Source organism: Bradyrhizobium sp. LHD-71 (assembly GCF_031157255.1).
Classification (GTDB): domain Bacteria; phylum Pseudomonadota; class Alphaproteobacteria; order Rhizobiales; family Xanthobacteraceae; genus P52-10.
Genome location: NZ_JAVIFX010000008.1, coordinates 1 through 56153, shown reverse-complemented (window position 1 = coordinate 56153; position 56153 = coordinate 1). Strand labels below are relative to the sequence as shown.

Sequence of the window (56153 nt, the reverse complement as noted above, 5' to 3'; positions counted from 1 at the left end):
CGGCGCCGGGCTGCAGTTCGGACTGTCGGCCTTCGTGATCGCCCGGCAGACCGAGAAGGAGGCGCATGACTATCTGCGGCATCTCTTTGCGCTCGCCGAACGAGATGCAGAGATCCGCGCCGTCCAGCGCTCCAACACCGATGCCAAAGTCGTCATGTTCCAGACGATGGCCAAGTCACCGCGCGTCGGCAGTAACGGTGGCACGGCAGCGGGCCTGGTCGGCAACTACGATCAGGTCGCCGAGCGAATAGCTGCATTCCACGCTGCAGGCATCGAACTGTTCATGCTCCAGTTCCAACCGCTGCTCGATGAGATGCGGACCTTTGCGCGCGAAATCTTCCCCCGCGTACGTTGGTCTGTTGCGCACGGCGCCGCGCATCGGTCTGGGTCCGGATGGACGCAGACCGATGACCGTACGACGATCCCAAAGGAAGGAGTGACGTGAGCACTTTCGAACAGATTCTCGCCTCGGCATCGAGCGTCCCGCCACGCGAACAGTTCGCGCCGCGAAGACAACCCTTCACACTGGGCCGTCGCGGGCTGCTTGCGATCTCCTGGCTTGCTCCTATCGCCTTGATCGTGGCTTGGGAGACCTCGGCGCAATTCGGCTGGGTCTCTCCTCAGGTGCTTCCGGCGCCGAGCAAGGTGGTGCGAACCGCCTATCGACTGGCAACGTCCGGAACGTTGCTGACTGACCTCGGCGTCAGCCTGCTGCGTGCCGCCACAGGCTTTGCGATCGGAGGATCGATTGCCTTCACGCTCGGCGTGCTGGTCGGCTTCTCACGCCTTGCAGAGGCCTTGATCGACCGCAGCATACAGATGATCCGCGCGATACCGTTCCTCGCGCTTCTACCGCTCGTCATTGTCTGGTTCGGCGTCGGAGAAGGCGAGAAAATCTTTCTCGTGTCGCTTGGGGTGACGTTCCCGATCTACATCAACACGACACTCGGCATAAGGCAGGTCGATCCGAAACTCCTCGAACTTGGACGCGTGCAAGGCTTGAGCCGTATCCAGCTCATCCGGCGCATCATTCTTCCCGGCGCCCTGCCATCGATCCTGACCGGCGTACGCTACTCGCTGGCGACCGCCTGGCTCGCGCTCGTCGTGGCCGAAACGATCGGCGCCCAGTCCGGCATCGGCTTTCTCGCCATGGATGCCCGCGAATTCCTGCGCACCGACGTGGTGGTGCTCACGATCGTCATCTACGCCCTGATCGGCGTCGTCGCCGACGCGATTGCGCGCCTCCTCGAACGCCGGCTGCTGGCGTGGCATCCCAACTATGCGAGCACCGCGCGATGACGAACGGCGCGCTTCGCGACAGGACGCCGTCGGTCGTCGTCACGGACCTGCGGCGCGCCTACGGCACGAAGGTCGTGCTCGAACAGCTGAACCTTCGCATCGAACGCGGCGAGTTCGTGGTTCTGCTCGGCGAGAGCGGCTGCGGTAAAACCACGCTGCTCCGGGCGCTGGCCGGACTGGACGCGATCGACGGAGGCCGGATCGAGGCGCCGAAACGCCCCGCCGTCGTCTTCCAGGAGCACCGGCTCCTGCCTTGGGATTCCTTGTGGCGCAATGTTTCGCTGGGCATGCAGGGGAGCGATCTACGTGAACGCGCTGCGGCTGCGCTCACGGAAGTCGGGCTCGGGGACCGTCTCGACGATTGGCCGCGCAATCTTTCCGGCGGCCAGGCTCAGCGGGTGGCCTTGGCACGCGCGTTGGTGCAGGAGCCGCAGTTGCTGCTGCTCGACGAGCCGTTCGCAGCGCTCGATGCGCTGACCCGCATCCGCATGCATACCCTCGTCAAAGAGCTCGTCGCACGCCACCAGCCCGGCGTCCTCCTCGTCACGCACGACGTCGACGAGGCCATCGTGCTCGCCGATCGCATTCTCGTCATGCGCGACGGCGTGATCGCCTTCGAGCACCGCGAGATCGGACAAGCACCGGCGGCCGAGACCCGCGCGCGCCTGCTCGCCGAACTCGGCGTCGTGCTCGACCGTCGCGCGGCCTGACCCGTTCCAATCCGGAAGGAGACAATCCATGCCGAAATTCACGCCCCGCTCGACCTCGCGCCGCGGCTTCATGCTTACCTCGCTCGCCGGCGTCGGAGCGCTGACCGGCGTCGGCCAGCTCATCACGCCCAGCGCCGGCGCCGCACCCGCGGGCCGCACAACCGACAAGGTGCGCCTAACCTGGGGGCATTCCGGCGTGACCTTGATCTCGAAGGAGCGCGGCGAATTCGACAAGCGCCTCGCTAAGGACGGCATCAAGGTTGAATGGCTTGGGCCGTTTCCCAACCACGCGCCGACCCTGCAGGCTGTCACCGGCGGAAGCGCCGACTTCGGTTTCGGCGGCAGCACGACGCCTGCGCTGGCGGCGATCATTGCAGGCTCGCCGCTGGTCTTCAGCCAATTCCTCATCTACGAACCTCGGACGACCGCCATCATCGCCAAGGATGGATCCGGCATCGACAAGGTCGAAGACCTGGTCGGCAAGTCAGTCGCAGTCAATCGGTCCGGTCTGGGCGAGTTCATCCTGATCGCCGCCCTTGAAAAGCACAAGGTCGACCGATCCAAGGTGAAAATCGTCTATCTTAATCCTCCGGATGCGGCGCCCGCTCTTGCTTCCGGCAAGGTCGATGCCTGGGCAATGTGGAGTCCCGGCGTGGACATCGCCCGCCACGAATACAAGGCGCACAACATTTTCCTTGAGGGACGCGACCTCGACTTCCAGATCGATTTCTCCTCGTACGTGACCTCGCGCAAGTTCAGCGTCGAGAATCCCGACATCGTTAGGGCCGTGAATGCCGCCTATGCCGCGGAAGCGAAGTGGGTCAACGACAACACGGCAGAAGCCGAGCTTATCGTCCAGAAACGCGGAAACTACGACGACAAGATCAGGGATGAGTTCATCGCCCTGAAGCGTCAATATCGCGTGTTGCCCGTCACCGACCTTGAATTCATTGCCGAGCTGCAGCGCGCGGCCGACTGGTTGGTGGCGCGCAAGGTGCTCCCCGAGGCTGTCAAGGTTTCCGATCACTTGGCAAGTATCTGATCCTGCAGCTTCTCGTATTTGGAGAACAGGAGTGGTTCTCACCGCTGAGCTGGGCCCGCGAGTGGAAATGACTCAAGACAACACCCCCACCGCCTTGCTCTCTATGAGCGAGGCGACCTCCGCGTCACTGTAGCCGAGCTCTCGCAGCACCTCTTTCGAATGTTCCCCCAGTCGCGGAGGCATGCGGCGAACTCCGATAGCTCCTTCCGAAAATCGGGTCGACGGTCGGGCCTGGCGGATCCGTCCTTCGCTCGGATGGTCAAGCTCCACGAACATGCCGACGGCTTTCAAATGCGGCTGCTCAGCAATCTCGGTCAGCTTTGCGAAAGCAGCGTGCGGCACGTCGATCGCCAGCAGCAGTTCCTCCCATTCCGCAGTGGTTCGACCAAGAGCTATCTCGCTCATGCGATCGTAGATCTTGTCGATGTTGCGAGCACGCAGCACCGGATCCTTCACCTCGAGCTCGTTGATGAGCTCGGGACGCCCCACCGCTTCAAAAAAAGCAGACCAATTCTCTCCCGAGTACGGCAGCATGGTGAGCCAGCCGTCCTTTGTGCGCATTGGACGCCTTTCCTTCAGTCGCTTGTATCCTGCAGGACCAACGGGCGGTACAAATGCATGGCCGCCGAGCATCTCGATGCTGTTGAAGGCCGCGAGAGTCTCGAGCATCGGCACCTCTACCAATTGCCCTCGTCCGGAACGTTCCCGGCGCAGCAGCGCTGCGTTCACCGCGGCCGTCAGCATCAAACCGCATAGTTTGTCCGCGACAAGGCTCGGCACGAAGGCCGGTTCTTCATCGGTGCCTATAGCTGAAGCGAAGCCGGAGGCTGCCTGCACGATCTCGTCAAAGGCCGGGCGAGCGGCCCACGGCCCATCCTGGCCAAACCCGGTAGCGGCCGCGTAGATCAGTCGTGGATTGAGCTCCTGACACGCCTCGTAGCTGAAGCCCAGCCTCGCCAGCGCCGCAGGACGAACGTTGGTCACAAGGGCATCGACAGTCGGAATAAGCCGCCGCAGAACAGCCTTGCCCTCCGCGTGTTTCAGATCCAAAGCCAAACTGCGCTTGTTGCGATTTGCGGCCATGAACTGGCCGCTCATGCCTCGATTGCGGAACTGGCCCGAATACCGCCATCCATCACCAGTGGTTGCCTCGACCTTGATGACGTCCGCGCCCCAATCACCAAGAGTCTGAACCGCAAACGGCCCAAACAGGATGTTGGTCAGATCGAGGATCCGGATGCCATCGAGTGGACCTGTCGGCTCCGTCATTGCGACTCCATCTCTACGTACCGCGGCGCGGGACAAATTTCAGGCACCCTTCCTTCCGACGTTCGTCGCGCAAGCGAGTGCACTCCAACGTACTCAACAACACGAGCTCCTTTCAAGTTTTGACTTTCTCAGCCGAAGAAGTGCGCCGTGGGCGCGAATACGTGCCATTCGGCCAACGCGGATCCGGCGGTTGACGACCGTGGCCCAAGAAGTCCACGTGAACGTCCCGCGTCCACGTCGGTCACGTGTGTTCTCCCATCATCTGCCGCAGCTTCGCATTGGCATTCGCGCGTGACGGCGTCGCAAGACAGCGATTTTATCCACGCTTTTTCGGCAGACGACGCTAAAGTGCGATGACCTCGCCAGCACGAAACCGCGATCGTTCCAGAACCCTCATGCAAACATCTTCCATCACTCCCTCGGAAGTCCGCAGCGCGTTGCTGCTGCGCGAAGAAATCGCACTCCTTGACCTTAGACATGAGGCTGCCTTCGCCACCGGCCATCCCCTGTTTGCCGCGAACATGGCAGTGGACCGGATCGCGCTCGAGGCCGAGGTAAGGCTGCCACGCAAGGATGCGCTGATTGTCCTCTACGATGCCGGCGAAGGCCTCGTGCCCGCGGCAAACAAGGCGCTGACGGCGCTGGGCTACAGCAGCATTCGGACGCTCGGCGGCGGGCTGAAGGCCTGGCGGGACGCAGGTTACGAACTCTTTCAGGACGTCAATTCCTACGCAAAGGCCTTTGGTGAACTGGTCGAGTCCCGCCGCCACACGCCCTCGCTGCCGGCCGACGAGGTCGCCGCGCTGATAGCGTCCGGCGCCGACATTGCGATCCTCGATGTCCGGCGTTTCGACGAATACGCAACGATGAACATTCCAGGTTCAATCAGCGTGCCCGGTGCCGAACTGGTCTTGCGTGCTGGTCATGCGGCGCCGAATCCGGATACGACCATCATTGTGAACTGCGCCGGCCGTACCCGCTCGATCATCGGCACGCAGTCGCTGATCAACGCCGGCGTCCCCAACAAGGTTGTGGCACTACGCAACGGCACCATCGGATGGACGCTCGCCAAGTACGCGCTCGAACACGGCGCGGCCAGGCGAGGCGCAATCGGGCCTTTCCAGCACGCCGACGACGGTGCCCGCGATGTCGCCTATCGCGCCGGTGTTCGGCGCATCGGCATTGAAGACTATTTGGCACTGCAGGCGCAGCGACACCGAACGCTCTATCGCTTCGACGTTCGCGACGAGGCCGAATACACGGCCGGCCACATCCCGGGCTTCCGCCATTACCCTGGCGGACAGCTGGTGCAGGAAATCGACATGGCGGCGCCCGTACGCGGCGCGCGCATTGTGCTCAGCGACAACTTAGGCATTCGCGCCGAGATGACGGCGTCCTGGCTCGCGCAGATGGGTTGGGAAACCTACGTCCTCGATGGCGGCTACGACAGCGCGGTGGAGGCGACCCCACCGCTCATCCTGCCGAAGCCCGCCCCCGCGCACCGTTACCGGCGTCCGTATGAGGGAACGGAGGCTTCGCCCGAAAAGATGCAGGCCTATCTCGATTGGGAATTCGGGCTCGTCGAACAGCTCAGGCGCGACGGGACTCACGGCTTCTTCGTGGTTTGATGCACCATCCTGATCGAATGGCTGGCGCACAGAACGGCGACTTCGTTTTATCGTGCGACGACGTTTGCGGACCGGATTGCACCTGTTGTCTTAATCAGACGGTGGAAAAAAATTCGCGTAGCGGTGCATGAGCTGCCATATGGCTGCATTGTTTGCCGAGCTGCCACCAAACTCCGAGGGGCGATACCGCTCATTCATGCCGGCGCGAATACGTCGGCCTGCGGCCTTCCGGTCCGCTCGGCGACGGCGACCGGACCTGCAAACGCGGCGTCTCGCTGCATCACGGGCATCACCCTTTCCGCGAAGAGGCGCATGTTGAGCTCGGCCTTATCGGGCGGCATACGGCCATACGAGAAGTCGCATACCACGTGGTCAGTGCCAGTCAGCCGTTGCAGTTCGCCCAGCTGTTGGATGCAATCGTCCGGCGTTCCGACAATCTGAATGCTCACGTAGAAATCGTTCATCTTCTGGCGCGCGACCGGATCTTTCAGTTTGGCATAGGTCTTCGCCATCTTGCCGTAGGACTCGTAGCCCTTCACGTTTGCAAGATGACCGTCGGAGAAGTTGTAATGAGCGTCGATTGAGTCCCATTTGGCGCCCAGAAACTGTGTGGCTCGTTCCTGTGCCTCCGCGCGGCTCGGTGCGCACGCGACATTGGTCAGGATCACTGGCGGGGTCGGCGCGTGGCCGACGCTGATGGCGATCTCTCGGTAGCTTTGAATGTCCGCCGCAGCCTTCTGCCACTCGTTCTGCATGATCACCATCATGCCGAAACCGAGTTTTGCCATGATCTCGGCTGACTCGGGGCTCACCGACGACGCGTAAAAGCGGCGCTCAGGATTGGACATGGGCCGAGGACGGATCGACATCCTGGGGATCTTGTAGAACTCGCCGTCCCATTCGAACACCTCGTCGCGAAGGGCCCTCGTCACGAGTTGCGCTGCCTCGGCGAAGCGCGGGCGCGCCTCCTCCATGGGGATACGGAAGCCAGCGTACTCCGCGCTGGCCGCACCCCGCCCGAAGCCGAACATGCATCGCCCCCGGCATAGCAGATCCAGATAGGCAATCTGCTCGGCGACCCGAACCGGATCGTGCCACGGCAGCACAATCACACATGTGCCCAGCGTGATGCGGCTCGTCTTCGCTGCGTAGTAGGACAGCAGCTGCAACGGACTTGGTGACATCGAGTAGCCGGTGAAATGGTGCTCGAGAGCGAACAGAGAGTCGAAGCCGAGCGGCTCTGCAAGGTCTGCCAGTGCAAGATGCTCCGCCATCACTGACGAGTCGGGACGGCCAGGCTCGGCCAAGACGCTCACGTCGGTTCCGATTCTCATAGTGCAACTCCCGGGCGCGGAGAACGAACGCTTGGCCAGAATGGCGATTGCTGCAGCCCGTCCCGACGATCACTCTGCTGCAGCGATCCGGCTGGCCTTGAGGTCGTTCGAATAGTTGAGATGAACCGGCGCGTTGGCCTCGAACGGGCTCTTGAGATCAAGCTGTTTGGCAATCTCGCGGATCGCCGGGAAGACTTCCTGGCCCATCAGGCGGATGCAGGTCAGGGAATCCTCCTGACTGACGCGGCCGTCATTGCCCCACAGTGCCAGGATCCCTGGCCTCGTCTCCTCGAGAATGCGCTTGAGCTTGGCGACCACCGTCGTAGGCGTGCCGGCAATGATACGCAGGTCGGCCATCTGCTGCTCAAAGCTCGCAATGCCGCGCGGGTTGGCCGCGCGGCCGGAGGCGAACTCGACGAACGCACGGCGGTTCGACGGCGAACCGTAGCCCGACGGCGTGCTCCACACCGGATGCGCGAGGCCGGTGAATTCGCCCTGCATCCAGCGGAACTGTCTGGCGTTCTCGATCGCCTTCTCTTCATTGTCCGAGATATGGACCTGGATCAGGTAGCCGCGATTCTCCGGCCCGCTCGCATACCCTATCTCGGCCGCGGTCTTGTCATAGAGCTCCCAGATTTTCTTGGTCTGCTCGATCGAGGTATTGAGCGCGATATACGGATAGCGCTGCTGCGCCGCCCAGATGATCGTCTCCTTGCTGATGACGCCCGGGATCCAGACGCGGGGATAAGGCTTCTGCAAGGGCACGGCCCAGGGGTTCACCACACGCTGCTGGTAGTGCGTCCCTTCGAAGCGGAACGGACCTGGCTGCGTCCATGCTCTGACGATCAGCTCATGCGCCTCCTCGAAGCGCTCGCGATTGAAGGCAGGATTGACGCCGGCTGCGAGCTGCTCCTGACCACCCCCGCGCACGAAGCCGGAGACAAGTCGCCCTTTCGAAATCATGTCGATCATGGCGAGCTCTTCGGCAAGCCGGATCGGGTTCTCCGCGAGCGGAAGCGGGTTGCCCAGCATGACGATTTTGACCTTTTTGGTCATGCCGGCCAGCAAACCCGCGAAGATGTTGGCCTTGGCCTGCATGCAGAACGGCGCATTGTGGTGCTCGTTCAGCATGATGCCGTCGATGCCGACCTCTTCGGCGAGCATGTATTGCTCGATGTAGTTGTTGTAGAGGCGCGAGCCCTCGACCGGATCGAACTGCGTGTTCGGAAACATCAGCGCAGTGGCGCCGAAGTCGAGGCCGGCCTGCTCGGAGTAGGCCGACATCGGCTGCTCGGTGAAATACATCAGGTGCATGGCATTACTCCCGACCGATGAAATCGATGATCAGCTTGGCGAGCGTGTCCGGCTGCTCCATGTCGACGCAATGACCGCACCCGGCGATCGTCTGCAGTCGGGCGTTGGGGAGCGCCTCGAGGTAGCGCTTGGCGGCGCTCGATGGCACGATGCGGTCGTCCTCGCCCCACACGACCAGCGCCGGCGCGCGCACCGCTGCCAGAAGATGCGGGAGCGTCTGGCTGTACATGTAAGGCTTCCAGGCGATGCGGAAGCTCATCTCGCGGCAGATGTCCCACATCTCGAGCTGATCGGTCGAGGGCTCCGCGCCATAGACGCGGTCGAAAGCCTTCTGGTCATGGAAGCCCGCGCGCGCATAGTCGATGTAGCCCGTGATGGCGAGATCAAGAATGTCGCCCTGCGACGGCTTGATGCCCATGGGGCCGACCAGAACGAGACGTGACACATCCGCCGGCGCCATGCTGGCCATCTCCGCGGCGATCCAGCCACCGAAGCCGAGACCGACGAGCGCGACATCGCGCACCTGCAACTCGCTCAACAGACCACGATAGACCACGGCAACGTCGCGCACGCTGCGCATCCAGTCGGGTCGCGGCGAGCGGCTGTAACCGGGGTGGTGAGGCAACAGAACATCGAAGCGGGATGCGAGAGCCTCGTAGAACGGCAGACGGTCGAGGGTCCCCGTTTCGTGGTGCAGAACGAGGACGGGCTTGCCCTCCCCTGCCCGGCTCAGATGCAGCGTGGCCCCGGCCACCTCGACGCGAGAGTCGGTCCACTGTACGGCCGCCATGATCCATCCCTTTTTTATTTTGCAAGGATGGTGACACATGAGTTCGAAGAGTCAAACCTTCGATCCGCAACGTCTGTCGACTTTGTCGGGCAGAATCAGCCGACGGCTTTGCGACGACGTTCAGCGAAGCGCTTGTGGCCGAGCGACTTCTCGTCCGCGCCACCTTCGATCGAAGACCCGCTCCGCTCCCGAATGCATGGCAGCCTTCTTCGAAAAGCGCGAGCGGCTTCGCGCTCGAAAGTGCCTTTGCACTCGCTGAAATGCAGCTTTGAGATAATTCCAGTCGCGTGCCATCGTTGCTCGCTTTGTCACGCCGACAACTCTTTGCGGTTCGTGTTTCCGAACCTGTAGGACGATGGAGTGCCACATGGAGGCGGAGTCTTACGACTACATCGTGACCGGCGCGGGGTCTGCCGGCTGTGCCGTGGCCGCGCGACTCTCGGAGACGGGGCGCTACCGGGTGCTCCTGCTCGAGGCAGGCGGGCGCGACAGCTCACCATGGATACATATTCCCGTCGGTTATTCCCGGCTCTTCACCCACGAAACCTACAATTGGAGGTTCGAGAGTGAGCCCGTTGCCGGCCTGAACGGGCGCACCTCCTACCAGCCGCGTGGCAAGATGCTCGGCGGGACGAGTTCGCTGAACGGCATGGTGTACATGCGCGGGACGGCGGCCGACTACGATGGCTGGCGTCAGTTCGGCTGTGTCGGCTGGGACTACGAAAGCGTTCTGGCTTTCTTCCGCAAGGCCGAGAACCAGGAGCGGGGTGAGGACGAATTTCACGGCGTCGGTGGCCCGCTCAATGTCACCGATGCGCACTACAAGCACGAAATCATCGATGCGATCATCGAAGCGGCCGTTCAGGCCGGCATTCCGCGCAATCGCGACTTCAACGGCGCGGCGCAGGAAGGCGCCGGATACTATCAGGCAACGATCGGCAAGGGGCGCCGATGGAGCGCCGCGACCGCCTATCTGAAGCCGGCAAGAGGTCGCCGGAATCTCGTGGTCAGACCGAATGCGCATGCGACACGGATCGTCATCGAGAACGGCAGGGCCGTTGGCATCGAGTTCCGCACCTCCCGCGGCATGGAGATGGCCAGGGCCAGGGGCGAGGTGATCGTCTCCGGCGGCGTGTACGGCTCGCCGCAGCTCCTGTTGTTGTCCGGCATCGGACCGGGTGACCATCTGAATGAGATGGGGATCGAGGTCACGCACGACCTCGCTCCGGTCGGCGCCAACCTGCACGACCACTTCAATTCGTATGTCGCCTGGCGCTCGACCAGCACCGGCACCTTCAACGAGCTCCATCACTCTCCGTTCCGAAAACTTGCGGCCGGCGCCAGATACCTGGTTGGACGAGATGGGCCGATGACAGCCATCGCCACGCACGCCGGCATCCTGACCCGAACAGACCCGCGCTTCGATCGTCCCGATCTCCAGATCAACACGTATCTCTGGTCGATCGAGACCCGGGACCGCACCGGGATGCACCCCCATCGATGGCCGGGCTTCAGCATGTCTCCCGTTCACTTGCGTCCCGAAGGTCGCGGGCGGGTGAGCCTCGCGAGCCGCGACCCGCTCGCCCCGCCGAGGATCGCGTTCAGGTTCATGGAAACCGCACATGACGTCGATGCGATGATCCGTGGCGTCCGGCTGGCGCGAAAGCTGGCCGAGCAGCCGGCGCTCAAGCCGTACATCGCAGAGGAGGTGGTGCCGGGAGCAGCCGTCAATTCCGACGAGCAAGTCATCGAGGACATCCGCAATCGCGGCGTCTCGAACCTGCATCCTGTCGGCACATGCAGGATGGGCACGGGTCCCGACGCGGTCGTGGATCCCCGTCTGCGTGTACACGGCATTCGGGGGCTCCGCATCGCCGATGCCTCGATCATGCCTCTGGTTGTCGGCGGCAATACCAACGCTCCTTCGATCATGATCGGCGAGAAATGCGCGGCCATGGTGCTGGAGGATGCTTGAAGGGTGCGGCGTCCATGGTGAAGGCACGCGCCGCCGCGACTGAGGCACATGCGTCGGTGAATGCTGTTTTTGTTGTCGCCGTCAGACAATGCGGGCGCATAGCGCGGCGCCCAGGATTATCAGGAAGCCCCCACCGAGCCTGTTGAGCCGATCGAGCGCGGCTTTCTGCAGGCTCCGAAACATGGCGTTCGTGCCGAGGACGAGGACCAGATACCAGGAAGCACTGCCGAGCATCACACCGATGGGCATCGCAAACGCGCGATCGATGATCAGCGGCTTGCCGGCTTCCAGCGCGGACGTAGCGCCCAGGTACGGCAGTATGGTCATCGGATTGGCGGCGGCGATCAGCAAGGTCGACGTGTAGGCCGAGAACAGATCCCCGCATGTCGCGCGATGCACTGCGCGTGCAGAGGTGAGGATGGTTCTGACGCCGATTAAGATCAGGAGGACGCCTCCAGCAATGTGCAGCGGTGTATGCAGGGCGAGCGTCATCTGCACCAGCACGGTCGCACTCACCGCGGCCAAGCAACTGAATATGCCGTGCGCCGTCGCCGCACCCATGCCGCTCGCAATCCCGAACCAAACACCGGATGCCAGCGTCCGCTCCACGCACATCAAACCAATCGGGCCGAACGGGATGGCGATGAAGAGGCCGAGCATCGCCGCGGGCATCATGTCAGCCAGAAGCTGCGTCATTATTTCCAGAACGGCTTGGCCGCTTCGGCATCCGCCTGTTGCCGCGTCACGCCGATGTCTTTGAGGAGGCGGTCATCGAGCTTCGACAGCACGTCCCGCTGCCGAGATCGTTCTGAACACCAGACGCACCAATACAAAAACCGCGTGCCCCAGAACAATCCCTGGGTCCCGGCTCTATCAGTATTGCCGAATGCACCGACCGTCCGTCGCGTGATGAGAGAAGGCACAATCCGAGGTCCTCCACAGTCGAGGCTCGCGCTTCGTGGCCGAAACGAGTCGTCCGATCGACGACTGGACTGCATGGGTTCCTCCTTGCGTCGTTACGCTACTCAATGGAGCCCACGCTTGACCTGCCCGCGGCTGTAGCCGGCCATCGCCGCAGAGCCGCACACTATTTGTAGGCGATCGCCGCGCTTGCAGGCCCTGCGAGGTGTCGAACTTCGCAGTGGCTGAAGCCCGCCTCTTGGCACCAGTCGGCAAAATCGGCGCCGGTAAAGTCGAATGCGTCGCCGAACTCGATCAGCATGTTGAGGGACATCAGCAGGCCGAATACGTTTTTCCGCCGCTCATCGTCGATGATGTTCTCGACCGCAATCAGCGCCCCGCCCTTGGGCAGGGCCCGATACGCCTTGGCGATCAGCATCTTCTTGCGATCGAGATTCCAGTCATGAAGGATCATCCCCATGGTGATGATATCGGCCTTCGGGAATTCGTCGTTGAAGAAGTCGATGACGTCCGCCTGCACGCGCTCGCTCAGGCCATGTTTGGCGATGTTGCGTTCTGCAATCGGTTTCACGACGGGCAGATCACATGAGCGGCAGGTGACATGCGTGTGCCGGCTTGCGACAAGGCAGGAGAGTTGCCCGCTCGCGCCGCCGATGTCGGCCAGCGTGCCGTAGCGTGAGAAATCAAACTTCTCGGCGAGCGCAGCGAAGTTCGCGTGCGAGATACCGGCCATGGCGTTTATGAAAAGCTCCAGCCGCGCCGGATCGGCGTAGAGCTCATCGAATATCGGCCGGCCGGAATGCTTGATCTCGTTCTGCGGCTTCCCTGTCTTGAGGGCGGGCGTCAGGTCGGCCCAGAACCGGTAGAGCCGCGCATTAGCCATTTCGAGGATTCCGCCGATGTATCGCGGGCTGTTGCGATCGAGAAGCACCGCCGTGTCGTCAGTGTTGTGGTAGCGACCGGCCGTACCGTCTCCGTCACGCCCGAGCATGCCGAGGGCGACGAGCGTGTCCAGAAGGTCGTAAGTTCCGCGCGGATGGAGGCCCAAGGCGCGTTCGATGTCACGCCCGGTCTTCGGACCATCGGCAAGGTACGTGAACACGCCCAGCTCTACGGCGCTCAGCAGCGCCTTCGATGCCCAGAAACCCATGCCGATCTGCATGATGTGATCTGGCGTGGCTGCAGCGCGGGGCATTGCCAGCAGGTTGGTGGTTGGCATTGCTGTCTCTCCAGTTCGTGGGTGTCTCTCCGGTTCCGCGAATTTGTGGGTGTTTGCGAGTCAGGTCAGCGCATAGGGCAGACACCGCGGCGCCGTCTGCCCGAAGGTTGCGACTTTTGTTCTGATCTTGCTGTGAAGCGGTAACCGGTCTTGCCAGCAGCGGGAGCCGGTGCTTACCTGAGCGGGTATGTCTACGCCGACAGGCTATACGATCTTCGACCAATTGCGGCGGTCCGGCATGCCGCTCCGGGCCTCGGCACGGTTCGGCGATGGCCTCTCCGCCGCGCTCTGGGAGCGGAATGGTTCAGGGCGTTACCGCTACGATCCGCCCAATCATCATACGCTCAGTTTGTGCATCGCCGGGGGTGAGGGATTTCGTCGGCGGCGAGAACGCAACGTCATCCCCATCTACGGCAAGGGTAGCTTCTGGATCCTGCCGGCCGGCGCGACCACCGACTGGGACGCGACGGGGTCGGGGCGGATTTTTCACCTCTACATACCAACGCCGACGTTCGACCGCCGAGTGGTCGAGACGCTCGATGCGGACCCCAAGACGGTAAGCCTGCGCGACGACGGCTTCCAGAGCGACGCCATACTGGAAGGGATCATCCGCATGCTGCTGCCACTGTCCTGGGATGAGCCCTCCGACCGGCTTGCCGCGAGCTACGCCTGCGAACTGCTCACGGCCTACCTTGCCGCGCGATACGCCGAGCGCACACCGAAGGCGCTGTTGGTCCGCGGCGGTCTTGCGCCGGTGGTGCTCAGACGGGTGCTCGAGTACGTCGAGGAACACTTGGAGCGAGACCTGCTGCTCAGGGACTTGGCCGCAGCGGCCGACCTCAGCCCCTACCACTTCGCTCGCGCCTTCAAACGCTCCGTCGGCAGCAGTCCGCACCGCTATGTGCTGCGCCGACGCATTGAACGCGCCAAGCACCATCTTGCCACAGGCGAGCTGTCGCTGGCTGCTGTGGCGCTGGCCTGCGGCTTCGGCTCTCAGAGCCACTTCAGCGCGCACTTCCGAGCGGCAACCGGGCTCACACCGCGCCAGTTCTGGAGTTGCAAGGAGAGCCGCTCTCGTTCGTCCCTTCCCACCATCGACACGACACTGCCCTGAATATCAGCGCCGCCTAGAGAGGTCATGCCCTAGACGATAGAAGAGTCGTGTTCTCCGGTATGGCGCAGCTGCGGCGATCGATGGTCCTCAGGTGATGGGTGTAACTTTCAGCGCCAGATGGCGCGAGTTCTGCTACGATATTTGAGATCGATGATTGCGCCCGGCAGCGTCGCCCAAACTCGCAGAAAGGCGGATCGCGCCTTTGCCCTGGTCAACCTTTTCTGCATCGATCCGACGACACACAATCGCCTGCCGAGAGCACGGCTTCTCGCAGGCGAGCCGCCTCTGGTTGGCACGCGCCGCAGCGCATTTGCTCTTGAGTGCTCGTCTGCAGTTTAACCCGGCCCCTTTGCAATTCGACGACCATTGGGGCGCATTTAGATGCGCGTTTACGCGCAAATAGTCGATAAGGAAGGTCGGGCCACAAGCGCAAGTGTGTACGTACGATCGAGGCCTTCGAGGAAGTCGGAGTGATCACGGAGTTTGCTTGCCACAAAGCATCGGTTGCCGGTTCGCAAATGCGCACGGAATCCGGTTTTGGCTTAAGTGGACTCGCGGTGCTCGCTTACCCAATGCGGATCTTCACTCCGTTGGCGAGGCAGGCGCCAAGCGCTGGTAAAAACACGTCCGGGATCAGTTATGTTGGGCGTCTCTGGTCCGCTTACGAGGACGCATGCCAAAACATCGCATCTATTCAGTCAGCGTCGCGAGCGTCCCCACTACGTCGCCAAAGCGGAGAAGAAGGGACGCACGAAAGCCGAGGTCGATGAAATCATCTGTTGGCTAACTGGGCACAGCCAAGAGACGCTAAACAATCAGTTGGCGAAGAACACAAACTTCGAGGACTTCTTTGCACAAGCGCCTCAGATGAATCCCTCACGATCGTTGATCAGAGGAGTGATCTGTGGCGTCCGCGTGGAAGGCATCAAAGAACCTACCATGCGGGAAATCCGCTATCTGGACAAACTGATCGATGAACTCGCGAAGGGGAAAGCGTTAGAGAGAATCCTGCGGGAATAGGCAGCCGGAACGCAGGCCATCCAAGCACGAAACCAGGCCGGCGCAGGCTCGCAGCGCCCTACCCCAAGCGACGGTTTCATCTGTCACTTCACCGAGATCTTCGCGGCCTTGATCACCTGGGACCACTTCATGGTGTCATGCCGTATGGTCTCAGCGTACTCGGTCGGCGTGGAGCTTACGGCCCTGGTCCCCAGTCTTGTGAAGGTCTCTTTGATGCTCGGCATCTCTACGATGCCGGAAATCGCATTACTTAGGCGGGCAAGGATTTGTTGTTCGGTGCCCGGTGGAGCAATTAATCCATAGATCGAATAAGCTTCGGCACCGGGAAAACCAGCTTCGGAGATCGGCGGAACCTCAGGCAAATTGGGACTGCGTTCTGTGCCCTGTACTGCGAGCACGCGGAGCTTTCCGGCCTCCACCATGGGCATGATTGGCGGCAGCCCGCTGAAAAGAATCTGTACGCGACCAGCCAACATGTCGCCGAGCGCATCAGAATTTCCCTTGTATGGGATATGCACAAGCTGCACCTGAGCTTTCGACGCAAATAGCTCGCCTGCCAGGTGCGGCGTACTGCCGATGCCGGACGAGGCATAATTCAACTCTCCCGGCTTGTTCTTGGCCAACGCGACAAGTTCGGTGATGCTGTTGGCCGGCAGGGAGGACGGGACGACGATTGCCATTGGACCCACTGCGACCTGTGACACTGCTTGATAGCCAGGTAGCGGCGCCTCGCGCAGGGTCGGGTCGATCGCCAAGGGTCCCGAGGCCGTGAGGTGGATGGTATAACCGTCCGGCTGAGCATTCGCGTTCAAATCAAGCGCCAATCGGCCGTTGCCGCCACCCTTGTTTTCAACGACCACGGGCTGCCCAAGCCGCTCGCCTAGAGGACCGGCGATCGCTCTTGCCATCAGATCCAGCGTGCTGCCGACGCTGAATCCGACGGTGAGGTGGACAGGTCTATTTGGTTGCCATTCCTGCGCAGCCGCTTCCTCAATAGACACAAGCACGAGCAAGGCGCAGACGGCGAAACGGATAAACATAGCTTCCTCCATCACTGGCGTCTTCGCACAGCGAAAATGAGTGAGCGAAGACATAAGAGCCGAGGCAGCCCACCTTGCGCTCCTACCTAGGAGCTGCACGTGCGGCCATTGGTACGCAGCAACGACAGTTGGATAGAGCGGCCAGATTCCCTTAATGTCCGCCCCCGAATCAATAGGAGCAGCTATGGTGAAGATGACGAAGACACAGTTGATCGACGCTATTGCGGAATCGAGCAACTTGTCCAAGAACGACGTTAAGACGGTAATCGAGCATATGGCGACGATTGGCTATAAGGAACTCAACGAGTCCGGCGAGTTTGTCATACCCGGTTTTGCAAAGATGTCCGTTGTCAACAAGCCGGCCACTGAAGCGCGAAGCGGCTTCAACCCCTTCACCAAAGAGCCGATGGAATTCCCGGCGAAGCCGGCCAGCAAGAGTGTCAGGGTGTCCCCACTCAAGGTGGCCAAGGACGCGGTAAACTAAGCATTCCTCAAGCCGCCTTTCAGCCGGCGTGTCAGTTAGTGGCCCTATGGAAGGTCCACTTTCGGGCAAATGACGGACATGCCGGGTTCTTGCGGTAGCGTCCTTACGCTTCGGGATAGCGAGTGCTAGGTGCAGAGGGACGTGCTTTCTTCGGCAAGCTGATGACCGAGGACACGAGGCGCAACACCGAGTTTGGCGGATTCGGCTTAGCGGAGCAGAAGGCGGGCTTCGCGGAAACAACTGTCTCCAACTTCACTTTTGGCAGGCCATCCGGCGCGCCGATGTCGATGCGCGACTGTAGATGCTTGTCATGCCGAAAGTCTCTTCCTCGAATTACTGCAAAGAGAGCAATGCCCGCTCGAGCGACTAGGCGGTGTTCCTTGCTCTAGGCGGTGTTCTGGCTTAACTCTTGCAGATAACTACGTCGGGCCAGGTTACAAGATGTGCTTCGCTTGCGACAGCAACGTTCGCCATCGCCCAGGACCTCTTTAACGGTGCAAATCTGCAGAGCAAGCTAGTAACTTTAACTTTGCGTATCGCGGCTGCGCCATCGACGCCACCCCGGCGAAGACCTAAGCGGAAACGGGTTAGACCAGGAGATTTGAGGGTCTGTCAGATCTCGCGATTGGATACCTTGTCTTTTGCGTGGTCGCTTTTTTACTTCCAAAAAGCCAGGCGCTACTGATCGCCAGTCTGAGGAACAGTTAGCTTAGCCGCTGCGTAATACTCTGACGTGGACCACGCCATGAAGCTTGAACAGGAATACCGAGACCTTCTTCACAACGCCCAGAAGTCAACCGATGCCATCATGGATTTCTTGACGGCCATCGAGAAAGCGCCGGGCGCGCAAACAAACGCGTCCATCAAAGATCTGGTTCGAGTTGCGACCTCGAATGCCAAGACGCTGAAACAGGAGATCGATCAGATCTGGGATGAGTTCAAGCGCACATAAAAGCAAAGCGGCGGGCCATCTCTCGAGATCGGGTTTGGGGGCCGCGAGGCTACTCTCATGCGGATCAACAGCCTTAGCGAGACCGACGGAAGCCGACTCGCACACCGATGGCCGAAGGCCTGAGGAGCTTTGAGGAAAATCGCGAATGTCATTCTCGCACGAAAGCTCAATGTCAAACGATTAATCGCCTGGGACGAGCGATTAAGATTTGCAATGGTCCCTGCTGATCTCCACATCAAGCGTATTACCTCAATCAATGTCCGAGAAGCGCGGCGGCCAGGGCCCTGGCGGCGTCAACGGAAGTAGCTCGTCAGGTATTTTCGAGTTCGACGAATGGAGACTTCCCGTGTGGAGTTCCGCAGCAATGTTGCACATCCGCGATACTCTCGTCCCGGCGCTCATTCTGTTGTTCCTGCTGTCAATCGTGTTGCACGCGTGAAGGAGAAAGCCATGCTGAGCGATTTTTCGATCGACGAGACCCCACACAATCGCGACGGACTCGTCATCACGGCACGTGACGCGGATTTGCGCGTCGACGCCTTCATCTCGAGAAAGGTTATGGATGAGTGGGTGGACCCAATTATTCCGGCAGGCCGTGGCCGCAGCCTCTACCGCAGTCAGTACAATGATCTCGGGCGGCGGAATCTGCCGGCGATCGCGCGGATTGTCTCTGCAAAATATGAACGCGGTAAAACATTCAACCGACAGCCCCCCTACGTCGAGGTGCTGACTGACGATATCATCGATAGCGGAGAGGTGATCGACCAAAGCGGGCTGGTTCGTCACCCGCTGCCGCCCGCCTTTCACTCGATTTTACGCTAATGACCCGATGGCCGCGCTGCCATGACCCGCGAATCTCCAACATCCGCTGGGACAAACGCGAAACGACAAATGCTGCATTGATCCGTGCGGATATTGACCTTGAACGTGGTGGCAACGTCGATTGGGAGGCTGTCGTAGTCGCCGCTGACAATTGTGATTGGCCAATGGACGCGAATGGCCAAGCGCTGCGATGGATCTGGGGTCCCAAGGTATGAGCCTGAGGATGAGATCGCTGGAAGCACTTTGTGAGGAACACGATCATGGCAAAACCGTGGGAATTTAGAAGCAAGCAGCCAGGGTCGTCTGGCGCGAACCGGCCAACGGCAGCTGTTCAGATCCCCGTCGACCTCGTCGACCGGATCGACCACTGGGCCGGAGAGCACGATGCTCCGACGCGGGTCGAAGCGATATGCAAGCTCCTTGAGATCGGATTGACGGAAAAAAATTCCCCCTCTCCCAACAAAACACAGCGCCAACGCGCCGCCACTCTCGCGGGCAGGCAGATCGATCGAATGGGCGACTCTACAGTGACAACGGAAGAACGCACAACTCGCAAACGCCGGCTGACAGAGGGACCGTCGGCTTTCCGCGACACGCGCCGCGACCGGCTAAGCCGACGTTGATCGTCTGGAGCCGCGGCTGCGTTGGAATTTGGACCGCGGCCCTTCGCGCGAACGAGCGCAACGATGCCAATCTCCGCGAGTGTCTTCGAATTCGTCCTTCCTTCCTGCAGCGAGAGAGTACCAAAGATCGACATCGCGGCGTGCTCGTCTGAGCCAGCTCGGTGACTTGACGCCTCGACTCTGTCAACGCTTCCGGTTCAAGCTTCAAGCAGGGTGCATTTTCCTGCCTAAGCACCCATATGTCATTTCATCGACAAGCATCGGGGCAAACCGTGACATCCGAAGAAAGAAAACGTGGCACTGACAAAGGGATGGCTGAATATCGCGCCCGAGAAGAAGCCATAAACAAGAACATGCTGCGCCTGAGGGCGCTCCGCCTTGCGCACGAGGCGGCAAGCCCGCCGGCGCGGAAGATTGCAAAAAGAGCAAAGCCGAAGAAGTCTGAAAACCTCTCGCAGTATCTGAAACGGGAGACGGACGCCGGGCGCGGCACGTAGCTTGCGGCCGCGGCGTCGAACCATCGCTTCTGCATACGCGCCCAGTTTGTCGATTTTCGATTAGTAGGTTGGCTCGGCTGCGGCACAATGTGCGGCTGATGAAAAACGCGAACGAAAGGCCGCGACGACCAATAGACCACATCAGGTACTCACAAACGGCGCCGAACACCTGAAGCCCGACGCCAAATGCGATCAATTCCGCCCCGTCAACACGCTGGCGCGTCACGCCGCCCCTCGACGACCCGTTCGGCACGAGGTTGTCACCCATGTCTTAGGTACGATCTGTTACGTGCGTGTCCGGCCCGACAAAGCAGCGAGAACTGTAATCCAACATTCCCCGATTTTTTGCGCATAACTGCGGCCACCCCTTCGTAGCTTTCCTCGAGTGAGCGATGCAGGCCTTCGGATTAAGCGACGTCGAAGGATAGGCGGTTGCAACCGCTCCCAGGTGATTGGCAGCGAGGGCCCATTTAACTCCGCCTGAAGCGGTTCAGGAAAGCAGTTGTAGCTCCTGCGAGTGCCGTGATGCCCAGAATGCTGGCGAGCCAGGCCCACTCTGAGATCGGGGGGTCATCTATGCCGGGCCGATATTTTGGTTTGCGGGAAGTCATCCTTTCCTCCTTTGCTTCTTCTGCAGCTTACTGACAGTCATCGCTATCACTTTGGGATGGCGGATAGAGAAGGCGCGCAACAGCGCCTCACCATCGAGCGCCCCTTCTTCGCACTAACGCCATCATGTCGCGCTTCAGAGGCGCTACGTGTCCGGCGTGAAGCCGATTCCCGTCACAAAACTCGACGGTTCGGCACTTCCGGCGGTGCGCTAATCGGGAACTGAGCCTGGACTCAAATGCTGCCAGAGTCGATGAACCCAACATAAAGACAATGTAGTCGTTCCTCAGTGATTGGAGCTCTGCATCAAGTCACGCACTTCGTAGGGATGGCGGCTTAATTCAGCGGTTTGCTTTCGGAGATCCTGGATTTTGCGTCGGCTGGCTGGGCGTGCCGGACGACCCTGAAGGCGCGGGTGTGCTTGGTGAGCCCGCCGATGAACCCATGGTCTCCTCCGTTCCTGTATTCGGCCGCGAAGTCATTCCCTTGTCACTGTTTCCCGCAAGGCCCCACGCCAGAATGCCGAGGACAATGACAAGGGCCCCCAAGGCCATTACCCAAGTTGCCGGGCTTCGTTGGACGTGGCTGCTGCGATCGTCAGTATTCGGATTCCTGTTTTAATTGGTCATCTGGCATCTCCACGAGCAGGGCTAAGGTCGGAAGGTTTGCGATGGTTCCTCAGCCGCAGCGGCACTGCATCATGCGAGACAGAACTTTCCGCCAAGAAAGGCTACGTCGTAGAGATTACGCTCGCGCCGGGAGATAACGCAGCAAGGAGCGAGGCCACTTCTCGTGGCTGAGCGACCGGAAGCGGCGCTCGTGGGCGCACCAGGGATTTCGGCCCGCGTTGACCCCCCCTTCTTGAACTGCGGCAAGTGCAGGATAACGCACGGCGCGAGCCATCAGCAGCCCGGACATGGATCACCCCCTTCCCGCCAAGCCTGCCTGATCCAGGTCTGCGCCACATTACTCAACTTCGCACCTGCCTGAAATGCCGTGCGCTCTCTCTCAGCCAGCGCGGCAGAGACGCGCAGCATGAATGCGCCTTAATCCGGCCCTGCTCGAAATCTCGGGTTCGGGCGTGGTCGTGCGGTACAATCCCATCATGGCGGTTCACGCATCGGATCATCAGGCGGACAGTTGGTCACCGCCCTGAATCTCTGATCCCCTGCGGGGTTTTATTCTCCTCCGGAACCCCCACATAGCACCCACAGCACACTGGCAGCATGTATCACGCGGGAACTACCACTCAGCTGCGTTAAATCCTGGGCCGAGGTCGTCCGCAACACGCGGCCCGCACGGACCGCAGATTGAAATGGTCGCCGTCACTGGGTTGAATGAGGTCTTCGGCGGGAACGACGTGTTTGTGCACATCAGCGCGGTTGAGCGAGCTGGGATGACCGGCCTTGGTGAGGGCCAGAAGCTCTCCTACGAGCTGAAAGCGGATAAGCTGCGCGGCAATTCGAGCGCGGAAAATCTTGAGCTCGTCTGATTGAGCCATCATTCACGGATGTACTGAGATGATGGCTTTGAAGCCTCGCTGGTATCGTTGGCGAGGCTTTGCTTTGCGAAGCGAGCGTTGACAAAAGACTTCTAGCCTTCGAGCGAGTCACCGGCGCCGCCCAAGACCTCGGCTCCTGAGCCGCTTGTATGGCATCCGATCGTGATGGTCGGCATTGCGACGATGCCGCGGGAGATGGAAGGCGTTCGCCGCGGTGGTACCGCCGTTCCGCGCCACGACGATCGGGTCAGTCAGCCGCGCTCGTCTCTCGCGGACGATCATGTCCGAACGACGCTAGTTCGTCCAAGAATCGCGCTAGCGGCCTTTAGCCGCTCCGTAATCAACTCCGCCACGAAGTCCATCACGAGCCTGACTCTGACAGGCAGATATCGGTTTCGCGAATACAGAATTGAAATCTCCGGCGCCGGCGTTTCCCAATCCTTAAGCAGCCGAACGAGCCGCCCTCGTGCAATGCTTTCCGCCGCTAAAAAGCAGACGGTCTGGGCGATGCCAAAGCCGTCTTCGGCAAGTTTGACTCTGCCCTCCGCATCGTTCAGCGCAATCGGGCCGCCGAGGTGAAGCTCGCTCTTCTTTCCCCGGGAGCCGAATTCCCATGCGAGCGATTTACGATCCCGTGGCAGAAGAAACTCGACGGTCCTGTGTTGACGAATCTCCTCGGGCGACTGCGGCATCCCGTAACGACGAATGTATTTCGGAGAGGCGACCGTGATGCGCATCGGCGTGCCCAGGGAGCGAACGATGAGATCCTGATCCTCCAGTCCGCCGATACGCACCGCAAAGTCGATATTGTCGCGGACGAAATCAGCCCGCTGGTCGGTGATCATGATCTGTAACCGGAGATCCGGATGGTCGCTTGCGAACGACGCGATCCTTGGCAGCAGCATCGCCCGATAGATGCCAACGTTCACGCTCATTGTCACGCTACCGCGCCGGAGTTTGTTGGCTTCCCCGATCGACTGTTCAACCTCTTCGAGTTCATCCAGCACGCTTTGACAGGTCTTGAAGTAGCGCTCGCCCTCCTCGGTCAGGGCCACTTTACGCGTCGAGCGGTTGAGCAGCTTCGTGTTCAGTTCCGACTCGAGGCGTCTGATCCGTTCCGTCGCCGTGGCGGATGATATCCGCAAACTTGCCGCAGCCTGGGTGAACGAACCAAGCTGACTGATGCGTACAAATAATCGCATTGCCGACAGCCGGTCCATTTCATTTCTCGTATTTTACGAACGGTATATTCTCGCTATTCGCAATTCTCAACACAAACAGATTGGTCGATCAATACGCGGGCTGGGATTGTAAGGATCAAACCATGGGTTCGCCGTTCAGATTCTCTTTTGCTCGTCTCCTTACTGGCACCCTGCTTCTCACATTCACCGAGGCGGCTTGCGGTCAGGAAGCTCCCGCCTTCACCGGACGTGCATTGCTCGTCCTTTCCGACACGTCGATGCCGGCGAGTGGTTTCGTCGATGGCAAGCTTGTCAGGTCTGCGCGCGATCGCGTGAATGCCGCCGATACTCTGTCCGTCCTGTCGCTTCCGATCCGACCCGCCGGAAAGTTGGATGAAAATGTCAACATCGCTGAGGTTCCCGTCTCCAACTCGGTGGTCGGACCTCCCTTTCAGGTGACCGCGTCGCCCGATGGCCGGTTCGCCTACGTGCTTGAAACGCGAGGCAATGCCCCGGACGGAGTCGAATCCGTTCCGAATGTGTTTCAGGGGCTTTCGAGCGAATCGCATGTGACGGTTGTCGACCTGCAGGACCGCACCGCTCCGAAGATCGTCGAAAGTGTCGTCGTTGCGCACCATACTCACACGATCGACCTTAGCCCCAACGGCCGAATGCTTGCCGTCAACACTTACGAGCCCGGCAGGCATATCGTCCTGCGCAGGATCAGCGCCGACGGTACAATCGGGCCCGAGGCCACGGCGTTCGGTATTGAGGTGGGTGGACGGCCCCTTCGCCGGGTGGGGCGCGTGCAGTGGCATCCGTCGGGCAACTTTCTCGCGCTGACATTGCCGTTCGAAGACGAGATACGCTTCTATCGGGTCAGCGAGAGCCAAGGGCAGGTTCGGCTCGAGCAATGGGGTAATGCTGCGAAGACTGGCGATTTTCCCGATCAGGGCGCGTTTTCGCCGGACGGCCAGTACTTCGTCACAACAAATCTTCATTGGGGAGATGCTCCGCCGCCGAACTATCTCAACCCGCCTCCCGGCAGCCTCACCGCTGTCCGTTTCGATCGAGAGAACGCACGCCATGCTGTTACGGGAACGGCGGCGGCGAGCGTCAGCCCGGAAGGAATTGCCTTTTCGCCGAACGGCCGGTTCATAGTCACCGCAGCATTGACCCGCAGCTTCATGCCGTGGAGCGATGACAGGCTCACCGCCGGCGGTGCGCTCGATCTCCTCTCGCTCGATCCGCGCACGGGACGAATGGACCAGATCGCCAACTATCCCTTGCAAGGCATCCTGACTGAAGGGCTCGCGTTCGATGCATCCGGAAACTTCGTCGCCGTCACCCATTTCGACCGCTACGAGCCGCGACGCAGACGCGGCGTCGTGGAGTTTTGGCGCCTCGTCGACGAGGGCATCCCTAGACTCGAACGCACAAACTACGAACTCGACGTTGTGCCCGGGCCTCACACCCTGCACCTCATTCCATAAAGCGCATACCGCGTGAATACGGACGTCATTTTGGCGCAGCGACGTTTGGCAACACGCCACACTGGTCTCGGGTGCGAGATTGCTAAAGCTCACCAAGAACGTCAGCGACCCAGACCTGCTCAAACTTGGCGTCAGCCGCCCGTTGGACATTGCGTACGCTCGCCAGATCCGCTGCATCGTACTCGCAGATCATACGTGTGCTGTCTTCAGACGGCTAGCCGCGGATCCAGCGGACATTGCAGAGATCGAGGCGCGGCGCCATCCTCGCTCGACAACCTTATTTTGATTCTTTTTGATGGGCGATGTAGGGCTCGAACCCACGACTCGCTGATTAAGGGTCTGCAGTTCAGCAAGTACTGGGATTGTTTGGGAATGTCCTGGTTGCCTCTTCAACAGCGCACCAACCGCCCTCCCCTACGCGGCGGGAATTTCATTGATGTACAGGAGGAGCGAACGATGCTTGGCATGCGAAAGGTGGTGGTCCGATTGCCAGCAAAGGAACTCGATCGGGCCCGCGCGTGGTATGCCGAAAAGCTGGATCTGCACCCGACCGAGGAGCGCCCAGGAGGTCTCCGTTATGTCGTCGGCGAGTGCGAGTTCGCACTCTTCGCATCAACCGGCGCGTCCGACGGTTCGTTCACACAAATGGGATTCGAGGTCGCCGATCTCAGCACAACAGTCGCCGAGCTGCGGCAGCGAGGCGTCGTGTTCGAGGAGTACAACGAGCCGCCACTCGCCACCAAGAACTGCATTGCGACGATTGAGGGTAATTATCCGAGCAAGGGGTCCGGTGAGTTCGCCGCCTGGTTCCGCGACAGCGAAGGCAACATGCTGGGGATCGGGCAACCGTTCTAGGTCGGCGCAAAGAAACGGTGCACGAGCGGCGCCCAGCCTGGCCCTTTCGGAGCAGTTGGATTGTGAGAACGGCCTGCAGGTTGGTGCGAGGTCGCGCCGCTGTCTGGCGTCGAAGGTGCCCGCGGGGCAGCCCACCAGGAACCTACGGGGCGCCTGAAGGTTGCCGGCTGATGATGTTGGCCAGCTCACAGAGGCTTCGATCATGTCGCGCGACACGGATGCCTATGACTGCATCATCATCGGCGGTGGTCCGGCCGGGCTGACTGCGGCAACCTATCTGGCGCGATTCCACCGCCGCGCCCTGCTCGTCGATGCGGGCCAAAGCCGAGCCCAGCTGATCCCGCGAGCGCATAATCATCCGGCATTTTCAGCAATTTCCGGCGTTGGACTGCTGGAGCGATTGCGCATGCAGGCGATCGAATGCGGTGCGCTTGTGTCGAACGAGACTGCGTCGGATCTGGAAAAGTGCGGCGCCGAATTTGCGCTGAAACTCACCGAAAGGATCGCTGTTGCGCCAGCGGTTCTGATTGCGACCGGACTGACCGACGTGCGACCGAAGATCGCCGGATTGCGAGAGGCTGAAGCAAAGGCGATCGTCCGTTACTGCCCGGTCTGCGATGCGTTTGAAGCGACCGACAAGCGGATTGCGGTGATCGGCACCCTGGCTGACGTCTGCCCAAGGCCGAGTTCCTGAGAGCGTACTCGCGCGACGTCACGCTCATCGCTCTCGACGATCCTGCTGCGTGCTCCCAAGGCGTCTCGTTCGAAATTGTGCCGCGGCAGCCAACCTGCATCACAACAGATGACGTTGCGGCGACAATGGAGTTTCAATCCGCTGCGCCCAGAACGTTTGACAGAATTTACGTCGCAGCCGGTTGCAAGGTCAATTCGGGCATGGGCGTGAAGCTCGGCGCCAGATGCGATTCGGTCGGGGCGTTGATCGTCGATCAGAAGCACTGCACAACCGTTCCAGGCCTCTATGCCGCGGGGGACGTGGTGTCGGACTTGCACCAATTGTGTGTTGCCGAGGCGCACGGCGCCGTTGCCGCGACCAGTATTCATCGGTTCCTGCCACGCAATTTCAGATAGGGGCGGTTCGCCGATCCAGGTACAGACTTCATGGCCCGGAAGACTGGCAGTATATCTCGCGCACTTTTGGCCATGCTCGCCGCCCTCATTTCGGTGTTCTCACCGGTGTGTGGCGCGGTGGTCTAGTCGTGACGCTCACTTTGTGCGTTGCAGGCACGCTGCCGCAATGTTCGGTCTAAGCGCCTGCCAGCGGACTTTGCTCCTCAACCTCCTCTTCTGGAACCGAAGGCGCTCTTGGGGATGTCTTTCGAGAAGGGCGGCCAGCACCCCTTTTTGCATTCTAGATGCTTGGGCAGCGACACCCCAAAAGCATTCGGCGGCTTGTGGCTGAAGTAATCGTCACGGCGCCAGGGGCACCGAAGAGATCTCTCAATCGAAGTAAGGGGCGACTAGCTGCTCAAGCTGCCGTTACCGTTGCGTTCTTGGGAGGGGGACCGATGGTAGCGGGGGAGGGACTCGAACCCCCGACCCCAGGATTATGATTCCCGTGCTCTAACCAGCTGAGCTACCCCGCCACGTCGTTCGCGTCGAAAAGGATCGAGAGCCCGCCGGGTGGGGCTGCGAACGGCCGCATATAAAGAGCGGGCCAAATGCCTGTCAAGCAAAGCGCGAAAGCGACGCCGCCCTATTTGGGCCGTACGCTTGGATCGCCGCCGGGGCTGCCGGGCGGTGGAATCACCGGCGTTTTCCCCTCCTCGGGTGCGTCCTTTTGCATTTTTGGATCGAGGTTCGAGGGCGGGCACAACAACCCCTCCGATTGGGCCAACCGGTCGCTTAAAGGTTCACGCGATTGTCCGGTCGTCTGTCCGGGCGGGGCTCCTGTTCCGGGCCCGGAATCCGGCGGCCGAATCGGGGCGCATCGGACGGTGGCCTGCGACGACGGCACGAACTGCGGGTTCGTCGGCGGCGCCTGCGCGGCGGCCGCCCCGGTCAGGAGCAAGAGAAGAACGATTGTCGCCTGCGTTCTCATTTTATGAAAACGAACCGCCACTCTCCGAGTTCCGAGAATCTCGCTTTGTGATCTGCTTTCCCCCTGACAAAGCAGGTGCCCACGGCGGCGGAACACGCGCGCTTGGGTTCGGATCAACTAATGCTTGCGATAACGGATCAACGAGAAATGTCCGAGCGGCGGCATCGGCGTGCGCTCGATCATCGTCACGCCAGCGTGACGCTCCGCCCAGGTCGCTAGCCGCTCCCAGGGAAACTCCGGCCGCCAGCCCAGCCGCCGCGCCACCGGCGCGAACGCCGCCTCGAAAGCCTTGCGTGAGCCGGCTTCGGCGCCGATGTGGTTGACGAGGATAAGTTCGCCGCCGCTTTTCAACACGCGTACGAAATCGTCCAGCGTTCCTTCGGGATCAGGTACCGTCGTGATGACGTATTGGGCCACCACCGCATCGAACGTGTTGTCAGCGAAAGCAAGAGCCTTCGCGTCCATCACCGCGAGCGTCTCGACATTGGTGAGCTTGTCGGCCTTCACGCGCTCCTGCGCCTTGCGCAGCATCGGCTCCGACAGATCGACACCGCACACCCGTGTCGTCCGCGCATAGTCCGACAGCGACAAGCCGGTGCCGACGCCGACATCGAGCACGCGGCCGCCGACCCGGTCGGCCGCCGCGATCGAAGCACGCCGTCCCTTCTCGAACACGGCACCGAACACGAGGTCGTAGATCGGCGCCCAGCGCGCATACGCCTTCGCGACACCGTCGCGGTCGATATCGTTGCCCATCCCCGCCCCAAACGCTTCTTTAAGCGCGCGACGCTGCCAGCTGCCGCGCGGCATTTATGCTGTTGTCTGCGTCGTCTCCCATCGCCACTGTGCGCGCGATGAAGCCGCCGCCGAGCACACGCGCCTGACCGGTCGGCGCGTCGTAGAACACGCAAGCCTGGCCGGGCGACACGCCCTCCTCGCCGTCGATCAATTCGACCTCACTGACGCCGTTGATTGATCGCAGCCACGCCGGTTGCGCCGGACGCGTCGAACGCACCTTGACGAATATGTCGCGACGGTCGTTTGCGCGCGGCAATGCACCGTCGCCGATCCAGTTCACGTCGCGCAGCGAGATGCTGCGCGTCCGCAGTGCCTCGCGCGGACCGACCACGACGCGGCGCGTCTTCGCATCGAGCCGCACCACATAGAGCGCCTCCGCGGCAGCGATGCCGAGACCGCGTCGCTGACCGACGGTGAAATGCACGATGCCCTCGTGCCGTCCGAGGACCCGGCCGTGCAGATCGACGATCTCGCCGGGCTCGACCGCATTCGGCTTCAACCGCTCGATCACGTCGGTATAGCGGCCGGTCGGAACGAAGCAGATGTCCTGGCTGTCGTGCTTGTCGGCGACCGACAGACCGAAGCGACGCGCAAGCTCGCGCGTTTCGGTTTTCGTCATGTCGCCAAGCGGAAAACGGACGTCTGCAAGTTGCTCGGCCGTGGTCGCAAACAGGAAATAGCTCTGGTCGCGGTCTGTGTCCTTCGCGCAATGCAGCGCGCGCGAACCGTCGCTGAGGCTGCGCGATGCAACATAATGACCGGTGGCCAGTGCGCGCGCACCAAGCTGGCGCGCCGTCGCCAGCAGCTGATCGAACTTGATCGAACGGTTGCACTCGATGCAGGGCACCGGCGTCTCGCCGGCAGCGTAGCTGTCGGCGAAGCGCTCGATGACGGCCTCACGGAAGCGCTCCTCATAGTCGAGCACGTAGTGCGGAATGCCGATGCGCTCCGCCACCAGACGGGCGTCATAAATGTCCTGCCCGGCGCAGCAGGCGCCCTTGCGGTGGATCGCAGCGCCATGATCGTAAAGCTGCAGCGTCACCCCGACGACGTCGTAGCCTTCGGCCTTCAACAGTGCGGCGGTGGTCGAGGAATCCACTCCGCCAGACATCGCCACGACGACGCGGGTGTCTTCCGGGCGGCCTTCAAGGTCGAGGCTGTTGAGCATGGGTCCGGTTGGTTGCGCGCAAATACTGAGTCGTTTGAGGATGGAAGGCCGTCCATACGACCATGCCCCGTACTTATAGCCGCGCCGAGAACGGCGCCAGCCCGGAGAGCATGGTTTGACGAGGCAATTCTTGCCTGCCAGGCAAAACGGTGCCCGGAGCGGTCCGCGAAAGTTCCGCGTCAGCCAATATAAGTATTTGAATTCATTACAAATTTCTTGCGGTGCGTGCTGGCCCGCTCCTTGCTCCCTAGAACGCGGATCCCCCGATGTACGAGGCTAGCCGTGTCCAGTGTCGTAGCCGAAACCAGCTCGCAGCCCGCCAACCCGGCCTCCCGATCGAGAGCAGGTCAAAGCGCGCAGTCTTCCAGCGACGGATTTTCCGGCCTGGTCGATGCGAACCTGGCCGCAAAAGAAGGCGAAGCGAGCCCGGGGTCTGCGCATTCCGGCAATCCAGGCCCGCTGCATGGTCCGCGGACGGGCATCCGTAGCCAGTCCCGCGCGCACAGCGATTCCGAGCGCTCATCGCAGAGCGAGCCGGCGGCACGGGCTAGCACAAACCTCGAGAAGCCTGCGACATCCGGAACCGGCGAGACGACCGCCCCTGTCGAGACCCAGCCGGACGAGGCCACGGCCGATACTGACGGCGAAGAGACCCCGGCATCGCCCGCGACCCTCGTTGCGGCGGTGCCAATCCAGATCCAGCTCGCGAGCGAAGCGGCCGCACCCGCCTCCGTCATCGAAAGCAGCGACGGCGCCGGCATTTCGAACCCTCCGGCCACGATCGCCGCACCTGCGGAGACCGCGGCCAACGCGCTTGCTCGTGTCGCGCTGGATACCGGCGAAGCGCAACCCGAGCCTGTCGCGACCGACGCCGGCGGTGACAGCGACGTCGAAGCCGCGCCTGCCGCGAACGAGACGGCTCCGGCCGCGGATCCGGACAGCACGACCACGGAGGAGACGTCAGCCCTCGTTGAGACGGCGGCGACCGACGCGCAACTCAATGCGAAGGCCACCACCGAGCTTTCCGCGGCGGCCAAAAGTGCTGAAGCGGCGGAATTGGCCGAGGACATGCCGCAGGCGCAGCTGGTGTCGAAGCCTGACATTCAGCCGGTCCAGAAACAGGACGATGTCGCACCCGAGCCGAAATCTGCGAAGCCGGACGTGCCACCGGATCGCCGCGCAGAGCAGAACGCGCAACTCCGACCTAATTCAAACGATACTGCTGAGACCGATCCGCGTCCGGCGGGGCGCCCGCTGCACGAAGCCTCGGTCGTGGCCGGCCATTCCCCCACGACAGCCTCGGAGCAGTCGCTTCCCACCGGCTTCGGCATGTCCCATGCGGCAAACGTTGCCGTCCAGGCGACGCAGCTTACGGCCGCTCCGGCGGCCACCGTCGCGGTACCGATCAACGGCCTCGCGGTGGAGATCGCGGCTAACGTGCAGATCGGCCGCAGCCGCTTCGAGATCAGGCTCGATCCACCGGAACTCGGCCGTATCGATGTTCGTCTCGATGTGGATCGACATGGGCAGGTGACGTCGCACCTGATCGTGGAGAAGTCCGCGACGCTGGATCTGTTGCGCCGTGACGCGCAGCACCTTGAACGCGCCTTGCAGGACGCCGGCCTGAAGACGTCCGACAACGGCCTGCAGTTCAGCCTGCGCGATCAGCAGCAGCAGTCCGGCCGCAACGACGACCATGGCTCGCAACGCCATGCCCATCGGCTGATCGTGACTGACGAGGAAACCATCCCGGCCGAGACGGCCGGACGCAGCTACGGCCAGATGACCGGCCCGCGCGGCGGCATCGATATCAGGGTTTGAGGAGCAAGAACGATGGCCGTCAATGCAGGCTCGCCGACGATCCCGGTTTCCGCACCGTCGCAGAAGCAGCCGTCGACCTCCACAGGCACCAGCTCGACCAACGGTGCGACGCTGGCGAGCAACTTCCAGACCTTCCTGACGTTGCTGACGACCCAATTGCAGAACCAGAATCCATTGGACCCGCTGGATACCAATCAATTCACGCAACAGCTCGTCCAATTCGCCCAGGTCGAACAGCAGCTCAAGCAGAATGACCAGCTCGCTTCGCTGATCGAACTGCAGAAGACGACGCAGGCGACCCAGGCGTTGAATTTCGTCGGCTCCACAGTCGTCGTCGACGGAACGACCAGCGCGCTGGACAACGGGCTTGCAACTTGGAGCCTGACCGCACCCAGGGACGTCAGTGCCACGGTCAACGTCATCAACTCAGTCGGCCAGACCGTCTATAGTGGAACGTTCAGCATCAATGCCGGCAAGCATGACTTCGTCTGGGACGGCAGAGGCAATGACGGCGTGCAGTGGCCCGCCGGCGACTACAAGCTTTCCATCGTCGCGAAGGACGCCGCCGGTCAGACGACCATCGTCCAGACGGACTCGCAGGGCGTTGTCGATTCCGTCGATCTGACTGCTAACCCGCCGTTGCTGTCGATCGGCACCCAGACCTTCACCGTCGATCAGATCAAGCGCATCGTCAAAGGCAGCAGCGTCTGATTTCCGATTAACTTCTGATAAAGATTTGCGCGTGCGCGACAGCTCGGCGCACCGGTAAACGCATCGTTTCAAGGAGAATCGTATTGCAACCTTGAGCTTAGGCAAATTTTAAGCGGCCAAGCGTACAGTTTCGGGCAACGTGTTCAGTCAGTAGAGTTTTTGTGAGTACGCCATGACAGAACCTCATCGCCCGAGGGTCAAGTACGTCATCGGGCCGGACGGAAGCCCGCTTACGATTGCAGACCTTCCGGCACCCGGCACCAAACGGTGGGTGATTCGCCGAAAGGCCGAGGTCGTCGCCGCTGTTCGCGGTGGACTGTTGTCGCTCGAAGAGGCTTGCAGCCGCTATACGCTGACCGTGGACGAATTCCTGTCCTGGCAGTTCTCGATCGACCAGCATGGTCTCGCCGGACTGCGCACCACCCGCATTCAGCAATATCGCCAGTAATCGCGACCAAACACGGTTTTTGTGCCCCGCGCCGGCTCGCCCTCGAGCCGGCGTTGTCGTTTCTGGAACTCCGTTACCATCTGTTAACCATATCGAAACCATCCCATGGGCAAATTTTGCCCAGTTGGCGCACGCCGAATCTTCAGGGGCTGGTTCGTTGCAGGGGCTGTTGGGATTTCTACGAGGTCTGGGCGCTGCCCGCCTGATGGCCATGGTTGCCGTGACGGCCGCGCTGATCGGCTTCTTTGGCTTCCTCATCATGCGCGTCACCACGCCGCAGCTGACCACCCTGTTCACCGAACTGTCCTACGAAGACTCCTCGGCAATCATCAAGGATCTCGAGCGCCAGGGAATCCCCTTCGAGATGCGTAACGACGGCGCCGTGCTGATGGTGCCGAAGGAGAAGGTCACGCGCTTGCGGATGCAGCTTGCCGAAGCCGGGCTGCCGAAGGGCGGCGGTGTCGGTTACGAGATCTTCGACAAGTCCGACGCACTTGGCGCCACGAGCTTCGTCCAGAACATCAATCATCTGCGGGCGCTGGAAGGCGAGCTTGCCCGCACCATCCGCGCCATCGACCGCGTCCAGTTCGCCCGCGTCCATCTCGTGCTGCCGGAACGACCGCTGTTCTCGCGCGAGACTCCTGAGCCATCGGCGTCGATCGTGCTGCGAGTGCGCGGCACGCTCGAGCCGGCGCAGGTGCGGGCGATCCGTCATCTGGCGGCCTCGGCCGTCAACGGCCTGAAGCCGCAGCGGATCTCGATCGTCGACGAACGCGGCAACCTGCTCGCAAACGGCGCCACCGACACGACGATCGACGGTGTCACGGGTGAAGAGCGGCGCGCGGCTTTCGAGCGCAAGCTGCGCGAGCAGGTCGAGGCGATTGTCTCGTCCGTGGTCGGCTCGGGGCGCGCCCGGGTGCAGCTCTCGGCGGATTTCGACTACAATCGGATCACCCAGACCTCCGACCGCTTCGACCCCGAGAGCCGGGTGGTGCGATCGAGCCAGTCGCGCGAGGAATCGACGGGAACGGATGACCGCGAGAACCAGGTCACGGTCAACAACGAGCTGCCCGGGGCGCAGCAACAGCAGCCCACGCAGGCGCCCAGAGACGTCAGCAAGAAAAGCGAGGAGATCGTCAACTACGAGATTTCCCGCACCACCAAGACGGAAGTGATCGAAGCTGGCCGCGTCAATCGCATTTCCGTCGCCGTCCTCGTCGATGGCGTCTATGGCAAGAATGACAGGGGTGAAAGCACCTATCAACCGCGGTCAAAGGACGACCTCGATCGCATTACGACGCTGGTCCGCTCGGCGATCGGCTTCGACGGCAGGCGCGGCGATCAGGTGGAGGTGGTCAACCTGCGCTTTGCCGATGCGCCGATGGAGTTGCCGACGGCCGAACCGACGACCTGGCTTGGCAAGCTGCAGCTCACGAAGGACGACATCCTGTACGTGATCGAGCTCGCCGTCATGGCGTTCCTCGGCCTGGTCGTCCTTTTGATGGTCGTGCGGCCGCTGGTGAAGCGCGTGCTGTCGCCGGAATCTCTGGTCGCGACCGCGATCGCAGCGCTGCCAGCCGCAGCGCCCGCGACCGGGACGGCGGTCGCGGTGCCCGGCTCGACTGTCCCCAACATGATCGACGTGGCCCAGGTGCAGGGCCAGGTGCACGCACAATCGGTTCACCGCGTCGGCGAACTCGCCGACAAGAACCCGAGCGAGACCGTTTCCATCATCCGGCAATGGCTCTCCGAGCCTGAGCCCGCGGCGCATTGAGAATCATGACGACGCCCCAGATCACGCAAAGCGACATCGCCGGCACGCTCGCGACCCTTGCCACTCGCCAGGCGGCGCGTCCGCAGACGGCCAAGGTCAGCGGCCCAAAGCGGGCGGCCATTTTGATGCTCGCGCTCGGCGAACAATATGGCGCAAAAGTCTGGCAGATGCTGGACGACGACGAAATCCGCGAACTGTCGATTATCATGTCCTCGCTCGGCACCATCGAAGCGGACGTGGTCGAAGACCTGCTGCTCGAATTCGTCTCGCGCATGTCGGCATCCGGCGCACTGATGGGCAACTTCGACGCCACCGAGCGATTACTGCAGCAGTACCTGCCGAAAGAGCGTGTCAACGGCATCATGGATGAGATCCGCGGGCCGGCTGGCCGCAACATGTGGGAGAAGCTCTCCAACGTGCAGGAAGAGGTTCTCGCGAACTACCTGAAGAACGAGTACCCGCAGACGATAGCGGTGGTGCTTTCGAAGCTCACGGCCGAGCACGCCGCCCGCGTGCTGGCCATTCTGCCCGAAGAGCTCGCCCTCGATGTCGTCGGCCGCATGTTGAAGATGGAGGCGGTTCAGAAGGAAGTGATCGAGCGCGTCGAGCAGACCCTGCGGCTCGAATTCATGTCGAACCTTTCCCAGACGCGCCGCCGTGATGCGCACGAAGTCATGGCGGAAATCTTCAATAATTTCGACCGCCAGACGGAGACCCGGTTCATCACCGCTCTGGAAGAGGAGAATCGCGAGTCTGCCGAACGCATCAAGGCACTGATGTTCACCTTCGACGACCTCATCAAGCTGGATGCCGCTTCGGCCCAGACGCTGATGCGCCATGTCGACAAGGAGAAGCTCGGCACTGCACTGAAGGGGGCCAACGAGGATATCCGTACCTTCTTCCTCGGCAACATGTCGAGCCGCGCCGCCAAAATGCTGCTGGACGACATGCAGGCCATGGGACCCGTGCGGCTCCGCGATGTCGACGAGGCGCAGGCGCTCCTGGTGAATCTCGCCAAGGACCTCGCCGCGAAGGGTGAAATCATGCTGGCGAAGAACCGCGCCGACGACGAGCTGGTGTATTGAAGATGGGCGCACCGGCGAAATTCCTGTTCGACCAGGACTTCTCCTCCACCGCACGCGGCGATAACGCAAACGCAGCCGAGCTCGCCCGCAAACTCGCGGAGGCCGAGGCACGCGGCGCGCGCGCCGGCTATGCCGCGGGACAGGCCGACGCCGCGGCAGAGATCGTGCGCCGCAACGCGGCGGCGATAGAGAGTATTGCCCGGACCCTCGGCGCTATCGCCACCCGGCTCCAGACGGCCGAGGCGCGCATCGAGATCGAAGCGGTGGATATCGCCGTCGCCGTCGCGCGAAAGCTCTGCAACGAGCTGACCAGCCGCGAGCCGCTTGCAGAGCTGACAGCATTGGTCACCGATTGCCTGCGCCAGCTGGTGTCGACGCCGCATCTCGTCGTCCGCATCAACGATGCGCTCTATGACGACGCACGGATACGCATCGAAGGGCTCGCGAAGCAGAGCGGCTTCGAAGGCCGCCTGGTGATCCTGTCCGACCCCGATGTCGCCAATGGCGATTGCCGGCTGGAATGGGCGGATGGCGGCATCAGCTCGGATCGCAACACCACCGAAACCAAGATTGCTGAACTGGTGGGCCGCTACATGGCGTCTCGCAAGGCCAAGGAGACCGCAGCATGAGCGACACCGACTCGCAGGTACCGCTTCCGAATCTCGATAACGCCGCGGCGATCGCGCCCGAGGACATCGAGGCCTATAGCCCTGAGGAGCAGGGTCCCCGTATCGCGGCCGACCTCGAGGCAGTGTTCGACGTGCCGGTGCAGGTCTCAGCGGTACTCGGACGTTCGCGCATGGACGTGGGTGAGCTGCTGCGGCTCGGTCCCGGGACCGTGCTGGAGCTCGACCGTCGCGTCGGCGAGGCGATCGACATCTACGTCAACGATCGCCTGGTCGCGCGCGGCGAGGTTGTCCTCGTCGAAGACAAGCTCGGCGTCACCATGACCGAAATCATCAACTCGACTGAACGGGGATAACCACGCCGTTGCGCATGCGCAGGCGGGCATCAATAACAGGAGCAAGACATGCGGCTTCTCATCGTCGGTACGCTGAAGGGCCAGCTCACCGCAGCGACCAAGATTGCCATGGAGAACGGGGCGACGGTCACGCACGCCGCCGACAGCGAACAGGGCATGCGCGTGCTGCGATCGGGCAAGGGCGCCGATCTGCTGCTTGTCGATGTGGGTCTCGATATCCGTGATCTGGTGTTGCGGCTCGAGGCCGAGCACATTCACGTGCCGATCGTCGCCTGCGGCATCACCAATGATGCACGGGCAGCCGTGGCCGCCATCCACGCCGGCGCCAAGGAGTACATTCCGCTGCCACCGGATCCCGAGTTGATCGCGGCGGTGCTGGCTGCCGTCGCCAACGACGCGCGCGAACTGATCTACCGCGACGAGGCGATGGCCAGAGTGATCAAGCTTGCACAACAGATCGCCGGCTCGGACGCTTCGGTCATGATCACCGGCGAGTCGGGCACCGGCAAGGAGGTGCTGGCGCGTTACGTCCACGCGCGATCGAACCGGGCGAAGCGGCCCTTCATTTCGGTCAACTGCGCGGCGATCCCGGAGCACCTTCTGGAGTCCGAATTGTTCGGTCATGAGAAGGGCGCCTTCACCGGCGCGATCGCACGACGGGTCGGCAAGTTCGAGGAGGCGAACGGTGGCACGCTGTTGCTGGACGAAATTTCCGAGATGGACGTGCGTCTGCAGTCGAAGCTGCTGCGCGCGATTCAGGAGCGCGTGATCGATCGCGTCGGCGGCACCCGCCCGGTTCCGGTCGATATTCGTATTCTCGCCACTTCCAACCGCAATCTCAGCAACGCCGTGCGCGAAGGCACCTTCCGCGAGGACTTGCTGTTCCGCCTCAACGTCGTGAATTTGAAAATTCCGCCATTGCGCGAACGGCCTGCGGATATCATCGAACTCGCGCAGCATTTCGCCAAGAAGTATGCGGAAGCAAACGGCGTGGCAATCCGACCACTGTCGACCGAGGCGCGACGGGTGCTCACCGCCAATCGCTGGCAGGGCAACGTACGCGAACTGGAGAACACCGTGCACCGCGCCGTGCTGATGGCAAGCGGTGACGAGATCGGCGCCGAAGCAATCCTGTCGCCGGACGGCGACCGGCTCGACGCCGCGAAGACGCCAACGGTCGTGGCGCATGCGACGATGGCCGCCGAGCAGGTTACGCGCGCGCTGGTCGGCCGTACGGTCGCCGACGTCGAGCGCGATCTGATCCTGGAGACGCTCAAGCACTGCCTCGGCAACCGGACGCACGCCGCGAACATTCTCGGTATCTCGATCCGCACGTTGCGCAACAAGCTGAATGAGTACTCCGGCGGCGGCATTCCGATCCCCCCGCCAGGCCAGGGGGATGTCCGCTTCGCCGTCTAGGACAAGGGCGACGGCGGCTTCCTGTTCGCAGGCCACTCACGCTCGAGCGTTTCGGAGAGCGTGAGGTTCTCCGGCGGAGCGTCCGCCGACAGCGCCGGGCTTGTCACCTCGACAAGATTTTCGATCTGGAGCGCAGATTCCCGCGCTTCCTCGCGGATCGCCTGCGCCGCCCGGTAGAAGCGGCGCGCCCAGCGGCTCTGATCCTGAGCGCCTTCGCGCACGAACGGACTGAAGAAGTAGCTTCGCAACAGCCGGCGGTTAATGTGGCGTGCCGTGAACTTGAGCGGCCTTTCGAAGTCGATGAACAGCACCACGCGGGTGTGCCTGCTTTCGTTGCGCGCTTCGTGTTCGAACGTATCGTCGAAGATCAGCGTGCGACCTTCCTCCCAGTGATGCACCTCGCCATCGATGCGGATACCGACAGCCTCGCGGGGCTCAGGCACGATCAGCCCGAGATGCAGCCGCAACAGGCCGTTGTAAGGGCCATGATGCGCCGGCAGCCGCTTGCCCGGTTCGAGCACTGAAAACATCGCGCTGACGAGACCGGGCACCCGCTGCAGCAGACGCCAGGTCTCCGGGCACTGTGCGATGTTGCGCTCGTCGCGCCGGAAATAGCTGGCAAGAACAAAGGTGGTCCAGCCGCGATCCTCGCCGAGGGTCGGCGACGTATGATCGCCGTGTCCGATCGGCGCATCGCGGCGCATCATCAGTTGCGCAAGCTCGCCCCGGATCGCCGTCCAGTTGCTTTCGAGCTCCGCCACCCACGGAAAAGCCCGGCTGTCGTAGACCGGCGGATTGCCATGCACCGCATGGGCTCGGTTTCTCTGCTCGGCCCAGCGGACCGCATTCATGAAACGGCGCGCGATGCCGCCGCGCGGCGCTTTCAGCCGCCCTTTTTTCGGTGACGAATTGTCTTCATCCGCAAACGATTGCGCCGACGTCGTCACGAGCGACGGTGTCCGCACTGAACGGGTTTGCGCCATGATGTCGTCCCCAACATATGCGCGCCCAAATTGATTCGGCGCCGTTGCGCCATTAAAGGTCGCAAAGCCGCTCAATTTCCAGCGCTTTTTTAGGCTCAAGGCGACGATAAGGCGTCCATCGCGATTTTCGCATGAACCGCGCATGTATCGGAGTCGGCCCAAACCGAATCAGAGACAGGCATTGCGACGGATCCCCCGGCAGTTCCGCGCAGGCTCGGGAACGCTCACAGATAGGAGGGCAAAAGAAAAACCCCGGCACGAGCCGGGGCCAATTGTTCGCGATGCTCCGGGTTGCCTCCCGGATTGGTGCTTATTACCCGGGATTACTCTGCGGCTTGCACCTTCGGCGGGTTCACCGGCTGGATGTTTTTCATGTTGCCGCCGTAGCGCTCCTTGAAGGCGGAGGTATCGATTTCCTCGAGCTCGATCTCGCGGTTCAGCACCTGCTCCTTCCACTTGAGCAGATTCGGGTGCGCCTCGTGGAATTCCGGCATCACTTCCTTGGCGAACAGCTCGAGCGATTCGCAGATGTGCTCGTGCGTGTTCTTGCCCGCTTGGTTCAGCAGCACAACTTGGTCGATGTTGGACGACTGGAACTTGCGCAGCTTCTTGCGGATGGTGTCAGGCGAACCGATCAGGCCGCCGCGCAGCGCTGCTGCGTGGGCCTCCGGATTGGCCTTCTTCCACTTGTTGTACTCGTCCCACATGTTGACGGTGCCTGGGGCCGGACGCTGACGGCCCGACGACGCGCCGTAGTACTTCAGCGAGAACTGGAAGAACGTCTCGCCATCGGCGCGCTCGCGCGCCTCCTCGTCCGTCTTCGCGCACATGAAGAACGACACCAGCGCGATGTTCGGATTGGTCTGATAGTCTGCGAGCTTCTTCTGCCGCTTCACGAAGGCATTGTAGTAGGCGTGCACCCACGCATGTGCGGCGTCGGCCGAAACGAACTGGAAGCCCAGCGCGCCCATACCCCACTCGCCGCACTTGGCGAGCGTGTCGAGCTGCGAGCAAGCCACCCAAAGCGGCGGGTGCGGCTTCTGGTACGGCTTCGGCAGCACGTTGCGCAGCGGCATATTGAAATACTTGCCGTGATGCTCGCTGCCGCCATCCTTGAACATCGGGATGATGGCCTGCACCGCCTCTTCGAAGATCTCGCGCTTGTTCTCCATCGAGACGCCGAACGGCTCGAGCTCGGTTGCAGAAGCGCTTTCACCCATGCCGAACTCGCAGCGGCCGCTCGACAACAGGTCGAGGCAGGCGACGCGCTCAGCGACGCGGGCGGGATGGTTGGTGGTGACCTGATAGATGCCGTGGCCAAGCCGGATCTGCTTGGTGCGCTGGCTGGCGGCGGCGAGGAACGATTCCGGCGACGGTGAATGCGAGTACTCTTCGAGGAAGTGATGCTCGACTTCCCACGCATAGTCGTAGCCGAGCTTGTCGGCGAGTTCGACCTGGCTCAGCGCGTTCTGATAAAGCTTGTGTTCGTCGCCCTCCTTCCAGGGCCGCGGCAATTGCAGTTCATAAAAAATGCCGAATTTCATTCGCGCTCTCTCCCGCTCGGGTCTCTTAGATTGATTTACATTTTACTGTGCGAAATACTTTCGTCTATAGCGCTAGCGCCGCAGCACCATGCATTGCTGCCGTAAGCCTGCGCAAAAAATTGCATAATGCGACGCAACTTGCCTGTGTTGCAGCGACTCGCCTGCATGTATTAACCAACACGCATCCGTTCGTTCCGAATATTGAAACATGACCGCCTTCACGCCGCATCAGGACACTGCGCTGAACGCCGTTGCCGACTGGCTGCGCGCAAAGCCCGGCCAAGGCGGCACGCCGCAGGTGTTCCGCCTGTTCGGCTATGCCGGCACCGGCAAGACGACACTCGCGCGGCATATCGCCGAAAGCGTCGAGGGCGAGGTGAAGTATGCTGCCTTCACCGGCAAGGCGGCGCTGGTCATGCGCAATAAAGGCTGCGACGGCGCGTCCACCATCCACTCACTTATCTATCGAGCGCGTGAGACGCGGGACGAGCAGCCGACCTTCGAGCTCTGGGACGACGCGCCGGCTTCGAAGGCGAAGCTGATCGTGATCGACGAGTGCTCGATGGTCGACGCCGAACTCGGCCGCGACCTGATGTCGTTCGGCTGCCCGCTGTTGGTGCTCGGCGATCCGGCGCAGTTGCCGCCGATTCAAGGCGGCGGCTTTTTCACCAATGTCGAGCCGGAAGCTATGCTCACCGAAGTTCACCGACAGGCGCAGAACGATCCGATCGTGCGCCTGTCGATGGATGTGCGCGAAGGCCGCAGCATCGAGGTCGGCGACTACGGCGAAACGCAGGTCGTCCGACGCAATGCGCTCGACCCCACCCGCGTGATGCAGGCCGATCAAGTTCTGGTCGGACGCAACAATACGCGCCGGGCCTACAACATGCGCATCCGCGAGAAGCAGGAGATCACCGATCCCCTGCCCGTCGCCGGCGACAAGCTGGTCTGCCTGCGCAACAACCGCAAGAAGGCGCTGTTCAACGGCGGGCTGTGGCGGGTGAAGGCGCGCGCGCAGTCGAAATCACGCATCGTCACCATGCGGCTGGTGCCTGACGAAGAGCTGGCCGCGAAGGCAGTGAAGGTTTCGGTCCGCTCCGACTGCTTCGAGGGCGGAATCGAAACAATTCCGTGGGAGCAGCGGAAACCGTACGATGAGTTCGACTTCGGCTATGTGCTGACCGTGCACAAGTCGCAGGGCTCACAGTGGGACGATGTGGTTCTGTTCGACGAGAGCTTCGCGTTCCAGGACTCGCGCGCGCGCTGGCTCTATACCGGCATCACGCGAGCGGCGAAGCGGCTCAGCATCGTCATCTAACGAACGCCTGTTGTTTCGTGCCACACTAAACTTTCTGTCATGTTTGGAACGCTGTGCGGATCCTTCAGTTAGCCCTTCACAAGATGCGGAGGAGCAACCTATGAAATTCGCACGAACTTTGGCCGCGCTGACACTTGCCGGCTCAGCAACGTTGGCAACGAACACGGCGACGCTTTCTGCGCCGTTGCTGCAGGACAACGGACTGAGGTCGGCGACCGTTTCCAACGGCATCGAGAATGTGCAATGGCGCGGACATCGCCACGGTTGGCACGGACACAGGCACTGGCACGGCCGGCCATATTGGCGCGACCGCAGCTACGGTTGGGGTCCGGCAATCGGCGGACTGGCTGCAGGCGCGATCATCGGCGGAGCAATCGCCAGCGGCCAGGCGCAGGCCGCCAACGAGGCCGCCTACTGTTCGCAGCGCTTCAAGTCATATGACCCGGCCTCGGGGACCTATCTCGGCTATGACGGGCTGCGACATCCCTGCCCTTGAGCAGAAACATTTCTTTCAATGAGCTACCGGGCCGCGAGATCATCCTCGCGGCCCTTTTTTGTCGCGCCGATGGAGCTCGACAACGTCGCTTTCCTGTTGTGACCTTGCATATTGGCGGTGGCTTTACCGCGCGCGCTATGGCCTGATGGCCCGCAGATGCCGAACTCTTGAGGACCTTGCGTGCGATCGCCGTCGAAGATCGTCTCGATGACGCTGCTGGTCATCTCGCAGATGTGTGCCATGAGCCTTTGGTTCACGGCCGCGGCAGTCATGCCCGACATGGTTCGCGAGGGCGCGCTCGATTCTGTGCGGCAGGCGCTCATGACCAGCATGGTCCAAGCCGGCTTCGTTGCGGGCGCGCTGGCGATCTCGATCAGCGGACTGGCCGACCGTTACGATCCTCGCATGATCGCCGCGCTCTCGGCTTTAGGGGCAGCGATGGCCAATGCAGTGCTGCTGCATGCCAGCATCGGCGGCGACGCGGCGGTGGCGGCGCGATTTGCGACCGGCGCGCTGCTCGCCGGTGTCTATCCGGTCGGAATGAAGATCGCTGCCGGTTGGGGCCTGCGCGACCGCGGAGCGCTGGTCGGCATTCTCGTCGGCGCGCTCACGCTCGGCTCGGCGTCTTCGTATTTCGCAGCCTTTCTCGGTGACCGCGACTGGCGCAGCGTGGTCATCGCCACATCGCTGATCGGCGCGGCCGGCGGACTGCTCGTGCTCGGCTCCGGTCTTGGTCCCCATCATGCGCGCGCGCCGCGCTTCACGCCGGCGGCAGTCCTGCTGATCGCCACCGATCGCCGCATCCGCCTCCCCTTCTTGGGCTACCTCGGGCACATGTGGGAGCTTTACGCGATGTGGTCATGGGCAGCCGCGATCGCGTCGACATCCTATGCCATGAGTCTCGGGCCGGCCGACGCCGCTCAGCTCGGCAAACTCACTGCAGCACTTGCGATTGGACTTGGCGGTCTCGTCTGCGTGCCAGCCGGAATGTTCGGCGACAGGTTCGGGAAGGCCGAAGTCACCATCATCGCCATGATCGGAAGCAGCCTTGCTGCCCTGCTGACGGCGGCGAGTTTCGGCGGTCCTGTCTGGCTGACGTTCGCCCTGATCGTCTTGTGGGGCATCGCTATTGTTCCCGACTCCGCACAGTTCTCCGCGCTGATTGCCGACGCCTCACCGCCGCATCTGACCGGCAGCTTGCTTACCTTTCAGACGGCAATCGGATTTGCCCTCACCATCCTCACCGTGCAGGCGACCCCCGTGGTTGCATCATGGATCGGCTGGCCGCTGCTGATCTGCATTCTCGCCATAGGGCCCGCGCTTGGCGTTGCAGCGATGTGGGGCATGCGGCGCGCCTCACAATACTCCTGAACTCCTGACGATCGTCTCTTCTCGTACGAGAGTCTACTTTTCGACAGGTTCCTTCAAGCCTGCGTCTGCCAGCCTGAACTTGCCTTCCGCCTGCAGCTTGATGCCGCGCGCAAGCGTCGTCGCCGCATTCCGCACGCCCTGCTGAAAGGCATCATCTTCGTCCAGTGCGCTGTGCGACACCGCGTAAGGTTCATTATAGCCGACGTAACCGTCGAGCTCGGCCATCGAGCCTGCGGAGATCAGCTCCATGTCGGTCAACCAGTCCGACAACGATCGGCGCAGCGTTTCGGCACCGATCACATCGCCATGCACCACCACCGAGAACAGCCGGCCCGCGAGATGGCGCGGATAGTACCAGCCCCCCAGTTCGAGCGCCTTCGCTTCGTCGGCATGCTTCCCGTGGGTCGTCGTCGGATCGGGATTGCCACCATCGGCACAGACCAGACGATCCATCATTGCCTTTAATCCGCCCGGCACCTGATACCAGTTCACCGGCGTGACAATCATGATGCCGTGTGCCGCCACCCACAGCGGATAGATCTCGTTCATCCAGTCGCCCGTCTGGCCGAGCGCGTGGTTCGGATAGCAACTGCACGGCCAGTGGCACAAAGGCATCGCCGTCGACGCACACGACTTGCAGGGGAAAATCACCCGTCCGGCTTCCGACGCCAGCAACGACAAGTCGAGAATGTCCACCGCGTGGCCGGCCTCCGTGAAAATCGGTTCGGCGATCTTCATGAGCCGCCAGCTCTTGGAGATTTCGCCGGGACAGGTCTGGTCAGAGCGCGACGAACCATTGACCAACAGAACGCGCTTCTTCTCGCGCGGATCGTCATGTCGCGCCTGCGCCGCGGCGATCGCGTCGCGCGCCTTCAGCCAATCGATCGACAGCTCGTAGTCTGGGTCGGCGAATTCCGGACCTGCCTTGCGGGTGCGCGGCGACTTGCGGGAGTTGCTGTAGCTATCCCAGGCGACTGCCGCGACGGCGGCGATTTCGGCCTCGACTGCCGCGAAGGCCGGATCCTGAAAGCGCGTGCGGAAGCGCCGCTCGAATTCCTCGCGCGAGAGCTCTACAGGCGGCATTCCCTTGCGGACATCGATCTCCGGCATCGCGCAAATACCTCATGCTGGAAGGCCTGGACGCGGCGGCGAGCGGAAGCTTAACCTTGGAGGGCCGACCCTCGTTCCGAATCCAAGGCCGAGGTTTTCGACCATTGCTGTTTTCACGCGTTCGTGTGTCGGGCCGCCGTAACGGACGGTCCGTAATCGCGTATCTTTGGCAGGGCGCGGGACGGTCGTTTGCGCCCTGCCAAAGATCAACGAGATAATAAGCAAACCCCTGAGGCCCCCATGCGATCCCTCCTGAGCCGCCTGAGTTTTGCGACCGCGCTCGTACTGACGCCGCTCGCTGCAAGCCCTGCGATGGCATCGTCCGAGCCGATCGCTATTCCTGCGCCCGCGCTCGACGCGAGCCGGGCGGACAGTGTTCAAACCGCAGTGCTCGCCGGCGGCTGCTTCTGGGGCGTGCAAGCGGTGTACCAGCACACGACCGGCGTCGTGAACGCCGTGTCGGGCTACGCCGGCGGCGCCAAGGAAACCGCGAACTACAAGCGCACGAATTACGGCGACACCGGTCACGCGGAAGCCGTGGAGATCACATACGATCCGAAGAAGATCTCCTACGGCAAGCTCCTGCAGATCTACTTCTCCGTCGTGCACGACCCGACGCAGCTCAACCGCCAGGGCCCGGATGTCGGCACGCAGTACCGTTCGACCATCTTTGCGCAGAACGACGAGCAAAAGAGAGTAGCGGAGGCCTACATCGCGCAGCTCAACGCAGCAAAGGCGTTCAAGGCAAAGATCGCCACCACGATCGAGACCGGCAAGCCGTTCTACAAGGCCGAGGACTATCACCAGGATTACGCAACGCTGAACCCGCTGCAGCCCTATATCCTGATCAACGACAAACCGAAGATCGGCCACATGGCGAAATACTTTCCTGACAACTTCCGCACCCAGCCTGTGCTGGTGAAGGATGTCAAAGCGGTATCGAACTGACACCCATTCGGGGTGACCGCGCCACCCGTCGTCTGCTAGCATCCAAACGAGTTCGAACGTTGCGACCGACCAACATCGAGAAGGCGATCATGAGCGACACGAAAACTGGCGGAAAGATCCAGAAGAACGAAGCGGAATGGCGCAAGGAACTGACACCGATGCAGTATGCGGTGCTGCGCGAGAAGGCGACTGAGCGGCCGTTCTCCGGAGAGTATGAGCACGAAACGAAGAAGGGTACCTACGTCTGTGCGGGCTGCGGCCAACCCCTGTTCGAGTCCGATGCCAAGTTCGATTCCGGCTGCGGCTGGCCGAGTTTCACGCGGCCCGCGGACGACGGTCATGTCGATGAGGAGCGCGATTTCAGCCATGGCATGATCCGCACCGAGGTGCTGTGCTCGAAGTGCGACGGCCATCTCGGCCACGTGTTCCCGGATGGACCCGGACCGACCGGCCTGCGCTATTGCATCAACTCGGCCGCACTGAAACTGAAAGCAAAATAGCGGTCCCCGGGGCCGCGTCGCGTCTTTTTGACTTACGCGGCATGGTGAAAACACTCACCATGCCGGTTCCACATTTCCGCTACGTAATTTTCCCCGTTTGTTCCGTTAACTTTCCCGATTTGCGCGTCCAGCATGCGAAAGTAGCGGCCCTGAATCATGCATCTTCTCTCGCAATTGCAGCAATCGACGCTTATATTACTGTCATGAAATCCGGGACGGTTCGCCGCAAATGGCGTTGTGCCCGATGACTCCACATACGACACAACAGGATTTGAAGGCGTCCAACCATGTCCGCATTCAATTACAATCGCAGCGCAGAGCTGTTTCCCGCACCGATCCGCAACAAGAAGCGCGCGGGCTTCACCTATCGCCGCTTCGATAATGCGGCTGAGGCCATTCGCTTTGCGGTCGAACAGCTGCCGACGGATTCGCTGAACGGCGCCTATCTTGAAGTCAACGAAAAGCGTTTTGACCAGGCTGGCATCCGCGCGTTGTACAACAGCCCGGATTTTCCGCTCGAGCGCAAGAAGGCGGCCGCCTGAACGAACGTCTGTACGATTTTCGTGCAAATGGCCGGGCTCGTCCCGGCCATTTTTTTGATTCCAGACATCAGCGCTGCTTGTCCATCCATCGCCGCAACAGGCGGATGTTGCGAATGTTGGCCTTGAACGCGACGTCGAATGCGTCGCCTACCACCGGGACCGCGCCAACCACGCCGTCGATCGCCACGTTGGCGAGCATGCGCGCCACGAGATAACGCGGTGCGCCGATTGCGCGCGCCTCGCGCACGATCCACAGCGCAAGTGCCGTGGTGATGATGTCGCCGACAATCGGGATCAGGCCGATCAGACCATCGATGCCGTAGCGGACGTTGGTGCCCGGCACGACGAACGCCATGTCGAGCAGGTTGCCGAGCGCATTCAGACGCGCGAAGCGCTGCTCGCGCGTCAACGGCTCGGCGCCGAAACCGAAAGCGTGAAACTCGAATTGCGGCGCGTCGCCGTTTTGGCGCAGCGTCTCGGGCCGCACCTCACGGCCGTCCTGATCGATGATTGGACCTGCAGCCGCAGGCCGCCGCATCTGTTGCGTTCTCATGGAGCAAACATGGCCTCAGCGACCAAGCCGCGCAAGCGGCTGCGTCATGGTGACCGGGAAGCGGAACAGCGATCAAGCCGCAACGTCAGGCACGCCGCCGAGCCGCCGCTCTGCAAAAACGTGTCGAGCGGCGTCGCGACGACGTCGTAACCGCGCGCAGCAAGTTCACCTCGCAATCGATCCGAGCAACGCGACATCGCGATCGTCCGGCCCACGCAGACAGCGTTGGCCGAGAACTGCGCGGCTTCGGCCTCGTCCAGCACCACGCGCTGTTTCTCGCTCACGCGCGCTGCGATGGCGGCGCGGCCCTCATCGGTGAACGCGCCCGGATAATAAATCACGTCGCCGGACGGCAGCGGACAGAAGGCCGTGTCGAGATGATAGAAGCGCGGATCTGCGAGTTGCAGCGACACGACAGGAAGCCCGAACGTCGCTTCGATCGCGGCCGCCGCAGCGCCTTCCGAGCGCTGGCCGAAACCCATCCAGAACAGGTTGCGCGCCTCGTCGAACAGGCAGTCCCCCGCGCCCTCGAGCACCACGCCCTCCGGCAGCACCACCAGGCGCTCGATCAGGCCACGCTTGCGCATGCCCTCGAAGGCAGCGGTGAACACGGGCTCTTCGCCCTGGCGCTCCGGATAACGAAAGCGCGCCATCAGCGCCGTCCGATCCAGCACCACCGCGGCGTTGGCGGTGAAGACCAGATCGGGCAGCCCTGCCCGCGGCGCAACCTTCTCGATCGCTGCGCCGGTTTGCGCGAGCGCATCATGCAGCGCCGACCACTGGCTCACGGCGACGGAGTGCGCAGCGGCCGCCCACTTCGCCGGCTCCATCCACGGATTGATCGAATAGTTAATCGCAAAATGTGCCGGCTCGCACATCAACAGGCGCGGCTGCGCCGACGTGACGTCTTCCGCATCGCGACCTGCCTGACGCGCGTGCGGATGAACTTTCTGTAACATTCCTGCCACCTTCATCGGCTGCCCAGTTTACGCGATTGGTGTCGCGCATATGGCACGCGCGGCTGTGAAATCAATGGTTAAAATGACGATCGCCGGGCGGCGGCCCGGCGATCAAGATGTCAGACCCGCGGCCAGCTTAGCGGCAGCGGCGCACCGACCTGAAGATCACGGTGCCGTTCGGACGCACAACACGCTGACGCTCGGACCAGCAGCGCGGGCGCGGACGCACGAACTCCGGCGTGCAGACGCGGCGGCTCCTCCAGACGACAGCGCCGCCCGGCCGGTGGACACGCTCGCGCACGGTGCGACAGGCCACTGATTCGACGGCCGACGGCAGCTTCAGGCCGGGGTCGGCCATCCGTGCGTTCGCGGGCGCGGCGCCGGCGAAAATGCCGCCCGCCAGGACGGCCGCCACTGCGGCCGCGGAGAAAATTCTCATTGATGTCACTCCTGGATTGCACCCAGCCGACGCAAACCGCTAAGGAACAATTGCGTTCCCTGCGGGGAAAGACAGTGGCGTCATGCGCCGCAAGCTTGAACGCTCGTTCAGACGGAAAGCACTTACCGACCATTGACAGCACAACGCGGAGGCGCGAGAAGCCGCCATGCCGAAAAAACCCGGGACCAATCCCAAGGGCGAGTTCGCCTTTTTCAACGTCGTCTACGAGGACGGATCGCAGCGCTCGAACCGCCGTGTGCCGAGCGAGCTGCTCGGCGGCCTCGAGGGCGACGAGCCCGCGCGCGGCTTCATCATGGAGCAGGACCGGGAGATCGCCGAAAAATCCGGTCGCCCTGCGCTGGCGATCAAGAGCATCGAGCGGGTCGGCGCCAAGAAGAAGTGACGCGCTAGAGATTTTCCGGAAAGGCGGATACCCGGCTTCCCGCAAAAAATGCGACCACTGATTGGAATTCAAAAACGTATTCCGTTCAACCCGAACGGACTACGCTGCTGTGTCACTGCCCCGCCAGTTGATCGGCGAAATAGGCGATCGTCTTGCGATAGACCACCGCTCTGTTCCACTCGCGCAGCACTTCGAAATTCGGCGTGCCCTCCTCGTAGGGCGCGCCAGCCTTCCAGCCGTTGACCTTCAGCAGATTTGCGGTCGATGCGAGCACGTCGGGAAGGCTGCGGCGCAGGTCGACGTGGCCATTGCCGTCAAAATCAACGCCATACTTGATGTAAGACGACGGCAGAAACTGCGTCTGGCCGATTTCGCCCGCATAGGCGCCGACCATCTCCGAGAGCGGCAGGTCGCCCCGATGGACGATCTTCAACGCAGCAAGCAGCTCCCGCTGAAACAGCTCGGTGCGGCGGCAATCGTGCGCCATGGTCGCGAGCACACGAAACACCGGCTGCTTGCCCATGTCGCCGCCATTGTCGGTCTCCAGCGTCCAGATTGCGACCAGGATCTGCGGCGGTACGCCGAAGCGCTGCTCGACGCGAGACAGGAGCGCGGCGTGGCGTTGCATCATCACCCGAGCGCGCTTGATACGCGCCGGACCCACACGGGTGGCGACATACTGCTCGAAGGTCTTGTTGAAGGTGCCGCGCTGACGACGGTCGAAGGCGAGAACTGCCTGGTCCTGCGACACGCCGCCGAGCGCCTGGGCGATGACAGCCTGCGAGACCCCCTCCGCCTGCGCCTCACGCGAGATGGCCGCGATGAAGGTCTGGAAGTCGCCGCCGCACTGTGCGGCCATGGTAGGAATTGCGAGAAACGGCAGCAGGAAAAGGGCCGCCAGCGTGCGTGCGATCATGAATTCCGCTCAAGTGATTTGCATATGGCGAATGATGCCATGACCCATGTGTCCAAACAACGGCGGCCGGCGCCAATGCTTCATTTGGACGCGAAACTGCAGGATGTCCTTGGGCGAAGGCCTTCTGCGACCTTACCAATCTCGTTCAAATATGAGCTCCCGCGCCCCCTTCCTCCTTACGGGCTTCGGCGCGGCAAGCAAGCGGTGGCTCACGAGGGCGACAAGCGCATGTCGTCCATAAGAACGAACGGGAGTATGGTCCGGCTCGGCGCTTCGCCTGGCCGGGACGACTCAGCATATTCAATTGTCAAACAGCCTGTGACCTGTCGCCCGGATGAGCGAAAGCGACATCCGGATGATCGTGTCGCAGAGTCAGTTCCCGGATTTCGCTGCGCTCATCCGGGCTACGGACGTGCATCGTCGCCCCCCGTTCATATCCGGCCTGAGGCGTGCCGGTCGTCTTTGCCTTCCCTTGCCCGAAAGGGCTGTGCGGAACGCAAGGGCGTTTCACCGCGCCCGCGGCGCCGTGTGCCTTTGGCAAGCACACGGCTAAAGACAAATGCCACGGAGGAGGCTCAACGCCTGCGCTCCGCACGCGATGGTTCTTTTCACGGCTTGCTGCATGTCCCCAGGCCTCGCCACTTTCGCTGGCTTCGCCCGGTTCGTGCGAACTGTCGCCCGGACATGCACTTGGACCGTCCGTCCGTCGTACCGGCGTCTTGATTGCCTTCGGGCATCACACGGATTTCTCCGGCACTTTCCAAAGGCCCGGCATCGTAACGGCCATCGCATCCCGCTCCGCATCGATAAGACGACCGCGACGCGCCCTTTCATTGGAGAGGGACGGGAGGAGGATATTGCGGATAGGAATGAAGGCAAGCCAAATTTCGGAAAAAACGAATTACCTGTGAACATCCTGTGCGTATCGCTTCCCCCGTCATTGCGAGCGCAGCGAAGCAATCCAGGCTGAGCCTGACGCAACCGCTGTACTGGATTGCTTCGTCGCTTCGCTCCTCGCAATGACGGGGTGCTTCGTCGCTGCGCATTGCCCGGCGTAGCCCTAAGCGCGAAGCCGGGTCGCAATGATGGAGTATTTCACTACTCCCTACCCTCTACTTGCCGTTCACCACGTCCTATTCGCAATGGCGTGAATGCGGGAACCAAAGCTCATCACTCCTGTTGTCCAGCGTCGTTGTCAAAACGAGTGAGAACGGCTTGTCGTCGGCAATTGAAGACTACGCGCTGATCGGAGACTGTCTCACGGCAGCGCTTGTGAGTCTTGAGGGCTCGATCGACTGGCTATGCTGGCCGACTTTCGATTCCGACGCATGCTTTGCCGCACTGCTCGGCACGCACCAGCACGGCCGCTGGAAGATCGCACCGGCCGGCAGCGAGCAGCCGCGCATCAGCCGACGCTATCAGCCCGGCACGCTGATCCTCGAAACCACTTTCACATGCGACAGCGGTGAGGTGGTGCTCGTTGACTTCATGCCGCCGCGCGACCGCGCGTCCGATATCGTGCGGATCGTCCGCGGCGTGCGCGGCACCGTCCACATGAGCCTGGAACTGATCGTCCGGTTCGGCTCCGGCGCGAACGTACCCTGGGTCCGACGATTGAGGGACGGTACCTGGCAGGCCATAGCCGGCCCGGACATGGTCGTCCTGCGCACGCCGGTGCCTCTGCACGGCCAGAATCTCGCCACGACCTCCGAGTTCGACGTCAAGGCTGGCGATGAGATCCCGTTCGTACTGACCTACGAAGCCTCCCATCTGCAGCTGCCAAGAGCGGTCAATCCGCTTCGCGCCCTACAAGAGACAGAAGATTTCTGGATCGAATGGTCCGACAGGTGCAGCTACCACGGACACAACCGCGAGCTTGTCCAACGCTCTCTCATCACGTTGAAGGCGCTGACGTTTGCGCCAACCGGCGGCATCGTCGCCGCGCCGACATCATCGCTGCCGGAAAAACTCGGCGGCCAGCGCAACTGGGATTACCGTTTCTGCTGGCTTCGGGATGCGACCTTCACCCTGCTCGCACTGATCAACGGCGGGTACACCGACGAGGCCGTGGCATGGCATAACTGGCTGCTGCGCGCCGTCGCCGGCTCTCCCGCCGACATGCAGATCATGTACGGCATCGCCGGACAGCGGCGATTGCTCGAATGGGAAGCGCCCTGGCTTCCCGGCTACGAAGGCGCAACGCCCGTACGCTTCGGCAACGCGGCGCACGCGCAACTGCAGCTCGATACCTATGGCGAGCTGATGGACGCCATCCGGCAGGCGCGCGCCTTCGGCATCGATCTCGACGCGCATATGTGGGCCTTCGAGACGGCACTGCTGGATCACCTCGAGCGCATCTGGCACCTGCCCGACCAGGGGATCTGGGAGCACCGCGGCCCGCCACAACACTACGTGCTGTCGAAGGTGATGTGCTGGGTGGCGTTCGATCGCGGCATCAAGAGCGCCGAGGAGTTCGGTTTCAAGGCACCACTCGATCGCTGGAAGGCCATACGCGCGAGAATTCGCGAGGAGGTCTGTGCGAAGGCATTCGACAAGCGAAGCAACTCGTTCGTCGAAGCCTACGGCTCGAAATTTCTGGATGCGAGCCTGCTGCTGCTGCCCGCGGTGGGCTTTCTGAAGGCGAACGATCCGCACATGCGCGGGACAGTCGAAAACATCGAACGGCACCTCATGAAGGACGGCCTTCTGCTTCGTCACGATCCGCGACAGGAGCGCCCGGGCGAAACGTTACCGCACGAAGGCGCATTCCTTGCCTGCACGCTCTGGCTTGCCGACGTGTATGTGCTCGCCGGCGACATCGACAAGGCGCACGAGCTGTTCGATCGGGTCGCCGCCGTTGCAAACGACGTCGGGCTACTTGCGGAAGAGTTCGATCTCGATGCGCACCGCCAGACCGGCAATTTCCCGCAGGCGCTGACTCACATCGCCCTGGTCAACACTGCGCACAACATCCATCACGCCCTCAATCCCGCGAAAGAGCCCGCCCAACAGCGCGCCAAGGGCGCCCCCGACGAGATGGTCGAGGCCGAAGCGAGCGGCAAGGCGGACGGAACCAACCGCCGGACGCCGGCCGGGAATGAACCTGTTCAATCCAGCCGCGTTGGATAGGCCGACTAAACATTGCCTCCACGGAGCCCGACATGACCAGCCTGAGATCGATACCAGCCGCGCTGCTTATGGCAGCGATCGTTTCCTCGCCAATTGCAGCGCAACCACGATCGGGACCATTTTCGGCGATGGCTGGATCCTGGTCGGGTGGCGGTACGCTGACGACGTCCGACGGCAATTCCGAGCGGCTGCGTTGCAGAGCGACCTACAGCCCGGCGGGAAACGAACTGCGACTGAACATCAGGTGCGCCAGCCAGAGCTACAACATCGATCTCGGCAGTGAGGTCGCGTTCCAAGACGGCAGGATCTCCGGCACATGGACAGAGGCCGGCCGAAACGCCAGCGGCTCGCTGTCCGGGCGCGCCACCTCCGACCACATCGAGGCGGCGGCGACCAGCCAGAACTTCAGCGCCAGCCTTTCACTGTCGACGAAGGGCAACAAGCAGAGCGTTTCGATCCGCTCAAACGGAGGCGATATCGCGGGCGTATCGCTCGCCTTGAGCCGCAATTGAATGGATTTGAAGAAAGTATTGCGTGCCGTGGTAACGCCGCAGCGTCCATGACCTGACCTCGCGTTACAGCGAGGCGTCATCAATCATTCACCTTAACATCGCCGATGCGACGCGTCGGCGATTTTCGAATGGCGGCAGTCCAACATCATCTATGCATCCCGGCGATAATTCCTACATCTCTTTATTGAGATGATATGATCTCGGACAGGCTCGCATGCTTTTGGCAAAAATTGGAGGCTTCCATGTCTGATTCCGCCGTGATGCAGCGGACGCGCATCGCAGTCGTTCTTGCGGCCCTCGGCTTGTTGCTCGCAGGCTGCGGCGTGAACACAATACCGACGCTGGAGGAGGCCGCGAAGGCACGCTGGAGCGATGTACAGAACCAGTATCAACGGCGGGCAGACCTGATTCCGAATCTGGTCGAAACCGTGAAGGGCTACGCGAGGCACGAGCAGGATACTCTAACGCAAGTGGTCGAAGCGCGTGCGAAAGCGACATCGATCAAGGTCGACGCATCGACAATCACCGATCCCGCCAAGTTCAAGGAATTCCAGGATGCCCAGAACCAGCTCTCGGGCGTGCTGGGCCGGCTGCTCGCCATCACCGAGAACTATCCCGATCTCAAGGCGAACCAGAACTTCCTGGCGCTGCAGTCGCAGCTTGAAGGCACCGAGAACCGGATTGCCGTCGCGCGGCGCGACTACGTCAATGCCGTACAGGCGTATAACACCGAGGTGAACACTTTTCCGGGCCTGCTGTGGGCAAAGTTCTTCTGGCATGCGAAGGCAATGCAGACGTTCGAGGCGACGCCGGAAAGCCAGAAAGCGCCGTCAGTAAAGTTCTAGATGCCCTTTTAGTGGTCGCATTTTCTTACGGAAAACCGGCATCCACTTTTCCGGAAAATGCTCTAGGTGACGCGCATGCGAGGCCTCTCTTCCGCCAGGCTCTGTATCATCGCAGCAGTGATGGTCGCGCTGGCGGCTGTCGCCGCACATGCGCTGACCTTTCCTCCGCTCACCGGCCGCGTGGTCGACGACGCAGGAATTCTCGATGCGCAGACCAAGCAGGCGCTCACGGACAAGCTTGCAGCCGTGGAAGCAAAGACCGGCCAGCAGATCGTCGTCGTCACGCTGAAGTCGCTGGAGGGCACGTCGATCGAAGATTACGGCTACCAGCTCGGGCGCGCCTGGGGCATCGGCCAGAAGGACAAGAACAACGGCGCCTTGCTGATCGTCGCGCCGAACGAGCGCAAGGTGCGCATCGAGGTTGGCTATGGCCTCGAGGGCACGCTGACGGATGCAATATCGCAGCTCATCATCCAGAACGGCATCCTGCCACGGTTTCGCGCCGGCGATTTCGCCGGCGGCATCACGCGCGGCGTCGATGACATGGTCCAGGTTGCTTCGGGCGATGCCGAGGACTACCAGCGGCGGGCCGAGCAACGTCCTGACGCCGCCCCGCAGATCGATTGGGCGACCATCCTGTTCGCTCTTTTCTTTCTGTACGTCATGTACATGATGATGCGGAACGCGCGAGGCGGCGGCCAGCAAATGAACCGGCGCGGCGGCTATGTGGGGCCGATCTTCATTCCCTCGGGCGGCTCGTGGTCGTCCGGCTCCTGGGGCGGAGGCGGAGGGGGCGGCTTCTCGGGCGGAGGCGGCTCCTTCGGCGGCGGCGGATCGTCAGGGAGCTGGTGATGCTATCGGATACCGACCGCAACCGCGTCGTCGAAGCGATACGCGAAGCCGAGGCTCGCACCTCCGGCGAAATCTATTGCGTGGTCACGCACGCTTCGAGCGGCTATCGCGTCTTCCCGCTCGCCTATGCGGCAAGTGTCGCGCTGCTGGTACCACTGCCGCTGCTTCATTTCACGGCCTGGCCGGCCATGACGATCTATCTTCTGCAACTCCTGGCATTCCTTGGCGTGCTTTACCTCTCGACGCGCGAAAGCATCCGCTATCGCCTGGTGCCGCGGCGGACGCGGTACGAGCGCGCGCACCAGGAGGCGCTGCGCCAGTTCGCCGCCCACGGCCTGCAGCATACGAAACTCAGAACCGGGGTGCTGATCTTCGTCTCATTCGCCGAGCGCTATGCGGAAGTCATCGCCGATGTCGGCATCAACCAGAAGGTCTCTCCCGAGGTCTGGGACGAATGCGTCAAATCGCTGATCGCCGAGATCGCGGCCGGCCGGCCGGCCGACGGTTTCGTCGTAGCGATCGGCAAATGCAGCGATGTACTCGCCGAGCATTTTCCGCCCGGTTCGATCAATCGCGACGAATTGCCGAACGCGATCGTCGAGTTGTGGCCGGTGAAGCGCTAGTGTCCCGAATCCGAAGTTCGCTATACTTTGCAGCGAGCTCAGAGCGAACTTCGGATTCGATCAGGACACTAGCAAATTTATGATTCTAGTGTCGTTTATGGATCAGAAATTCGCACGATGGACTCGCGGCAATGATGGTGCGAATTTCTGATC

The 56153-nt window shown here is 61.9% G+C and carries 56 protein-coding genes, 2 tRNA genes and 1 pseudogene (1 of these 59 running past the window's edge); 37 read left to right on the top strand and 22 right to left on the bottom strand.

Annotation, left to right across the window (positions count from 1 at the left end):
* The 4 genes from RCO31_RS10660 to RCO31_RS10645 all read left to right on the top strand — a co-directional run.
* Positions 1-445, top strand: partial view of an LLM class flavin-dependent oxidoreductase gene (locus RCO31_RS10660; protein WP_308968455.1) — the 3' portion only. It extends 686 nt beyond the left edge of the window; the window shows 445 of its 1131 coding nt (coding positions 687-1131); its start codon lies off the left edge, out of view; it ends in the stop codon at positions 443-445.
* Positions 446-525: 80 nt separating this feature from the next.
* A complete protein-coding gene (locus RCO31_RS10655) occupies positions 526-1299 on the top strand; it encodes an ABC transporter permease subunit (protein ID WP_308968454.1) in 774 nt (257 codons plus the stop codon).
* On the top strand, positions 1296-2009 hold the full coding sequence (locus tag RCO31_RS10650; protein WP_308968298.1) for an ABC transporter ATP-binding protein: 714 nt from the start codon (positions 1296-1298) through the stop codon (positions 2007-2009). Before RCO31_RS10655 ends, RCO31_RS10650 begins: the two co-directional genes overlap by 4 nt.
* 28 nt (positions 2010-2037) lie before the next feature.
* A complete protein-coding gene (locus RCO31_RS10645; RefSeq protein ID WP_308968297.1) occupies positions 2038-3051 on the top strand; it encodes an NrtA/SsuA/CpmA family ABC transporter substrate-binding protein in 1014 nt (337 codons plus the stop codon).
* A 72-nt stretch (positions 3052-3123) separates the two neighbouring features.
* On the opposite strand, the gene RCO31_RS10640 is transcribed toward RCO31_RS10645, so the two are convergent.
* A complete protein-coding gene (locus RCO31_RS10640) occupies positions 3124-4320 on the bottom strand; it encodes a CoA transferase (protein ID WP_308968296.1) in 1197 nt (398 codons plus the stop codon).
* Between the two features lie 395 nt (positions 4321-4715).
* On the opposite strand from RCO31_RS10640, the gene RCO31_RS10635 reads away from it, so the two are divergent.
* The gene (locus RCO31_RS10635) at positions 4716-5948 is read left to right on the top strand and encodes a rhodanese-like domain-containing protein (RefSeq protein ID WP_308968295.1); all 1233 of its coding nucleotides are present in this window, start codon (positions 4716-4718) and stop codon (positions 5946-5948) included.
* A gap of 194 nt (positions 5949-6142) precedes the next feature.
* Here the strand turns inward: RCO31_RS10635 and RCO31_RS10630 are convergent, their stop codons facing one another.
* The 3 genes from RCO31_RS10630 to RCO31_RS10620 all read right to left on the bottom strand — a co-directional run bounded on the left by RCO31_RS10630 (position 6143) and on the right by RCO31_RS10620 (position 9386).
* Complete coding sequence (locus RCO31_RS10630) at positions 6143-7282, bottom strand: LLM class flavin-dependent oxidoreductase (RefSeq protein ID WP_308968294.1); 1140 nt, start codon at positions 7280-7282, stop codon at positions 6143-6145.
* A gap of 69 nt (positions 7283-7351) precedes the next feature.
* Positions 7352-8596: an LLM class flavin-dependent oxidoreductase gene (locus tag RCO31_RS10625; protein WP_308968293.1), complete on the bottom strand. Its 1245-nt coding sequence runs from the start codon at positions 8594-8596 to the stop codon at positions 7352-7354.
* A gap of 4 nt (positions 8597-8600) precedes the next feature.
* Positions 8601-9386 carry an alpha/beta hydrolase gene (locus RCO31_RS10620; RefSeq protein ID WP_308968292.1) on the bottom strand — a complete coding sequence of 262 codons (786 nt, stop codon included), beginning with the start codon at positions 9384-9386 and terminating at the stop codon, positions 8601-8603.
* Positions 9387-9753: 367 nt separating this feature from the next.
* On the opposite strand from RCO31_RS10620, the gene RCO31_RS10615 reads away from it, so the two are divergent.
* A complete protein-coding gene (locus tag RCO31_RS10615; protein ID WP_308968291.1) occupies positions 9754-11361 on the top strand; it encodes a GMC family oxidoreductase N-terminal domain-containing protein in 1608 nt (535 codons plus the stop codon).
* A gap of 81 nt (positions 11362-11442) precedes the next feature.
* Here RCO31_RS10615 and RCO31_RS10610 read toward each other — a convergent pair whose 3' ends face one another.
* From RCO31_RS10610 to RCO31_RS10600, 3 genes are all read right to left on the bottom strand, one after another.
* Positions 11443-12057: a LysE family transporter gene (locus RCO31_RS10610; protein WP_308968290.1), complete on the bottom strand. Its 615-nt coding sequence runs from the start codon at positions 12055-12057 to the stop codon at positions 11443-11445.
* Positions 12057-12359 (bottom strand): DUF1127 domain-containing protein, encoded by a 303-nt coding sequence (locus RCO31_RS10605; RefSeq protein WP_308968289.1) that lies wholly within the window; start codon positions 12357-12359, stop codon positions 12057-12059. Before RCO31_RS10605 ends, RCO31_RS10610 begins: the two co-directional genes overlap by 1 nt.
* Before the next feature lie 89 nt (positions 12360-12448).
* Positions 12449-13501: a methyltransferase gene (locus RCO31_RS10600; RefSeq protein WP_308968288.1), complete on the bottom strand. Its 1053-nt coding sequence runs from the start codon at positions 13499-13501 to the stop codon at positions 12449-12451.
* Positions 13502-13688: 187 nt separating this feature from the next.
* Here RCO31_RS10600 and RCO31_RS10595 point away from each other — a divergent pair, with 187 nt between their 5' ends.
* Together RCO31_RS10595 and RCO31_RS10590 are read left to right on the top strand one after the other, a co-directional pair.
* On the top strand, positions 13689-14615 hold the full coding sequence (locus RCO31_RS10595; protein ID WP_308968287.1) for an AraC family transcriptional regulator: 927 nt from the start codon (positions 13689-13691) through the stop codon (positions 14613-14615).
* A 673-nt stretch (positions 14616-15288) separates the two neighbouring features.
* Positions 15289-15635 (top strand): annotated as a pseudogene (locus RCO31_RS10590) (DUF2200 domain-containing protein).
* Positions 15636-15718: 83 nt separating this feature from the next.
* Here the strand turns inward: RCO31_RS10590 and RCO31_RS10585 are convergent.
* Complete coding sequence (locus tag RCO31_RS10585; RefSeq protein WP_308968286.1) at positions 15719-16675, bottom strand: tripartite tricarboxylate transporter substrate binding protein; 957 nt, start codon at positions 16673-16675, stop codon at positions 15719-15721.
* 184 nt (positions 16676-16859) lie between these two features.
* Between RCO31_RS10585 and RCO31_RS10580 the strand changes: the two genes are divergently transcribed.
* The 5 genes from RCO31_RS10580 to RCO31_RS10560 all read left to right on the top strand — a co-directional run bounded on the left by RCO31_RS10580 (position 16860) and on the right by RCO31_RS10560 (position 22154).
* A complete protein-coding gene (locus RCO31_RS10580; protein WP_308968285.1) occupies positions 16860-17159 on the top strand; it encodes an HU family DNA-binding protein in 300 nt (99 codons plus the stop codon).
* Between the two features lie 745 nt (positions 17160-17904).
* Positions 17905-18111 carry a hypothetical protein gene (locus tag RCO31_RS10575; RefSeq protein WP_308968284.1) on the top strand — a complete coding sequence of 69 codons (207 nt, stop codon included), beginning with the start codon at positions 17905-17907 and terminating at the stop codon, positions 18109-18111.
* A 450-nt stretch (positions 18112-18561) separates the two neighbouring features.
* Positions 18562-18933 (top strand): signal transduction histidine kinase, encoded by a 372-nt coding sequence (locus RCO31_RS10570; RefSeq protein ID WP_308968283.1) that lies wholly within the window; start codon positions 18562-18564, stop codon positions 18931-18933.
* 934 nt (positions 18934-19867) lie between these two features.
* A complete protein-coding gene (locus RCO31_RS10565; protein ID WP_308968282.1) occupies positions 19868-20053 on the top strand; it encodes a hypothetical protein in 186 nt (61 codons plus the stop codon).
* Positions 20054-21977: 1924 nt separating this feature from the next.
* Complete coding sequence (locus tag RCO31_RS10560; RefSeq protein WP_308968281.1) at positions 21978-22154, top strand: cold shock domain-containing protein; 177 nt, start codon at positions 21978-21980, stop codon at positions 22152-22154.
* A 287-nt stretch (positions 22155-22441) separates the two neighbouring features.
* On the opposite strand, the gene RCO31_RS10555 is transcribed toward RCO31_RS10560, so the two are convergent.
* Positions 22442-23383 carry a LysR family transcriptional regulator gene (locus RCO31_RS10555; RefSeq protein ID WP_308968280.1) on the bottom strand — a complete coding sequence of 314 codons (942 nt, stop codon included), beginning with the start codon at positions 23381-23383 and terminating at the stop codon, positions 22442-22444.
* A gap of 104 nt (positions 23384-23487) precedes the next feature.
* Here RCO31_RS10555 and RCO31_RS10550 point away from each other — a divergent pair, with 104 nt between their 5' ends.
* Positions 23488-24837, top strand: coding sequence for a beta-propeller fold lactonase family protein (locus tag RCO31_RS10550; protein WP_308968279.1), 1350 nt, complete (start codon positions 23488-23490; stop codon positions 24835-24837).
* 296 nt (positions 24838-25133) lie between these two features.
* Here the strand turns inward: RCO31_RS10550 and RCO31_RS10545 are convergent.
* Positions 25134-25247: transfer RNA gene (locus tag RCO31_RS10545), tRNA-Lys, on the bottom strand.
* A 46-nt stretch (positions 25248-25293) separates the two neighbouring features.
* Here RCO31_RS10545 and RCO31_RS10540 point away from each other — a divergent pair.
* From RCO31_RS10540 to RCO31_RS34720, 3 genes are all read left to right on the top strand, one after another.
* Positions 25294-25692 (top strand): VOC family protein, encoded by a 399-nt coding sequence (locus RCO31_RS10540; protein ID WP_308968278.1) that lies wholly within the window; start codon positions 25294-25296, stop codon positions 25690-25692.
* Positions 25693-25894: 202 nt separating this feature from the next.
* Entirely contained in the window at positions 25895-26386 is a 492-nt protein-coding gene (locus tag RCO31_RS10535; protein ID WP_308968277.1) for an NAD(P)/FAD-dependent oxidoreductase, read from the top strand.
* Between the two features lie 77 nt (positions 26387-26463).
* Positions 26464-26781: an FAD-dependent oxidoreductase gene (locus tag RCO31_RS34720; protein ID WP_374991461.1), complete on the top strand. Its 318-nt coding sequence runs from the start codon at positions 26464-26466 to the stop codon at positions 26779-26781.
* A 438-nt stretch (positions 26782-27219) separates the two neighbouring features.
* On the opposite strand, the gene RCO31_RS10530 is transcribed toward RCO31_RS34720, so the two are convergent.
* The 4 genes from RCO31_RS10530 to mnmA form a co-directional block, all read right to left on the bottom strand.
* Positions 27220-27296, bottom strand: a tRNA-Met gene (locus RCO31_RS10530).
* Positions 27297-27406: 110 nt separating this feature from the next.
* Positions 27407-27751 carry a hypothetical protein gene (locus RCO31_RS10525; RefSeq protein WP_308968453.1) on the bottom strand — a complete coding sequence of 115 codons (345 nt, stop codon included), beginning with the start codon at positions 27749-27751 and terminating at the stop codon, positions 27407-27409.
* Between the two features lie 117 nt (positions 27752-27868).
* Complete coding sequence (locus tag RCO31_RS10520; protein WP_308968276.1) at positions 27869-28507, bottom strand: class I SAM-dependent methyltransferase; 639 nt, start codon at positions 28505-28507, stop codon at positions 27869-27871.
* A gap of 19 nt (positions 28508-28526) precedes the next feature.
* Positions 28527-29717 (bottom strand): tRNA 2-thiouridine(34) synthase MnmA, encoded by a 1191-nt coding sequence (gene mnmA, locus RCO31_RS10515; protein WP_308968275.1) that lies wholly within the window; start codon positions 29715-29717, stop codon positions 28527-28529.
* 282 nt (positions 29718-29999) lie between these two features.
* Between mnmA and RCO31_RS10510 the strand changes: the two genes are divergently transcribed.
* The 8 genes from RCO31_RS10510 (at position 30000) to RCO31_RS10475 (ending at position 37957) form a co-directional block, all read left to right on the top strand.
* Positions 30000-31538, top strand: coding sequence for a flagellar hook-length control protein FliK (locus RCO31_RS10510; protein WP_308968274.1), 1539 nt, complete (start codon positions 30000-30002; stop codon positions 31536-31538).
* Between the two features lie 12 nt (positions 31539-31550).
* Positions 31551-32249 carry a flagellar hook capping FlgD N-terminal domain-containing protein gene (locus RCO31_RS10505; protein ID WP_308968273.1) on the top strand — a complete coding sequence of 233 codons (699 nt, stop codon included), beginning with the start codon at positions 31551-31553 and terminating at the stop codon, positions 32247-32249.
* 172 nt (positions 32250-32421) lie between these two features.
* Complete coding sequence (locus tag RCO31_RS10500) at positions 32422-32697, top strand: DUF1153 domain-containing protein (RefSeq protein WP_002714638.1); 276 nt, start codon at positions 32422-32424, stop codon at positions 32695-32697.
* Positions 32698-32854: 157 nt separating this feature from the next.
* Positions 32855-34471 (top strand): flagellar basal-body MS-ring/collar protein FliF, encoded by a 1617-nt coding sequence (fliF, locus tag RCO31_RS10495; protein ID WP_308968272.1) that lies wholly within the window; start codon positions 32855-32857, stop codon positions 34469-34471.
* Between the two features lie 5 nt (positions 34472-34476).
* Complete coding sequence (gene fliG, locus RCO31_RS10490; RefSeq protein ID WP_308968271.1) at positions 34477-35556, top strand: flagellar motor switch protein FliG; 1080 nt, start codon at positions 34477-34479, stop codon at positions 35554-35556.
* Between the two features lie 2 nt (positions 35557-35558).
* Positions 35559-36185 (top strand): FliH/SctL family protein, encoded by a 627-nt coding sequence (locus RCO31_RS10485; RefSeq protein ID WP_308968270.1) that lies wholly within the window; start codon positions 35559-35561, stop codon positions 36183-36185.
* The gene (fliN, locus tag RCO31_RS10480) at positions 36182-36538 is read left to right on the top strand and encodes a flagellar motor switch protein FliN (RefSeq protein ID WP_308968269.1); all 357 of its coding nucleotides are present in this window, start codon (positions 36182-36184) and stop codon (positions 36536-36538) included. The genes RCO31_RS10485 and fliN overlap by 4 nt, the downstream gene beginning before the upstream one ends.
* 48 nt (positions 36539-36586) lie before the next feature.
* A complete protein-coding gene (locus RCO31_RS10475; RefSeq protein ID WP_308968268.1) occupies positions 36587-37957 on the top strand; it encodes a sigma-54 dependent transcriptional regulator in 1371 nt (456 codons plus the stop codon).
* On the opposite strand, the gene RCO31_RS10470 is transcribed toward RCO31_RS10475, so the two are convergent.
* Entirely contained in the window at positions 37954-38940 is a 987-nt protein-coding gene (locus RCO31_RS10470) for an aspartyl/asparaginyl beta-hydroxylase domain-containing protein (RefSeq protein ID WP_308968267.1), read from the bottom strand. The two genes, RCO31_RS10475 and RCO31_RS10470, sit on opposite strands and share 4 nt — an antisense overlap.
* Positions 38941-39263: 323 nt before the next feature.
* Positions 39264-40484, bottom strand: coding sequence for an LLM class flavin-dependent oxidoreductase (locus RCO31_RS10465; protein ID WP_308968266.1), 1221 nt, complete (start codon positions 40482-40484; stop codon positions 39264-39266).
* A gap of 208 nt (positions 40485-40692) precedes the next feature.
* On the opposite strand from RCO31_RS10465, the gene RCO31_RS10460 reads away from it, so the two are divergent.
* Both RCO31_RS10460 and RCO31_RS10455 read left to right on the top strand, forming a co-directional pair.
* Complete coding sequence (locus RCO31_RS10460) at positions 40693-41802, top strand: AAA family ATPase (protein WP_308968265.1); 1110 nt, start codon at positions 40693-40695, stop codon at positions 41800-41802.
* Positions 41803-41902: 100 nt separating this feature from the next.
* Positions 41903-42298: a BA14K family protein gene (locus tag RCO31_RS10455; RefSeq protein WP_308968264.1), complete on the top strand. Its 396-nt coding sequence runs from the start codon at positions 41903-41905 to the stop codon at positions 42296-42298.
* Between the two features lie 23 nt (positions 42299-42321).
* Here RCO31_RS10455 and RCO31_RS10450 read toward each other — a convergent pair whose 3' ends face one another.
* Positions 42322-42522: a hypothetical protein gene (locus tag RCO31_RS10450; RefSeq protein ID WP_308968263.1), complete on the bottom strand. Its 201-nt coding sequence runs from the start codon at positions 42520-42522 to the stop codon at positions 42322-42324.
* On the opposite strand from RCO31_RS10450, the gene RCO31_RS10445 reads away from it, so the two are divergent.
* A complete protein-coding gene (locus RCO31_RS10445; protein ID WP_308968262.1) occupies positions 42506-43669 on the top strand; it encodes an MFS transporter in 1164 nt (387 codons plus the stop codon). The genes RCO31_RS10450 and RCO31_RS10445 overlap by 17 nt on opposite strands.
* Before the next feature lie 33 nt (positions 43670-43702).
* On the opposite strand, the gene RCO31_RS10440 is transcribed toward RCO31_RS10445, so the two are convergent.
* Positions 43703-44779 (bottom strand): flavodoxin family protein, encoded by a 1077-nt coding sequence (locus RCO31_RS10440; RefSeq protein WP_308968261.1) that lies wholly within the window; start codon positions 44777-44779, stop codon positions 43703-43705.
* A 240-nt stretch (positions 44780-45019) separates the two neighbouring features.
* Between RCO31_RS10440 and msrA the strand changes: the two genes are divergently transcribed.
* From msrA to RCO31_RS10425, 3 genes are all read left to right on the top strand, one after another.
* Positions 45020-45727: a peptide-methionine (S)-S-oxide reductase MsrA gene (gene msrA / locus RCO31_RS10435; protein WP_308968260.1), complete on the top strand. Its 708-nt coding sequence runs from the start codon at positions 45020-45022 to the stop codon at positions 45725-45727.
* Positions 45728-45816: 89 nt separating this feature from the next.
* Positions 45817-46227 carry a peptide-methionine (R)-S-oxide reductase MsrB gene (gene msrB, locus RCO31_RS10430; protein ID WP_308968259.1) on the top strand — a complete coding sequence of 137 codons (411 nt, stop codon included), beginning with the start codon at positions 45817-45819 and terminating at the stop codon, positions 46225-46227.
* Between the two features lie 287 nt (positions 46228-46514).
* Positions 46515-46769, top strand: coding sequence for a hypothetical protein (locus tag RCO31_RS10425; RefSeq protein WP_308968258.1), 255 nt, complete (start codon positions 46515-46517; stop codon positions 46767-46769).
* A 67-nt stretch (positions 46770-46836) separates the two neighbouring features.
* On the opposite strand, the gene RCO31_RS10420 is transcribed toward RCO31_RS10425, so the two are convergent.
* The 3 genes from RCO31_RS10420 to RCO31_RS10410 form a co-directional block, all read right to left on the bottom strand.
* Entirely contained in the window at positions 46837-47322 is a 486-nt protein-coding gene (locus tag RCO31_RS10420) for a DUF4112 domain-containing protein (RefSeq protein WP_308968257.1), read from the bottom strand.
* Positions 47323-47366: 44 nt separating this feature from the next.
* Positions 47367-48281: an arginine deiminase-related protein gene (locus tag RCO31_RS10415; protein WP_308968256.1), complete on the bottom strand. Its 915-nt coding sequence runs from the start codon at positions 48279-48281 to the stop codon at positions 47367-47369.
* Positions 48282-48417: 136 nt separating this feature from the next.
* Entirely contained in the window at positions 48418-48720 is a 303-nt protein-coding gene (locus tag RCO31_RS10410) for a hypothetical protein (protein WP_308968255.1), read from the bottom strand.
* A gap of 166 nt (positions 48721-48886) precedes the next feature.
* Here RCO31_RS10410 and RCO31_RS10405 point away from each other — a divergent pair, with 166 nt between their 5' ends.
* Positions 48887-49123 (top strand): hypothetical protein, encoded by a 237-nt coding sequence (locus RCO31_RS10405; protein ID WP_308968254.1) that lies wholly within the window; start codon positions 48887-48889, stop codon positions 49121-49123.
* Between the two features lie 112 nt (positions 49124-49235).
* On the opposite strand, the gene RCO31_RS10400 is transcribed toward RCO31_RS10405, so the two are convergent.
* Complete coding sequence (locus tag RCO31_RS10400) at positions 49236-50039, bottom strand: lytic murein transglycosylase (RefSeq protein WP_308968253.1); 804 nt, start codon at positions 50037-50039, stop codon at positions 49236-49238.
* Between the two features lie 1215 nt (positions 50040-51254).
* Here RCO31_RS10400 and RCO31_RS10395 point away from each other — a divergent pair.
* The 5 genes from RCO31_RS10395 to RCO31_RS10375 all read left to right on the top strand — a co-directional run bounded on the left by RCO31_RS10395 (position 51255) and on the right by RCO31_RS10375 (position 56000).
* Positions 51255-53168 (top strand): glycoside hydrolase family 15 protein, encoded by a 1914-nt coding sequence (locus tag RCO31_RS10395; protein WP_308968252.1) that lies wholly within the window; start codon positions 51255-51257, stop codon positions 53166-53168.
* A 32-nt stretch (positions 53169-53200) separates the two neighbouring features.
* Positions 53201-53680: a hypothetical protein gene (locus RCO31_RS10390; protein ID WP_308968251.1), complete on the top strand. Its 480-nt coding sequence runs from the start codon at positions 53201-53203 to the stop codon at positions 53678-53680.
* A gap of 242 nt (positions 53681-53922) precedes the next feature.
* Complete coding sequence (locus tag RCO31_RS10385; RefSeq protein WP_308968250.1) at positions 53923-54525, top strand: LemA family protein; 603 nt, start codon at positions 53923-53925, stop codon at positions 54523-54525.
* A gap of 75 nt (positions 54526-54600) precedes the next feature.
* On the top strand, positions 54601-55377 hold the full coding sequence (locus tag RCO31_RS10380; RefSeq protein WP_308968249.1) for a TPM domain-containing protein: 777 nt from the start codon (positions 54601-54603) through the stop codon (positions 55375-55377).
* On the top strand, positions 55377-56000 hold the full coding sequence (locus RCO31_RS10375; RefSeq protein ID WP_308968248.1) for a hypothetical protein: 624 nt from the start codon (positions 55377-55379) through the stop codon (positions 55998-56000). The genes RCO31_RS10380 and RCO31_RS10375 overlap by 1 nt, the downstream gene beginning before the upstream one ends.
* The last annotated feature ends 153 nt before the right edge of the window (positions 56001-56153 follow it).

Coding starts and splice junctions, on each gene's coding strand:
- RCO31_RS10475 (WP_308968268.1), top strand. CDS start 36,587: ATGCGGCTTCTCATCGTCGGTACGCTGAAGGGCCAGCTCACCGCAGCG.
- RCO31_RS10580 (WP_308968285.1), top strand. CDS start 16,860: ATGGTGAAGATGACGAAGACACAGTTGATCGACGCTATTGCGGAATCG.
- RCO31_RS10640 (WP_308968296.1), bottom strand. CDS start 4,320: ATGACGGAGCCGACAGGTCCACTCGATGGCATCCGGATCCTCGATCTG.
- mnmA (WP_308968275.1), bottom strand. CDS start 29,717: ATGCTCAACAGCCTCGACCTTGAAGGCCGCCCGGAAGACACCCGCGTC.
- RCO31_RS10460 (WP_308968265.1), top strand. CDS start 40,693: ATGACCGCCTTCACGCCGCATCAGGACACTGCGCTGAACGCCGTTGCC.
- RCO31_RS10575 (WP_308968284.1), top strand. CDS start 17,905: ATGAAGCTTGAACAGGAATACCGAGACCTTCTTCACAACGCCCAGAAG.
- RCO31_RS10605 (WP_308968289.1), bottom strand. CDS start 12,359: ATGCAGTCCAGTCGTCGATCGGACGACTCGTTTCGGCCACGAAGCGCG.
- RCO31_RS10375 (WP_308968248.1), top strand. CDS start 55,377: ATGCTATCGGATACCGACCGCAACCGCGTCGTCGAAGCGATACGCGAA.
- RCO31_RS10600 (WP_308968288.1), bottom strand. CDS start 13,501: ATGCCAACCACCAACCTGCTGGCAATGCCCCGCGCTGCAGCCACGCCA.
- RCO31_RS10540 (WP_308968278.1), top strand. CDS start 25,294: ATGCTTGGCATGCGAAAGGTGGTGGTCCGATTGCCAGCAAAGGAACTC.
- RCO31_RS10410 (WP_308968255.1), bottom strand. CDS start 48,720: ATGAGAATTTTCTCCGCGGCCGCAGTGGCGGCCGTCCTGGCGGGCGGC.
- RCO31_RS10420 (WP_308968257.1), bottom strand. CDS start 47,322: ATGAGAACGCAACAGATGCGGCGGCCTGCGGCTGCAGGTCCAATCATC.
- RCO31_RS10445 (WP_308968262.1), top strand. CDS start 42,506: ATGACGCTGCTGGTCATCTCGCAGATGTGTGCCATGAGCCTTTGGTTC.
- RCO31_RS10535 (WP_308968277.1), top strand. CDS start 25,895: ATGTCGCGCGACACGGATGCCTATGACTGCATCATCATCGGCGGTGGT.
- RCO31_RS10550 (WP_308968279.1), top strand. CDS start 23,488: ATGGGTTCGCCGTTCAGATTCTCTTTTGCTCGTCTCCTTACTGGCACC.
- fliN (WP_308968269.1), top strand. CDS start 36,182: ATGAGCGACACCGACTCGCAGGTACCGCTTCCGAATCTCGATAACGCC.
- RCO31_RS10455 (WP_308968264.1), top strand. CDS start 41,903: ATGAAATTCGCACGAACTTTGGCCGCGCTGACACTTGCCGGCTCAGCA.
- RCO31_RS10380 (WP_308968249.1), top strand. CDS start 54,601: ATGCGAGGCCTCTCTTCCGCCAGGCTCTGTATCATCGCAGCAGTGATG.
- RCO31_RS10465 (WP_308968266.1), bottom strand. CDS start 40,484: ATGAAATTCGGCATTTTTTATGAACTGCAATTGCCGCGGCCCTGGAAG.
- RCO31_RS10415 (WP_308968256.1), bottom strand. CDS start 48,281: ATGTTACAGAAAGTTCATCCGCACGCGCGTCAGGCAGGTCGCGATGCG.
- RCO31_RS10425 (WP_308968258.1), top strand. CDS start 46,515: ATGTCCGCATTCAATTACAATCGCAGCGCAGAGCTGTTTCCCGCACCG.
- RCO31_RS10440 (WP_308968261.1), bottom strand. CDS start 44,779: ATGCCGGAGATCGATGTCCGCAAGGGAATGCCGCCTGTAGAGCTCTCG.
- RCO31_RS10630 (WP_308968294.1), bottom strand. CDS start 7,282: ATGAGAATCGGAACCGACGTGAGCGTCTTGGCCGAGCCTGGCCGTCCC.
- RCO31_RS10650 (WP_308968298.1), top strand. CDS start 1,296: ATGACGAACGGCGCGCTTCGCGACAGGACGCCGTCGGTCGTCGTCACG.
- RCO31_RS10585 (WP_308968286.1), bottom strand. CDS start 16,675: ATGTTTATCCGTTTCGCCGTCTGCGCCTTGCTCGTGCTTGTGTCTATT.
- RCO31_RS10390 (WP_308968251.1), top strand. CDS start 53,201: ATGACCAGCCTGAGATCGATACCAGCCGCGCTGCTTATGGCAGCGATC.
- RCO31_RS10500 (WP_002714638.1), top strand. CDS start 32,422: ATGACAGAACCTCATCGCCCGAGGGTCAAGTACGTCATCGGGCCGGAC.
- RCO31_RS10525 (WP_308968453.1), bottom strand. CDS start 27,751: ATGAGAACGCAGGCGACAATCGTTCTTCTCTTGCTCCTGACCGGGGCG.
- RCO31_RS10385 (WP_308968250.1), top strand. CDS start 53,923: ATGTCTGATTCCGCCGTGATGCAGCGGACGCGCATCGCAGTCGTTCTT.
- RCO31_RS10520 (WP_308968276.1), bottom strand. CDS start 28,507: ATGGGCAACGATATCGACCGCGACGGTGTCGCGAAGGCGTATGCGCGC.
- RCO31_RS10485 (WP_308968270.1), top strand. CDS start 35,559: ATGGGCGCACCGGCGAAATTCCTGTTCGACCAGGACTTCTCCTCCACC.
- RCO31_RS10595 (WP_308968287.1), top strand. CDS start 13,689: ATGTCTACGCCGACAGGCTATACGATCTTCGACCAATTGCGGCGGTCC.
- RCO31_RS10405 (WP_308968254.1), top strand. CDS start 48,887: ATGCCGAAAAAACCCGGGACCAATCCCAAGGGCGAGTTCGCCTTTTTC.
- RCO31_RS10450 (WP_308968263.1), bottom strand. CDS start 42,522: ATGACCAGCAGCGTCATCGAGACGATCTTCGACGGCGATCGCACGCAA.
- RCO31_RS10620 (WP_308968292.1), bottom strand. CDS start 9,386: ATGGCGGCCGTACAGTGGACCGACTCTCGCGTCGAGGTGGCCGGGGCC.
- RCO31_RS10400 (WP_308968253.1), bottom strand. CDS start 50,039: ATGATCGCACGCACGCTGGCGGCCCTTTTCCTGCTGCCGTTTCTCGCA.
- msrB (WP_308968259.1), top strand. CDS start 45,817: ATGAGCGACACGAAAACTGGCGGAAAGATCCAGAAGAACGAAGCGGAA.
- fliG (WP_308968271.1), top strand. CDS start 34,477: ATGACGACGCCCCAGATCACGCAAAGCGACATCGCCGGCACGCTCGCG.
- RCO31_RS10635 (WP_308968295.1), top strand. CDS start 4,716: ATGCAAACATCTTCCATCACTCCCTCGGAAGTCCGCAGCGCGTTGCTG.
- RCO31_RS10565 (WP_308968282.1), top strand. CDS start 19,868: ATGGCTGAATATCGCGCCCGAGAAGAAGCCATAAACAAGAACATGCTG.
- RCO31_RS10505 (WP_308968273.1), top strand. CDS start 31,551: ATGGCCGTCAATGCAGGCTCGCCGACGATCCCGGTTTCCGCACCGTCG.
- RCO31_RS10555 (WP_308968280.1), bottom strand. CDS start 23,383: ATGGACCGGCTGTCGGCAATGCGATTATTTGTACGCATCAGTCAGCTT.
- RCO31_RS10615 (WP_308968291.1), top strand. CDS start 9,754: ATGGAGGCGGAGTCTTACGACTACATCGTGACCGGCGCGGGGTCTGCC.
- RCO31_RS10470 (WP_308968267.1), bottom strand. CDS start 38,940: ATGGCGCAAACCCGTTCAGTGCGGACACCGTCGCTCGTGACGACGTCG.
- RCO31_RS10645 (WP_308968297.1), top strand. CDS start 2,038: ATGCCGAAATTCACGCCCCGCTCGACCTCGCGCCGCGGCTTCATGCTT.
- msrA (WP_308968260.1), top strand. CDS start 45,020: ATGCGATCCCTCCTGAGCCGCCTGAGTTTTGCGACCGCGCTCGTACTG.
- RCO31_RS10625 (WP_308968293.1), bottom strand. CDS start 8,596: ATGCACCTGATGTATTTCACCGAGCAGCCGATGTCGGCCTACTCCGAG.
- RCO31_RS10610 (WP_308968290.1), bottom strand. CDS start 12,057: ATGACGCAGCTTCTGGCTGACATGATGCCCGCGGCGATGCTCGGCCTC.
- RCO31_RS10570 (WP_308968283.1), top strand. CDS start 18,562: ATGCTGAGCGATTTTTCGATCGACGAGACCCCACACAATCGCGACGGA.
- RCO31_RS10560 (WP_308968281.1), top strand. CDS start 21,978: ATGGTCGCCGTCACTGGGTTGAATGAGGTCTTCGGCGGGAACGACGTG.